This is a genomic window from Achromobacter sp. 1011811831 (assembly GCF_059760905.1).
The window spans coordinates 1-55845 of record NZ_JCBANG010000010.1 but is presented as its reverse complement, the minus strand read 5'-3'; the positions used below and the strand labels follow the sequence as shown (position 1 = coordinate 55845).

Annotated in this window: 48 protein-coding genes (1 of these 48 only partly in view); 28 read left to right on the top strand and 20 right to left on the bottom strand. The window is 69.4% G+C overall.

Features of this window, described 5'->3' with window-relative positions; genetic code table 11:
- Window positions 1-127, top strand: partial view of a MarR family winged helix-turn-helix transcriptional regulator gene (locus tag AC6LJ9_RS06185; protein ID WP_369869794.1) — the 3' end only. Its footprint begins 341 nt before the window's first position; 127 of the gene's 468 nt are visible here — the last part of the coding sequence; its start codon lies off the left edge, out of view; the stop codon is at window positions 125-127.
- Window positions 128-163: 36 nt separating this feature from the next.
- Here the strand turns inward: AC6LJ9_RS06185 and AC6LJ9_RS06180 are convergent, their stop codons facing one another.
- Entirely contained in the window at window positions 164-1153 is a 990-nt protein-coding gene (locus AC6LJ9_RS06180) for an XdhC family protein (protein ID WP_498146866.1), read from the bottom strand.
- Window positions 1154-1214: 61 nt separating this feature from the next.
- Between AC6LJ9_RS06180 and AC6LJ9_RS06175 the strand changes: the two genes are divergently transcribed.
- The 5 genes from AC6LJ9_RS06175 to AC6LJ9_RS06155 all read left to right on the top strand — a co-directional run bounded on the left by AC6LJ9_RS06175 (window position 1215) and on the right by AC6LJ9_RS06155 (window position 5637).
- Window positions 1215-1841, top strand: a complete 627-nt coding sequence (locus AC6LJ9_RS06175; protein WP_498146905.1) for a nucleotidyltransferase family protein — start codon at window positions 1215-1217, stop codon at window positions 1839-1841.
- 249 nt (window positions 1842-2090) lie between these two features.
- Complete coding sequence (locus tag AC6LJ9_RS06170; RefSeq protein WP_498146865.1) at window positions 2091-3053, top strand: amidohydrolase family protein; 963 nt, start codon at window positions 2091-2093, stop codon at window positions 3051-3053.
- A gap of 20 nt (window positions 3054-3073) precedes the next feature.
- Window positions 3074-3898 carry an alpha/beta fold hydrolase gene (locus tag AC6LJ9_RS06165; protein WP_498146864.1) on the top strand — a complete coding sequence of 275 codons (825 nt, stop codon included), beginning with the start codon at window positions 3074-3076 and terminating at the stop codon, window positions 3896-3898.
- Window positions 3899-3927: 29 nt separating this feature from the next.
- Window positions 3928-4977, top strand: coding sequence for a 2,5-dihydroxypyridine 5,6-dioxygenase NicX family protein (locus tag AC6LJ9_RS06160; protein WP_498146863.1), 1050 nt, complete (start codon window positions 3928-3930; stop codon window positions 4975-4977).
- Window positions 4978-5016: 39 nt separating this feature from the next.
- Window positions 5017-5637 (top strand): N-carbamoylsarcosine amidohydrolase, encoded by a 621-nt coding sequence (locus tag AC6LJ9_RS06155; protein WP_498146862.1) that lies wholly within the window; start codon window positions 5017-5019, stop codon window positions 5635-5637.
- Window positions 5638-5707: 70 nt separating this feature from the next.
- Here the strand turns inward: AC6LJ9_RS06155 and AC6LJ9_RS06150 are convergent, their stop codons facing one another.
- The 4 genes from AC6LJ9_RS06150 to AC6LJ9_RS06135 are packed head-to-tail and all read right to left on the bottom strand — an operon-like array spanning window position 5708 to window position 9184.
- A complete protein-coding gene (locus AC6LJ9_RS06150; RefSeq protein ID WP_498146861.1) occupies window positions 5708-6226 on the bottom strand; it encodes an aromatic-ring-hydroxylating dioxygenase subunit beta in 519 nt (172 codons plus the stop codon).
- A gap of 17 nt (window positions 6227-6243) precedes the next feature.
- Window positions 6244-7533 carry an aromatic ring-hydroxylating dioxygenase subunit alpha gene (locus tag AC6LJ9_RS06145; protein WP_498146860.1) on the bottom strand — a complete coding sequence of 430 codons (1290 nt, stop codon included), beginning with the start codon at window positions 7531-7533 and terminating at the stop codon, window positions 6244-6246.
- Window positions 7534-7568: 35 nt separating this feature from the next.
- On the bottom strand, window positions 7569-8867 hold the full coding sequence (locus AC6LJ9_RS06140) for an NAD(P)/FAD-dependent oxidoreductase (RefSeq protein WP_498146859.1): 1299 nt from the start codon (window positions 8865-8867) through the stop codon (window positions 7569-7571).
- A 2-nt stretch (window positions 8868-8869) separates the two neighbouring features.
- Window positions 8870-9184, bottom strand: coding sequence for a non-heme iron oxygenase ferredoxin subunit (locus tag AC6LJ9_RS06135; protein WP_498146858.1), 315 nt, complete (start codon window positions 9182-9184; stop codon window positions 8870-8872).
- A gap of 402 nt (window positions 9185-9586) precedes the next feature.
- Between AC6LJ9_RS06135 and AC6LJ9_RS06130 the strand changes: the two genes are divergently transcribed.
- The 9 genes from AC6LJ9_RS06130 to AC6LJ9_RS06090 all read left to right on the top strand — a co-directional run bounded on the left by AC6LJ9_RS06130 (window position 9587) and on the right by AC6LJ9_RS06090 (window position 20166).
- Entirely contained in the window at window positions 9587-10690 is a 1104-nt protein-coding gene (locus AC6LJ9_RS06130) for a TRAP transporter substrate-binding protein (RefSeq protein WP_498146857.1), read from the top strand.
- A gap of 23 nt (window positions 10691-10713) precedes the next feature.
- Window positions 10714-13116 (top strand): xanthine dehydrogenase family protein molybdopterin-binding subunit, encoded by a 2403-nt coding sequence (locus AC6LJ9_RS06125; protein ID WP_498146856.1) that lies wholly within the window; start codon window positions 10714-10716, stop codon window positions 13114-13116.
- Window positions 13113-13940, top strand: a complete 828-nt coding sequence (locus AC6LJ9_RS06120; RefSeq protein WP_498146855.1) for an FAD binding domain-containing protein — start codon at window positions 13113-13115, stop codon at window positions 13938-13940. The genes AC6LJ9_RS06125 and AC6LJ9_RS06120 overlap by 4 nt, the downstream gene beginning before the upstream one ends.
- A 5-nt stretch (window positions 13941-13945) precedes the next feature.
- Entirely contained in the window at window positions 13946-15151 is a 1206-nt protein-coding gene (locus tag AC6LJ9_RS06115; protein ID WP_498146904.1) for a xanthine dehydrogenase family Fe-S subunit, read from the top strand.
- Between the two features lie 51 nt (window positions 15152-15202).
- Entirely contained in the window at window positions 15203-16228 is a 1026-nt protein-coding gene (locus AC6LJ9_RS06110) for an ABC transporter substrate-binding protein (RefSeq protein WP_498146854.1), read from the top strand.
- Window positions 16225-17034, top strand: coding sequence for an ABC transporter ATP-binding protein (locus tag AC6LJ9_RS06105; protein WP_498146853.1), 810 nt, complete (start codon window positions 16225-16227; stop codon window positions 17032-17034). Before AC6LJ9_RS06110 ends, AC6LJ9_RS06105 begins: the two co-directional genes overlap by 4 nt.
- Window positions 17031-17807: an ABC transporter permease gene (locus AC6LJ9_RS06100; RefSeq protein WP_498146852.1), complete on the top strand. Its 777-nt coding sequence runs from the start codon at window positions 17031-17033 to the stop codon at window positions 17805-17807. The genes AC6LJ9_RS06105 and AC6LJ9_RS06100 overlap by 4 nt, the downstream gene beginning before the upstream one ends.
- 74 nt (window positions 17808-17881) lie before the next feature.
- Window positions 17882-18508: a TRAP transporter small permease subunit gene (locus tag AC6LJ9_RS06095; RefSeq protein WP_498146851.1), complete on the top strand. Its 627-nt coding sequence runs from the start codon at window positions 17882-17884 to the stop codon at window positions 18506-18508.
- 2 nt (window positions 18509-18510) lie between these two features.
- Entirely contained in the window at window positions 18511-20166 is a 1656-nt protein-coding gene (locus tag AC6LJ9_RS06090) for a TRAP transporter large permease (protein WP_498146850.1), read from the top strand.
- A 15-nt stretch (window positions 20167-20181) separates the two neighbouring features.
- Here AC6LJ9_RS06090 and AC6LJ9_RS06085 read toward each other — a convergent pair whose 3' ends face one another.
- Window positions 20182-20865, bottom strand: coding sequence for a GntR family transcriptional regulator (locus AC6LJ9_RS06085; RefSeq protein WP_498146849.1), 684 nt, complete (start codon window positions 20863-20865; stop codon window positions 20182-20184).
- A 139-nt stretch (window positions 20866-21004) separates the two neighbouring features.
- Window positions 21005-22789 carry an IlvD/Edd family dehydratase gene (locus tag AC6LJ9_RS06080; protein ID WP_498146848.1) on the bottom strand — a complete coding sequence of 595 codons (1785 nt, stop codon included), beginning with the start codon at window positions 22787-22789 and terminating at the stop codon, window positions 21005-21007.
- A 244-nt stretch (window positions 22790-23033) separates the two neighbouring features.
- On the opposite strand from AC6LJ9_RS06080, the gene AC6LJ9_RS06075 reads away from it, so the two are divergent.
- Both AC6LJ9_RS06075 and pdeR read left to right on the top strand, forming a co-directional pair.
- The gene (locus AC6LJ9_RS06075) at window positions 23034-24029 is read left to right on the top strand and encodes a Bug family tripartite tricarboxylate transporter substrate binding protein (RefSeq protein WP_498146847.1); all 996 of its coding nucleotides are present in this window, start codon (window positions 23034-23036) and stop codon (window positions 24027-24029) included.
- Window positions 24030-24241: 212 nt separating this feature from the next.
- Complete coding sequence (gene pdeR / locus AC6LJ9_RS06070; RefSeq protein WP_498146846.1) at window positions 24242-26251, top strand: cyclic di-GMP phosphodiesterase; 2010 nt, start codon at window positions 24242-24244, stop codon at window positions 26249-26251.
- 48 nt (window positions 26252-26299) lie between these two features.
- Here the strand turns inward: pdeR and AC6LJ9_RS06065 are convergent, their stop codons facing one another.
- The gene (locus AC6LJ9_RS06065; RefSeq protein WP_498146845.1) at window positions 26300-27184 is read right to left on the bottom strand and encodes a crotonase/enoyl-CoA hydratase family protein; all 885 of its coding nucleotides are present in this window, start codon (window positions 27182-27184) and stop codon (window positions 26300-26302) included.
- A 445-nt stretch (window positions 27185-27629) separates the two neighbouring features.
- On the opposite strand from AC6LJ9_RS06065, the gene AC6LJ9_RS06060 reads away from it, so the two are divergent.
- Together AC6LJ9_RS06060 and AC6LJ9_RS06055 are read left to right on the top strand one after the other, a co-directional pair.
- Window positions 27630-29732: a TonB-dependent receptor gene (locus AC6LJ9_RS06060; protein ID WP_498146844.1), complete on the top strand. Its 2103-nt coding sequence runs from the start codon at window positions 27630-27632 to the stop codon at window positions 29730-29732.
- Window positions 29733-29845: 113 nt separating this feature from the next.
- Window positions 29846-30850 carry a dienelactone hydrolase family protein gene (locus AC6LJ9_RS06055; protein WP_498146843.1) on the top strand — a complete coding sequence of 335 codons (1005 nt, stop codon included), beginning with the start codon at window positions 29846-29848 and terminating at the stop codon, window positions 30848-30850.
- A gap of 45 nt (window positions 30851-30895) precedes the next feature.
- Here AC6LJ9_RS06055 and AC6LJ9_RS06050 read toward each other — a convergent pair whose 3' ends face one another.
- Window positions 30896-31639 (bottom strand): SDR family oxidoreductase, encoded by a 744-nt coding sequence (locus AC6LJ9_RS06050; RefSeq protein ID WP_498146842.1) that lies wholly within the window; start codon window positions 31637-31639, stop codon window positions 30896-30898.
- A 116-nt stretch (window positions 31640-31755) separates the two neighbouring features.
- On the opposite strand from AC6LJ9_RS06050, the gene AC6LJ9_RS06045 reads away from it, so the two are divergent.
- On the top strand, window positions 31756-32676 hold the full coding sequence (locus tag AC6LJ9_RS06045; protein ID WP_498146841.1) for a LysR family transcriptional regulator: 921 nt from the start codon (window positions 31756-31758) through the stop codon (window positions 32674-32676).
- Between the two features lie 37 nt (window positions 32677-32713).
- Here AC6LJ9_RS06045 and AC6LJ9_RS06040 read toward each other — a convergent pair whose 3' ends face one another.
- From AC6LJ9_RS06040 to AC6LJ9_RS06015, 6 genes are all read right to left on the bottom strand, one after another.
- Window positions 32714-33523, bottom strand: a complete 810-nt coding sequence (locus tag AC6LJ9_RS06040) for an aminoglycoside phosphotransferase family protein (protein WP_498146903.1) — start codon at window positions 33521-33523, stop codon at window positions 32714-32716.
- 76 nt (window positions 33524-33599) lie between these two features.
- The gene (locus AC6LJ9_RS06035) at window positions 33600-34025 is read right to left on the bottom strand and encodes an NUDIX hydrolase (protein WP_498146840.1); all 426 of its coding nucleotides are present in this window, start codon (window positions 34023-34025) and stop codon (window positions 33600-33602) included.
- 2 nt (window positions 34026-34027) lie between these two features.
- The gene (locus AC6LJ9_RS06030) at window positions 34028-35305 is read right to left on the bottom strand and encodes an ABC transporter substrate-binding protein (protein ID WP_498146839.1); all 1278 of its coding nucleotides are present in this window, start codon (window positions 35303-35305) and stop codon (window positions 34028-34030) included.
- Window positions 35306-35402: 97 nt separating this feature from the next.
- Complete coding sequence (locus tag AC6LJ9_RS06025; protein ID WP_212322171.1) at window positions 35403-36146, bottom strand: GntR family transcriptional regulator; 744 nt, start codon at window positions 36144-36146, stop codon at window positions 35403-35405.
- Window positions 36147-36172: 26 nt separating this feature from the next.
- Complete coding sequence (locus AC6LJ9_RS06020) at window positions 36173-37834, bottom strand: AMP-binding protein (protein WP_498146838.1); 1662 nt, start codon at window positions 37832-37834, stop codon at window positions 36173-36175.
- A gap of 85 nt (window positions 37835-37919) precedes the next feature.
- Entirely contained in the window at window positions 37920-38954 is a 1035-nt protein-coding gene (locus AC6LJ9_RS06015; protein ID WP_498146837.1) for a cyclase family protein, read from the bottom strand.
- 284 nt (window positions 38955-39238) lie between these two features.
- On the opposite strand from AC6LJ9_RS06015, the gene AC6LJ9_RS06010 reads away from it, so the two are divergent.
- A complete protein-coding gene (locus AC6LJ9_RS06010; RefSeq protein WP_498146836.1) occupies window positions 39239-40237 on the top strand; it encodes a Bug family tripartite tricarboxylate transporter substrate binding protein in 999 nt (332 codons plus the stop codon).
- Entirely contained in the window at window positions 40234-40956 is a 723-nt protein-coding gene (locus tag AC6LJ9_RS06005; RefSeq protein ID WP_498146835.1) for an SDR family oxidoreductase, read from the top strand. Before AC6LJ9_RS06010 ends, AC6LJ9_RS06005 begins: the two co-directional genes overlap by 4 nt.
- Window positions 40957-40994: 38 nt before the next feature.
- Here the strand turns inward: AC6LJ9_RS06005 and AC6LJ9_RS06000 are convergent, their stop codons facing one another.
- The gene (locus tag AC6LJ9_RS06000) at window positions 40995-41867 is read right to left on the bottom strand and encodes a GlxA family transcriptional regulator (RefSeq protein ID WP_498146902.1); all 873 of its coding nucleotides are present in this window, start codon (window positions 41865-41867) and stop codon (window positions 40995-40997) included.
- 90 nt (window positions 41868-41957) lie between these two features.
- Here AC6LJ9_RS06000 and AC6LJ9_RS05995 point away from each other — a divergent pair, with 90 nt between their 5' ends.
- Window positions 41958-42635 carry a DJ-1/PfpI family protein gene (locus tag AC6LJ9_RS05995; protein WP_498146834.1) on the top strand — a complete coding sequence of 226 codons (678 nt, stop codon included), beginning with the start codon at window positions 41958-41960 and terminating at the stop codon, window positions 42633-42635.
- Between the two features lie 59 nt (window positions 42636-42694).
- Here the strand turns inward: AC6LJ9_RS05995 and AC6LJ9_RS05990 are convergent, their stop codons facing one another.
- Window positions 42695-43189, bottom strand: coding sequence for an Lrp/AsnC family transcriptional regulator (locus tag AC6LJ9_RS05990; RefSeq protein WP_498146833.1), 495 nt, complete (start codon window positions 43187-43189; stop codon window positions 42695-42697).
- Window positions 43190-43323: 134 nt separating this feature from the next.
- Here AC6LJ9_RS05990 and AC6LJ9_RS05985 point away from each other — a divergent pair, with 134 nt between their 5' ends.
- Window positions 43324-43959 (top strand): LysE family translocator, encoded by a 636-nt coding sequence (locus tag AC6LJ9_RS05985; RefSeq protein ID WP_498146832.1) that lies wholly within the window; start codon window positions 43324-43326, stop codon window positions 43957-43959.
- Window positions 43960-44037: 78 nt separating this feature from the next.
- On the opposite strand, the gene AC6LJ9_RS05980 is transcribed toward AC6LJ9_RS05985, so the two are convergent.
- Both AC6LJ9_RS05980 and AC6LJ9_RS05975 read right to left on the bottom strand, forming a co-directional pair.
- Window positions 44038-45915: an ABC transporter ATP-binding protein gene (locus AC6LJ9_RS05980; RefSeq protein ID WP_498146831.1), complete on the bottom strand. Its 1878-nt coding sequence runs from the start codon at window positions 45913-45915 to the stop codon at window positions 44038-44040.
- A 334-nt stretch (window positions 45916-46249) separates the two neighbouring features.
- Window positions 46250-47176, bottom strand: coding sequence for a LysR family transcriptional regulator (locus AC6LJ9_RS05975; RefSeq protein WP_498146830.1), 927 nt, complete (start codon window positions 47174-47176; stop codon window positions 46250-46252).
- 150 nt (window positions 47177-47326) lie between these two features.
- Between AC6LJ9_RS05975 and AC6LJ9_RS05970 the strand changes: the two genes are divergently transcribed.
- On the top strand, window positions 47327-49927 hold the full coding sequence (locus tag AC6LJ9_RS05970; RefSeq protein ID WP_498146829.1) for a penicillin G acylase: 2601 nt from the start codon (window positions 47327-47329) through the stop codon (window positions 49925-49927).
- Here AC6LJ9_RS05970 and cydC read toward each other — a convergent pair.
- Window positions 49899-53600, bottom strand: coding sequence for a thiol reductant ABC exporter subunit CydC (gene cydC / locus AC6LJ9_RS05965; protein WP_498146828.1), 3702 nt, complete (start codon window positions 53598-53600; stop codon window positions 49899-49901). The genes AC6LJ9_RS05970 and cydC overlap by 29 nt on opposite strands.
- A gap of 141 nt (window positions 53601-53741) precedes the next feature.
- On the opposite strand from cydC, the gene AC6LJ9_RS05960 reads away from it, so the two are divergent.
- The 3 genes from AC6LJ9_RS05960 to AC6LJ9_RS05950 all read left to right on the top strand — a co-directional run bounded on the left by AC6LJ9_RS05960 (window position 53742) and on the right by AC6LJ9_RS05950 (window position 55785).
- Window positions 53742-54710, top strand: coding sequence for a LysR substrate-binding domain-containing protein (locus AC6LJ9_RS05960; RefSeq protein ID WP_498146827.1), 969 nt, complete (start codon window positions 53742-53744; stop codon window positions 54708-54710).
- Between the two features lie 63 nt (window positions 54711-54773).
- Window positions 54774-55259, top strand: coding sequence for a hypothetical protein (locus tag AC6LJ9_RS05955; RefSeq protein WP_498146826.1), 486 nt, complete (start codon window positions 54774-54776; stop codon window positions 55257-55259).
- Window positions 55260-55323: 64 nt separating this feature from the next.
- Window positions 55324-55785 carry a DUF4952 domain-containing protein gene (locus tag AC6LJ9_RS05950; protein WP_498146825.1) on the top strand — a complete coding sequence of 154 codons (462 nt, stop codon included), beginning with the start codon at window positions 55324-55326 and terminating at the stop codon, window positions 55783-55785.
- The last annotated feature ends 60 nt before the right edge of the window (window positions 55786-55845 follow it).

Genomic DNA, 55845 nt, shown 5'->3' with positions numbered 1-55845 from the left:
GGCGCGCGCCCAGCAGCGCCTGCTGGAGCCGCTGTCCACGCGCAACCAGGAAATCTTCATGAAGCTGCTGTCCACCCTGGTGGAAGCCAACAACCAGTACAGCCGCACCACCCTCAAGCCCATGTAGGCCGGGCCCGCGCGGGGCAGGGGCCGGCAGCCCTGCTCAGCCCTGCAGCGCGCTGGCTTGCGACGGCTCATGGGCGGCCTCGGCGCCGCCCAGGGTGTTGCGGACCCAGATCAGTTCGGCGGCGATCGCCACCGCGATCTCGGCGGGCGTCTTGCTCGCGATGCGCAGGCCCACCGGGCCATGCAGGCGTTCGATCTGGCTCTCGTCCAGGTCGAACAGCCGCAGCCGCTCGCGGCGCTTTTGCTGGTTGGCGCGCGAACCCAGCGCGCCTACATAGAATGCGGGGGATTTCAGCGCTTCCAGCAGGGCCATGTCGTCGAGCTTGGGGTCATGGGTGACGGCCACGATGGCGGTGCGTTCGTCCGTGCCGATCTCCAGCACCGCGTCATCGGGCATGCTGGTGAGCAGGGTCGCCTGGGACAGGTTCCAGTCGCCGTAGAACTCCTCGCGCGGGTCGCATACCGTGACGTGGAAATCCAGCGTGGCGGCCACGCTGGCGAGCACCTGGGCGGTCTGGTTGGCGCCGATGATCAGCAACCGCCAGCGCGGCCCGTACACGCTGCGGAAGATGCGTCCGTCGAAATCCGGGCCGTCGGCCGGGCCGGCGGGCGACACCGAGCTGCCGCCATCCTGCAGGTCCACCGTGCGCTGGATCAGGCGATGGCCGCGAATCGATTCCAGCACGAGATCCAGCCATTGCGTATCGCGCAGCGGTTCGCTGATCAGGCGCAGCGTGCCGCCGCAAGGCAGGCCGAAGCGCGCGGCCTCGTCGCGGGTGACGCCGTAGGTCAGGCGCGCGGGAGCGTCATCCAGCGCGCCTTCGCGCGCGCGGCGCATCAGGTCGTCCTCGATGCAGCCGCCGGACACCGAGCCGACCATGCGGCCGTCGTCGCGCAGGGCCAGCATGGCGCCCGCCTGGCGGGGCGCCGAGCCCCAGGTCTGCACCACCGTCACCAGGTGCGCGCGGCGGCCCGCGGCCACCCAGTCGCGGGCATGTTGCAATACGTCCAGATCCAGAGCGTTCATCGGCTTCTCGCAGGCAAGGACCGTGGCGCTGCCCCGGCTTATATTCACTATACTGATGATCATGTCGAATGTCCCTAGTGTCTACCCCTACCTGGCGTCCCCGAGTGCCGGCATCCTGCTGGCGGCGGGGCAGGGCTCGCGTTACGCCGCGCAGCGGCCGGGCGCCGACAAGCTGATGGCCGCCTTGCCACAGGGCCCGTGCGTGGCCGTGGCCAGCGCGCGCCGGCTTCGGGCGGCCGTGGACATGGTCGTCGCCGTGGTGCGCCCGGGCAACGCGGCGCTGGCCGCGCTGTTGCGGGCGGAAGATTGCCGGGTGATCGAGGCGGATCCGGCGGGCGAGGGCATGGGAAGCAGCCTGGCCACGGCGGCGCGGCATCTGCTGGCCCTGCCCGACACGCCGCGCTCGGTGCTGGTGGCGCTGGCGGACATGCCCTGGATTCGCGACACCAGCATGGCGGGCGTGCTGGATGCGCTGCAACATGCGCCGATGGCGGCGCCGTCGCATCGGGGACGGCGCGGCCATCCCGTGGGATTCCGCGCCGACCTGCTGCCTCGGCTGGCGCTGTTGAACGCGGACGAGGGCGCGCGACGGCTGCTCGGGCAGCCGGGTCTGCGCCTGGTCCAGGTGGATGATCCAGGCGTGTTGCTCGATGTCGACACGCCCGCCGACCTGGACAGGGCCGGCTGAGCGCCGCCCGTCCGCGAGGCCGCCCTGGCGGCCTTTTTTTCGGGCTCCGGGATTTCCCCTATTTGTCAGTACGCTGACTATAAAATCAGTATACTGACCTAAATCCGGAAGCCGTCGCGGCGCTTTTCCCTATGAGAAGGCAGTTGTGCGTGATTCCGGTTTTTCCGGATTAATAGTCAGTGTGCTGATAAATAATGCTGGCGCGCCGTGGCCGGGCAGGGCCCGGGCCACCAAACTGGGAGCAGGGGAATGAGCAAAGTACGCAAGATCGCGTTCGAGGAACACTACACCGCGGTCGGATTCAAGGACTATTCAAAGAGCTTTGCGCAGCACATCGATCCAGCGGTGCTGGCCGATCTGGCCGCGCGGCTGGTCGATTTCGACGAAGTCCGGCTGGGCGAGATGGACCGGGGCGGCATCGACTACGTCATCCTGTCGCAGACCGGGCCGGGCGTGCAGGCCGAGCCCGACGCCGCCGTGGCGTTGCGTCGCGCCCGCGAGAACAACGATTTCCTGGTCCAGCAGGTGGCCCGCCATCCGACGCGCTACGGCGCCTTCGCCACCATACCCATGCACGATCCCCGGGTCGCCGCCGCCGAGCTGGAACGCTGCGTCAGGCAGCTGGGCTTCAAGGGCGCGCTGATCAACGGCCACACCAACGGCGTGTACTACGACGGGCGCGCCTATGACCCGTTCTGGGAAAAGGTGCAGGAGCTGGATGTGCCCGTCTACCTGCATCCGTCCGATCCCCATGTGGTTCCGCAGGCGTACTCCGGCCACCCCGAGCTGGTCGGCGCGTGCTGGGGCTGGGGCGTCGAGACCGCCACCCACGCGCTGCGCCTGCTGTTCGGCGGCGTGTTCGACCGCTATCCCGGCGTCAAGCTGATACTCGGGCACATGGGCGAGGGCCTGCCATTCCTGCGCTGGCGCTTCGACAGCCGCTTCGCGGTGTACTCGCACGGCATCAAGCTGGAGCGCGCGCCCTCGGCCTACCTGGGCAGCAACATCGTCATCACGACGTCGGGCGTCTGTTCGCCGCCGACCTTGACCGCCGCCATCGCCGAAATGGGGCGCGAGGCGGTGATGTTCTCGGTGGACTATCCCTACGAGTCGACCGCGCTCGCCGTCGAGTTCATCGAGCAGACGCCGATGGATGAGGCGACCCGCGCACTGATCTGCCACGGCAACGCGCGGCGCCTGTTCAAACTCTGAATCCAGCGTGCGAGACTGACATGAGCAATTTCCTGTACGGCGGCAATGTCCACGCCAACGGCATCCGCCAGCACTATCTGCGCTATGGCGGCACGCGCGGGGCGGGGCGCGATCCGGTCATCATCGTGCCGGGCATCACCAGTCCGGCGATTACCTGGGGCTTCGTGGGCGAGCGCTTCGGCGAGTCCTTCGATACCTATATCCTGGATGTGCGCGGCCGGGGCTTGTCCGAAGCCGGCGCGGCGCTGGACTATGGCCTGGACGCGCAGGCCGCCGACGTGCTGGCGTTCGCGCAGGCGCTGGGCCTGGAGCAATACAGCGTGGTCGGTCATTCCATGGGCGGCCGCATCGGCGTGCGCGCCGGGCGAAGCAAGCCGGCCGGCCTGCGGCGTCTCGTCCTGGCCGACCCGCCGGTGTCGGGCCCCGGCCGCCGGCCGTATCCGGCCAAGCTGCCCTGGTACGTGGACTCCATGGCGCAGGCGCGCCAGGGCATGGACGCCGAAGCCATGCGCGCGTTCTGCCCCAGCTGGACCGACGCGCAGCGCCAGCTGCGCGCCGAGTGGCTGCATACCTGCGACGAGCGCGCCATCATCCAGAGCTTCGAGGCTTTCCACAGCGACGACATCCATGCGGACCTGCCGCTGCTGGACGCGGCGGTCCTGCTGATCACGGCGGAACGCGGCGACGTGGTGCTGGACGCCGACGTGGAAGAGATCCAGCGGCTGGCGCCAGGCACTCGGCATCACCGGGTGCCCGCCGCCGGCCACATGATTCCGTGGGACAACGAGGAAGGCTTCTACGCGGCCTTCGGCGACTTCCTGGGCGCGCCGCTGGCGCGCGCCTGAGACGCAGATCGTCAAGCAAGGAGGGCATCATGCCTATCAGCGACTATGAAATGGTGAAGGCCTGGCAGCAGGTGCTGACGCTGTCCAGGCTGCAGGCGGGGCAGACGGTCACGGTGCTGACCAGCGCGGCCACCCATCCGCAAACGCTGGCCACGGCGCTGATCGCGACGCAGGCCATGGGCGCCGTGGTCAATCGGCTGGACCTGCCGCCCGTCAACGGCGAGCGCGCGCTGAGCCGGGACGCGCTGGCCTATCTGGGCACGACTCCGCTGACCGGCAACAAGGCCGCGATCGCGGCGCTGAAGGAAAGCGATCTGGTGCTGGACCTGATGACGCTGCTGTTCTCGCCGGAACAGCACGAAATCCTGGCCTCGGGTACCAAGATCCTGCTGGCGGTGGAGCCGCCGGAAGTGCTGGCGCGGCTGGTGCCGACCGAGGCCGACCGCGCGCGGGTCAAGGCGGCCGCCGCGCGCATCGCCGCGGCGCGCGAGATGAGCGTCGTGTCGGAGGCGGGCACGGACCTGCGCTGCCCGCTGGGCGAGTTCCCGGCCATCAGCGAATACGGTTTCGTCGACGAACCCGGGCGCTGGGACCACTGGCCCAGCGGCTTCGTGCTGACCTGGCCGAACGAGGGCGGCGCGCGGGGCAAGATCGTGATCGACGTGGGCGACATCCTGCTGCCGCAGAAACTCTACGTGCGCTCGGCCATCGAGCTGACCGTCGAGAACGGCTACGCCACGCGCATCGACGGCGGCGTGGACGCGGAGCTGCTGCGCGAGTACGTGGCGTCGTTCAGGGATCCGGAAGCCTACGCGATTTCGCACATCGGCTGGGGCCTGCAGCCGCGCGCGCACTGGACCACGCTGGGCCTGTACGACCGCGAAGCCACCATCGGCATGGACGCGCGGGCCTACGAGGGCAATTTCCTGTTCTCGCTGGGGCCGAACAACGAAGCCGGCGGCAGCCGCTGCACCACCTGCCACATCGACATCCCGCTGCGCGGCTGCACCGTGCGGCTGGACGGAGAGGACGTGGTGCGCCAGGGCAGGGTGCTGGATGGCGCCGGCCCGAGGGACTAGTCCAGGGCTCAATCCATGACCGCTACAGGAATTCCACACATGAATGACGATATCTCCGCCTACGAACGGCAAGGCTTCGGCGCGGCCATGGCGCCCAAGGCGCCCTACGGCCTGCTGATCGTGGACCTGGTCAATGGCTTCGCCGATCCGGCGGTGTTCGGCGGGGGCAACATCCCCGAGGCCATCGCGCAGACGGTGGGCCTGCTGGCGCACGCACGCCAGCAGGGCTGGCCGGTGGCCCACAGCCGCATCGTGTTCGCCGACGACGACGCCGACCACAACATCTTCACGCTCAAGGTGCCGGGCATGCTGACCTTGAAGGAAGCGGACCACAACAGCGCCATCGTGCCGCAGCTCGCGCCCGCGTCCGGAGAGCTGGTAGTGCGCAAGACGGTGCCTTCCGCGTTCTTCGGCACCAGCCTGGCCGCCTGGCTGTCGCAGCGCGGGGTGCAGACGCTGCTGGTCGCCGGCGCGGTCACCAGCGGCTGCGTGCGGGCCAGCGTGGTGGACGCCATGCAGTACGGCTTTCGTCCGCTGGTGGTGTCGGACTGCGTGGGCGACCGCGCCATCGGCCCGCACGAGGCCAATCTCTTCGACATGCGGCAGAAGTACGCCACCGTGCTGACGCGGGACGAAGCCTTGCGGGCGACGCGAGCCTAGCTGGGTCAAGCTGAAAAAAGGGGTTGCGCCGCGAGGCGCAACCCCTTTTCCTTGCCGGGGCGCGACGATCCTAGACGGGATAGACCAGGTCGTTGGCGAGGATGGTGGTGTCATACACCACCTGGCGTTCCTTCAGCTTGAGCGTGCCGTCCTGCCGGGTGTAGCGGTCGTAGTAGGCGCCGGCCAGGTGCAGCGTGGTGGGGCCTTCCACCAGCGTCTGCATCAGCAGGAACGCGGCTTGCGCCTCGATCTCGCCGTCGGCGGATTCGCTGATGACGCGGGTGTTGCTGACCATGTGCAGCATGTAGCGCGGGGCGAACATCTGGGTGCGGGAAATGGCCACGGCCCGGTCATGCATCATGGCGCGGCCCTCGGAGTAGACCAGGCCGACCGGCAGGCCCAGGTCGGCGTTCTCGCGCGCGGTGACGCGGTACAGGCCATCCTCGGTGAAGAAGTCCGGCCAGGATTCGACCTGGCCCGCGTCCAGGGCGGCGCAGTAGTCGGCGTGGAACTCCTCTATCTCCAGGCGCAGCGCGATGGCGCGGGCGGGATCGATCTTTCGGGGGGAAAATTCGAATCGGGTTCTCATGTCTTGGTGTTCCTGCCTCAGAAGCCCATCACGCCGCGGTAGTAGCTGTACATGGAGCGGATGGCGGCTTCCGAGATCAGCGTGTTGGACGTGCCCTGCTTGCCGGATTCCAGCTTGAGCACGTTGACGTCGGTGCTGGCGCGGCGCACGCCTTCCTGAACGAACTTCATGGCCTCGTTGTCCTCCAGGCCGAGGAATCCCGCCGGGCCCATCAGATTGCCCTGGCGCAGGCGATGGCGTTCCATCTCGGGCGTATCGTCCTCATAGCCGAACATGGTCCATTGCATGATCATGCTGTCGGGTCCGTTGGGCACGATCTGGCGCACGCCCAGCGTGTTCATCTCGCGCTGCACGATCAGGTTGGGCCAGATGGTCTGCATGGTGACGGACCAGGGCGAATCGAACTCCTTGACGAATTCGAGGAAGCGGTCGTCCTGCAGATGCAGGCCATCATGGAACGAGCGCATTTCCTTCTTGTTCTCTTCGCTGACGCTGGCGTATTTGTCCTCGCTCTTGGCCGAGGCCATGGTGCCGTGGCGGCCATGCACCGTGTCGACCAGCATGGCGGACTTGTTGCCCGCCACCAGCAGGCCGAACACCACCAGGAACGAATGCAGCAGGGTGGCGTGGTAGGGATCCTTCAGGTTCTCGTGATACATCTTCCAGTTGCAGGGCAGCTCATTGCGGTAGTAGCCGTGGATCTTGAGCTTCTTGCCGGGGAAGACGGTGTCGAAATCGGCCAGGATCTCGGGCGTCAGGTATTCCTCCAGGGCCTCGACCTCGTCGCTGTAGGACGCGAAGATCACGCCGTTGCGGGTGGCGACGCGCAACTTGCGCAGGCCGTGTTCCTCGTTCTTGAAGTCCTTGGGCATGCCGCCTTCGCGGTTCACGCCGCGCTTGAACGGGATGCCTTGCAGATTGCCCTTCAGGTCGTAGGACCACTGATGGTAGGGGCAGACGAATTCCTTGGCGTTGCCCTGGCTGTTGCGGCAGAACTCCGCGCCGCGGTGGGCGCAGCGGTTCTCGAAGACATTGACCGAGCCGTCCTCGGCGCGCGAGACCACCACCGGGGTCGGCCCGACATAGGACCGCTTGTAGTCGCCCGGGTTGGGCAGCTCGGCTTCCAGGGCCACGTAGTTCCAGGTCTTGCCGTGGAAGATCTTCTCGATTTCCTGGTCATAGACGGCGCGGCTGGTGTAGACCCAGTCCGGGATGTAATGCAGCGCGTCCTGCGGCCAGACACAGTCGGCCAGCTCGGTGTTCTTGGACGCCATCGTGAGGCCGATGACGGTTTGTGATTGATACATGACTAGCTCCTGTCGATACGGGGCGGCAATCGGTTTCAGATCGTGGCGGCGCGCTGCTGGCATGCCTTCACCAGCGGCTTGAGCGCCACGGTTTCGTCGGCATAGCGCTGCGGGTCGATGGCGATGGCTTGCTCGAACAGCACGCGCAGCTGGCGCAGGTCGCCGCCGGCGTTGATGGCGATGGCGTGCACCGGCACGCCGTCGCGGTGGCCGAGCCAGATGAATCGGGGCGTTTCGGTCCGCGCTTGCGGCACGCCGCGGCAGGCATAGACCAGGCCAGGCTGGGGCAGGCCCAGCATCTGCACGTTGCAGCCATACTGGTCCGTCCAGAACCAGGGGTAGGGCTCCGCGGGAGCGGGCTGGCCCAGCATGCCCGCGGCGGCGGCGCGCGCCTGTTCATTGGCGTTCTGCCAGGATTCCAGCCTCAGCGCCACGCCGAGGCGGGAGCGATGCTGGCTGGCGCAGTCGCCGGCGGCGTATAGATGGGGATCGCTGCTGCGGCAGGCGGCATCCACCGCGATGCCGCCGTTGGCGGGGTCCAGCGCCAGGCCGGCCTGGACCGCCAGCGACACCTCGGGCGTCAGGCCGATGGCCACCACCACGATGTCGGCTGCCACGGTGGCGGCATCCTGCAAGGTGATGAGAAAGCGCGCCGGATGCCGGACGGCTGCGTCCGCGTGCGGCTGGCGGTCGCAGCCGGCAATGCGCGCGCCCAGGCGCAGGTCCACGCCGGCGTGGCGGACGCGTTCGGCCAGCCAGTCCGACAAGGCCTCGGGCAGCACGCGTTCCAGCAGGCGCGGCGCGCTTTCCAGGACGCTGACTTGAGCGCCCAGCGCGCGCGCGGTGGAGGCCACTTCCAGGCCCAGGAAGCCGCCGCCGATGACGGCGACGCGCGCCTGGGGCGCGAGGCCGGCGCGCAGCGCGGCGGCGTCGTCCAGCGTGCGGATGTAATGCACGCCGGGCGTGCCGCGCGGCAGGCCGGGCAGTTCGCGCGCCCGCCCGCCGGTCGCCAGCAGGCAGCGGCTGTAGGGCAGGTCGCGGCCGTCGGCCAGCCGGGCAACGCGGTGGCCGGCGTCGATGCGCACGACCTCGGCGCCGGTCAGCAGCGTGATGCGCTGGCGTTCGTAGAAGTCTTCGGGATGCACCGGGGTCCGGCCGCTTGCGTCGGCCGTCTGCAGCGCATCCTTGGACAGGGGCGGGCGTTCATAGGGCGCGTGCGCTTCCTGGCCGACCAGCGTGATGGCGCCTTCGTGGCCCAGCTCGCGCAGCGTCGCCGCCGCCACCGCGCCGGCCTGGCCGGCGCCGATGATGAGGATCGAATCCGCGTCGGCCATGGTCAGCCCTGCAGATCGGCGTAGATGTCCTGGCCTTCGACCTTGACGGGGTAGACGCGGATGCCGGTGGTGGCGGGCGCGCACATGGCCTTGCCGGTGCGGATGTCGAAGCGGGCCTGGTGCAGCGGGCATTCGATGCAGCCGTCTTCGAGGTAGCCGTCGGACAGCAGCGCGTAGGCGTGCGTACAGACGTTGTCGGAGGCGTAGAACTCGCCTTCGCTGCGATACAGCGCAAGCTGCTGGTCGCCGGCCGCGACGGGGATCACCTCGTCGTCTTCGGTCAGTTGGTCGGTGGAGGCGATGCGGATCCAGTTCATATCAACTCGCTAATCAGTATGCTGAGTAATTGTCGTCAGTGTACTGGTTAAAAAATCAAGCCAGGAGCTAGGGATTTCCCCGACTTTCAGGCAGCAGCGGGACGGGGGCGCAGGGCCGTTGCGCTGGTGGTTTGCGGCCTGCGCTTGCGGGTGCCCGCCATATGTAAGGAGTACCCGTAAATTGCCTGGAAGAAGTCGCGGAAATTTCGGCGAAATCGGTGAAAACCCAGGCGTTTCGCGGCTGACAGCAGTGGGGGTTTACCTTGTTGACACTCAAAATTACTGTCAGTATGCTGACCAAAAATTCAGTGTGCTAACGTTTTTTTGGTTGCGCGAGAGCGGCGTTGGCACGAGTAGAAACGGGTCCAAGGGGACTCAATCGAACCAGATCGGGAGCAATCAATGCAACGACGCCGTTTCCTCGCACAAGCCGCCGGCGCAGCCGGCGCCGGCCTTGCCGCCGTGGGCATGCCAGCTGTCGCGCAATCCGCGCCGGCGGTGCGCTGGCGCATGTCCACCAGCTGGCCCAAGAGCCTGGACACCATCTACGGGTCGGCCGAAGACTTCTGCAAGCGCGTGGCGCAGCTGACCGAAGGCAAGTTCGAGATCCGCGCCTTTCCGGGTGGCGAGCTGGTGCCGGCGGCGCAGAACATGGACGCGGTCAGCAATGGCACGGTCGAATGCAATCACGTGCTGAGCACCGCCTACATCGGCAAGAACACGGCGCTGACCTTCGACACCGGCCTGTCCTTCGGGCTGAGCGCCCGCCAGCACAACGCCTGGATCCACTACGGCGGCGGCATGGCGATGCTGCGCGCGCTCTATAAGAAGTACAACATCGTCAATCACGTCTGTGGCAACGTGGGCGTGCAGATGGGCGGCTGGTACCGCAAGGAAATCAAGTCGGTCGCCGACCTGAAGGGCCTGAACATGCGCATCGGCGGCATCGGCGGCATGGTGCTGTCCAAGCTGGGCGCGGTGCCGCAACAGATTCCTCCGGGCGACATCTACCCGGCGCTGGAGAAGGGCACCATCGACGCGGCCGAATGGATCGGGCCCTACGACGACGAGAAGCTGGGCTTCAACAAGGTGGCGCCTTACTACTATTCGCCGGGCTGGTTCGAGGGCAGCGCGTCCATCACCAGCATGGTGCACGACAAGGCCTGGGAAGCGCTGCCGCCGGCCTACCAGGCCGCGTTCGAGGCCGCGGCGGGCGAACAGACCATGCGCATGCTGGCCCATTACGATGCGCGCAATCCGCTGGCGCTGCGCAAGCTGATCGCCGGTGGCGCCAAGGTCAGCTTCTTCCCCAAGGAAGTGATGGACGCGGCGTACAACGCCTCGCAGGAACTGTGGACCGAGCTCTCGGCCAAGAATCCGGATTTCGCGGCGATCTTCCCCGACTGGAAGAAATTCCAGGCCGAGCAGGCGGGCTGGTTCCGGGTGGCCGAAAGCCCGCTGGACAACTACACCTTCGCCGCCGTGGCGAAGGCCCAGGCCAAGTGAGCCGCGCCGGACAGAGGGGAGTCATGACGACAGCAGACGCCGATACGCACGGCCGGCCAGGCAAGCCGCAGGGGGTGGGCGCGCGCGTGCCACGCAAGGAGGACGCGCGCCACCTGCATGGCAAGGGCAACTTCGTGGCCGACATGGCCATGCCCGGGCTGAGCGAGGTCGCCTTCCTGCGCAGCCCGCTGGCGCATGCGCGCATCGCCTCGGTGCGCGTGGCCAGCCAGATCGCGGATAAGGCGTTCGTGCGCCAGGCGATGGCGGACGCGCGCGACATCGTGGCGGACTCGACGCTGCCAAGCTACCAGGTCTCGGCGCAGCCGCCGCTGGCATCGGGCAAGGTGCGGTTCGTGGGCGAACCCGTCGCCATGGTGGTCGCGCCGACCCGCGCCGAGGCCGAGGACTACGCCGAGATGATCGAGGTCGACTACGACGACCTGCCGGTGTACGCGGACGTCGCCAGCGCCCAGGCGGCGCAAGGCGATTTCGTGCACGAGCAATGGCGCGACAATGTCTTCGTCACGCTCAATGTCGACAAGCAGTTCGACGAACTGGCGGCGCAGGCGGACGTGGTGGTGCGGCGCAAGATCGACCTGGCGCGGCAATGCATGGTGCCGATGGAGGGCAAGGCGGTGCTGGCCTACTGGGACCACCAGGCCGACCAGCTGGTGGTGGTCAGCGCCACGCAGGTGCCGCACATGATCCGCAGCGTGCTCGCCCAGTGCCTGGACCTGGAACAGGGCCGGGTGAGGGTGGTGTCGCCGGACGTGGGCGGCGCCTTCGGCTACAAGTGCGTGCTGCAGCAGGAAGAGCTGTGCGTGGCCTGGCTGGCCAAGACCTTCAAGCGGCCGTTCCGCTTCATCGAGGACCGCCGCGAGCACCTGACGGCGGGCGCGAACTCGCGCGAGCACCATTATGAAATGGTGGCCTACGCCGACCGCCGAGGCAAATTGTTGGCGCTGGACGCCAGGATCACCATCGACGGCGGCGCCTACTCGGTCTGGCCGTTCACCATCGGCCTGGAGCCGGGCCAGGCCATCGGCAACCTGCCGGGGCCGTATGCATTCAAGGGCTATCGCTGCGTGACCAAGGCGGTGGCCACCAACAAGCCGGGCTTCGTGCCGTACCGGGGCGTGGCGCGCACCGGCGTCTGCTTCGCCATGGAGCTGACGATGGACGCGATCGCCCGCGAGGTCGGGCGCGAACCCTGGGAAATCCGCCAGGAGAACCTGGTGCAGGGCGACCAGATGCCCTACGTCAACGTCACCGGCAAGCACCTGGACAGCGGCGATTATCCGGCCAGCCTGCGGCAGGCCATGGACATGATCGGCGTGGACGCCATCCGCGAGCGCCAGCGCCGGGGCGAAGCCGACGGCCGCCTCATCGGCGTGGGCCTGGCCACCTACACGGAGCAGGCCGCGCACGGCACCTCGGTGTTCGCCGCCTGGGGCACGCCCGTCATTCCGGGCTTCGATCAGGCCACGGCCCGGGTCACGCCCGACGGCGGGCTGGAGCTGCGGGTCGGCGTGCATTCGCACGGGCAGGGCATGGAAACGACCTTTGCCCAGATCGCCAACGAGATCCTGGGCGTGGACGTGGCCAGCATCAAGCTGCTGCATGGAGATACCGGGCAGACGCCATTTTCCACCGGCACCTATGCCTCGCGCTCGCTGGTGATGTCGGGTGGCGCGGTGTCGCAGGCCTGCAAGCGCCTGCTGCCCAGGCTCACGCATATCGGCGCGCACCTGCTGCAGGCCGATCCCGCCCGCGTGGCCTGGAACGGCGACCGGCTGGAAGCGGGCGGCAAGTCGGTGTCGGTCAAGGACGTGGCCGACGCCTGGTACCTGCGGCCGCAGTTGTTGCCGCCCGACGTGGATCCCGCCGGACTGGAAGTCACCGTTGGCTACAAGCCCAAGGTCGACACCGGCTGTTTCACCTACGCCACCCACGCGGCGGTGGTGGCGGTGGACCCCGGCACCGGCGGCGTGGAGATCCTGGACTATGTGGTGGTGGAGGATTGCGGGACCATGATCAATCCCATGGTGGTCGAAGGCCAGACCATCGGCGGCGTGGCCCAGGGCATCGGCACCGCCTTCTACGAGGAAACGCCCTACGACGACAACGGCCAGCCGCTGGCGTCGACCCTGGCGGACTACATGCTGCCCGGCGCCACCGAGGTGCCGAACATGCGCCTGCATCACTTCGAGACCCCGTCGCCGCATACCGAATTCGGCGCCAAGGGCATGGGCGAGGGCGGCGCCATCGCGCCGCCGGCGGTGCTGTTCAACGCGGTCAACGACGCGCTGCGCCCGCTGGGCGCGGCCGAGCTGCTGCGCACGCCGCTGTCCCCGACGCGGGTGCTCGCCGCCATCGCGCAGGGCAGCCGCCAGCCCGAGTCCGCCAGCGCGGAGGTGACGGCATGAAGGCCGCCGCGTTCGAATACACGCGTCCGGACTCGCTGCAGGAGGCCTTGCGGGCGCTGCGCGCGCACGAAGGCCGCGCCAAGCTCATGGCCGGCGGGCAATCGCTGGGGCCCATGCTGAACCTGCGGCTGGCTCGTCCGCCCGTCGTCATCGACATCTCCGGCCTGGCCGAACTGCGCACCGTCACGCGGCAGGACGGCGGGCTGCGCGTGGGCGCCGCCGTGACCCACGCCGAGATCGAGGATGGCGTGCACGAACTGCTGCGCGGCACGCCGTTGCAGCAGGTGGCGCCGGGCATCGCCTACCGCGCCATCCGCAATCGCGGCACGCTGGGCGGCAGCCTGGCGCATGCCGATCCGGCGGCCGACTGGGTGCTGACCATGGTCGGCCTGGGTGCGACGCTGGAGATCGCCGGCCCGGACGGGGTCCGCATGCTGCCGGCGCAGGACTACATGCAGGGCGCCTATACCACCGGGCTGCGCGAGGACGAGCTGATCGCCGCCGTGCATGTGCCCGAGGCGGGGCCGGCGTCGCGCTGGGGCTATTACAAGTTTTGCCGCAAGACCGGCGAGTTCGCCGAGGCCAGCTGCGCCGCGTGGTTCGATGCCGCGTCGAAGACGGCGCGGATCGCGGTGGGCGCGCTGGACGGCGCGCCCGGATTGCTGCCCCGGCTGGCCGCGAGCATCGCGCGGCAGGGACTGGCGGGCCTGGACCCGGCCCTGCTCGCCGACGAGCTGGCCGGCGTCATGCCGGGCAAGGATGAACACCACCGCAAGCTGCACGGGACCGCGGTGACGCGCTGCCTGGCGCAGGCCTTGGGTTGACGGGAATAACCATGGTTCAGGTGACATTGGAAGTGAACGGCAAGCGCGTATCGCACGAGGCGCCCGCGCGCATGCATCTGGGGGATTTCCTGCGGGACCAGGCGCGCCTGACCGGCACCCATCTCGGCTGCGAGCACGGCGTCTGCGGCGCCTGCACGGTGCTGGTGGATGGCGCGCCGGTGCGGTCCTGTATCTCCTTCGCGGTGGCCTGCGAAGGAAAGCAGGTGACCACCATCGAAGGCTATGACGCCGATCCGGTGATGCAGCGGCTGCGCGCCGCCTTCACGCGGCACCACGCCCTGCAATGCGGCTATTGCACGCCCGGCATGCTGGCGACGTCGCGCGACATCGTGCTGCGGCTGCCGGAGGCGGACGAGGGCAGGGTGCGGGTGGAACTGTCCGGCAATCTGTGCCGTTGCACCGGCTACATGGGTATCGTGGCCGCCGTGATGTCCGTGCTGGCGGAGCTGCGGGCGCAGCCGGATCCCGCCGTGGATGCGCTGCGGGCCGCCCTGGCGCAGGGCCGGGGCGCCGCGCCCGAGGCCGCGCGGCAGGCGGCCTTCGCGGGATTCACGCCGGTGGCGGATGGCGCCGGGGCGGCGGCCAAGCCCGCGCCTGTTCCCGTCGCCGCGCCAGCCGGCAAGAAGGAAGGCCGGGGCAGCCAGATCGACGGCGGTTTCACCGTGCCCTTTCCCGCGGCCGAGGTCTGGGCCTTCATGGTGGACCTGCCGGCGCTGGCCAGCTGCCTGCCCGGCGCCTCGATCGAGGAGCACGAGGGCGACCGGGTCAAGGGCAAGATCGCCATCAAGTTCGGGCCCATGTCCGCGGCCTTCAACGGCGCGGCCCGCCTGGAGCGCGACGACGCCGCCATGCAGGCGGTGTTCCGTGGCGCCGGGCAGGACTCGCTCAGCCAGTCGCGCGCCAATGGCGACATCACCTATCGCCTGCAGGCGCTGTCGCCCGGCGAGACGCAGGTGCACGTGAACCTGCTGTATTCACTGCAGGGGCCCCTGGCGCAGTTTTCGCGGTCCGGGCTGGTGCAGGACTTCGTGCGCCGCATGATCGCGGACTTCGGCAACAACGTCACCGCCCGGCTGCGCCGGCCCGCCGCCGCGGGCGAGGCGCCGGTCCAGGCCAGCTTCAATCCCACGGCCATGTTCTTCAGCGTGCTGTGGGCGCGCATCAAGCGGTGGGTCGGCCGGGGCGGTTGAGCGGGAAGAGGCGCCGGCGGCGTCCGGCGCCGACACACAACGGGGAAAATCATGTTCGCGGTGATCGTACGAAATTGGCGCAACGCCTTGTTGGGCCTGGCCGCTGTCGCGCTGAGCGCGCCCGCCTGGTCGCAGGCGCTGGAGCCGCTGCGGGTGCGGCTGGACTGGACGCCCTGGGGCGTGCACGGCGCCTTCCACCTGGCGCAGCAGAAGGGCTGGTACCGCCAGGCCGGCCTGGAAGTGTCGCTGGAGGACGGCAACGGCTCGGTGACGACGGTGCAGATCGTGGGCGCCGGCGACAGCTTCGACCTGGGACACGCGGCGCTGGCCTCGGCCATGATCGCCCGTGAAAAGGGCATGCCGGTCAAGGCGGTGGCCGTGTTCGCCAGGCAGAGCGACATCGGGTTGCTGGTGCCGGCCGACGCCGGCATCAGCGGGCCCGCGCAGCTGAAAGGCAAGAAGGTCGCCTACACCGCCGGCTCGCTGGAAGCGCCCTTCATCGACGCGTTCCTGGCCGCGGGCAAGCTCAAGAAAAGTGATCTGGAGCTGATCAACGTCGATGCCGCCAGCAAGGCATCCACCTATGCCGTGGGGCGCGCGGACGCGGCGTTCTCCACCATCCCGTTCTTCCTGCCGGTGGTGTCGCAGACCCGGCCGTCGAGCGCCGTGCGCTTCGCCGATTTCGGCCTGAACATGCCCAGCTTCGGCCTGTTCGCCAACGAGTCCAAGCTGGCCCGGCGGCGCGACGCCATCGCGCGCTTCGCCAGCGTGAGCGCGCGGGCCTGGGAGTACATCTATGCGGGGCATCAGGACGAGGCGGTCGCCGCCATCCTGGCGCAGCGTCCGCAGTCCCGGCTGGACAGGAAGGTGCTGCGCGGCCAGATCGACGCCTTGCAGCCGTACTTCGGCCAGCCGGCGGCCGGCGCGCGCCTGGGCGCCATCGTGCCGCAGGATTGGACGCAGGCCGTCGCGACCCTGTCGACCGTGGGGCTGATCAGCGCCGACGCCCAGGCCGCTTCGTTCTACGAGCCCGGCCTAGTGCACGCGGAACGCTACGACAGCCTGGTGCAGCCATGACGCAATGGGCCGTGGCGGCGAACGGCGTGCGCAAGCGCTATCCCGGCGCGGCGGGCGTGGAGGCGCTGGCCTCGGTGTCGGTCGAGGTGCCGCGCGGCCGCTTCGTCAGCATCCTGGGACCCAGCGGCTGCGGCAAGAGCACGTTCCTGCGCTGCGTGGCGGGATTGGAGACCGTTTCCGCCGGCGACCTGCGGGTCGAGGGCGTGCCGGTGCAGGGACCGCCGGACGGCATGGGCATGGTGTTCCAGCGCGACGCGCTGCTGGAATGGCGCGATGTGCGCCGTAACATCCTGCTGCCCGTCGAATTCGCGCACAAGCCGGCGGCGGCCTACGCGGACAAGGTGAGCGCGCTGCTGGCCCTGACGGGCCTGGAGAAGTTCGCCGGCAGCTATCCGCGCGAACTGTCCGGCGGCATGCGCCAGCGGGTCGCGATCTGCCGGGCCCTGGTGGACGATCCCAGGCTGCTGCTGATGGACGAGCCCTTCGGCGCGCTGGACGCGCTGACGCGCGACCAGATGAACGTGGAACTGCAGCGGATCTGGATGGAAACCCGCAACACGGTGCTGTTCGTCACGCACGGCATCGCCGAGGCGGTGTTCCTGGGCGACGTGGTCATGGTGTTCTCGCCGCGTCCGGGCCGCATCCTGGAAACCATGGAGATCGACCTGCCCCGGCCCCGGCCGCTGGCGCTGCGCGAAACGCCCCAGTTCGGCGAATACGTGCGGCACATCCGCGGCATGTTCCAGCGCATGGGCCTGATCGATGAGGGCGGCGCGGCCGCGCCGGGTCCGGAGGCCGTCCGATGATCACGCTATTGAAAGGCGCGGGCCGGCGCATGGCCGGGCTGGCGTCGGTGCTGGTCTTCCTGCTGTTGTGGGAGGCGGCCGCCCGGCTGTTCCAGGTGCGCGCCATCATGCTGCCGCTGCCGGGCCAGGTGGCGCTGGAGCTGGCGTCCGAGTGGACCTGGTACGCCGGCCACGCCGCGTACACGCTGATGACCACGCTGGCGGGTTTCGCGCTGGCGGTGGCATTTGGCGTGCTGACCGCCGTGATGCTGGTGGGATCGCGCTGGTTCGAGCGCTTCATCTATCCCTTGATCGTGGCCCTGAACAGCGTGCCCAAGGTCGCCATCGCGCCCTTGTTCGTGATCTGGATGGGCACCGGCGCCGAGCCGAAGATCGCCATCGCCTTCCTGATCGCGGTGTTCGCGATGATCGTGGACACCGTCCACGGCCTGCGCTCGGTGCCGCAAGACGTGCTGGACCTGGGGCGCGTGCTGAAGGGCTCGCGCCGCGATTTCTTCTTCAAGGTGCGGCTGCCCAGCGCGCTGCCCTCGATCCTGGCCGGCATGAAGGTCTCGATCTCGCTGGCCCTGGTCGGCGCCATCGTCGGCGAGTTCGTGTCCTCGCAGCGCGGATTGGGCTACGTGATCATGAGCGCCCAGGGCACCTTCGACACGGTCCGGGTGTTCGCGGCGATCTTCGTGCTGGCCCTCATGGGCATGGCGCTGTTCTCGTTGCTGGTGTGGCTGGAGCAGCGGCTGACGCCGTGGCTGCGGCATCACCGGGAAGACGGCTGAAGGATGCAAACCCGGGGCGCTCCGGGAAGCCCGCAGGGCAGGCGCCTGATTGGAATCGATACAGGGGAATACAGATGCAAGCACTACTCGCCTTGTCGCGTGGCATAGACGCGGTCAACTTGCGCGTGGGCCGGGCCGTGTCCTGGGTCACGCTGCTGGTGGTCCTGGTCAGCACCGGCAACGCCATCATGCGCAAGTTCTTTCACGACAGCTCCAATGCCTGGCTGGAGCTGCAGTGGTACATGTTCGGCGCCATGTTCCTGCTGACCGCGGGCTACACGCTGCTGAAGAACGACCATGTGCGGGTCGACATCATCGCCTCGAAGCTGTCGCGCCGGGCGCAGATCGGCATCGAGATCTTCGGCGTGCTGTTCTTCCTGATGCCGGCCTGCCTGCTGATCATGTACCTGTCCTGGCCGGTGTTCATGGATTCGTATCTCAGCAACGAGTACTCATCCAACTCCGGCGGGCTGATCCGCTGGCCGGTCAAGCTGTTGATTCCCGTCGGTTTCGCGCTGCTGGCGCTGGCCGGCCTGTCGCACCTGATCAAGTGCGCGGGCTTCCTGGCGGGGCGCTGCCGCGATCCGCGCGAGCGCGAGGGCGCCAGGAGCGCCGAGGAAGAACTGGCCGAGGAAATCGCCCGCGAAGCGCAGGCGCGCGAAGCCGCCGCACAGAACGAACTGAACGAGAAGGGCCGCTGACCATGGAATTCCTCATCGCCAATCTGGCGCCGATCATGTTCGCGACCCTGATCGGTTTCCTGCTGCTGGGCTTTCCGGTGGCGTTCGCGCTGGCGGCCAACGGCATACTGTTCGGCCTGATCGGCATGGAGCTGGGCCTGCTCAACTCCTCGCTGTTCCAGGCGCTGCCGCAGCGGGTGTTCGGCATCATTTCCAACGACACGCTGCTGGCGGTGCCGTTCTTCACGCTGATGGGCCTGGTGCTGGAACGGTCAGGCATGGCCGAGGACCTGCTCGAGACCATCGGCCAGCTCTTCGGCACGCTGCGCGGCGGCCTGGCGATCGCGGTCGTGTTCGTGGGCGCCATGCTGGCCGCCACGACCGGCGTGGTGTCGGCCTCGGTGATCTCGATGGGCCTCATCTCCCTGCCCATCATGCTGCGCTACGGTTATGACCGCCGGCTGGCCAGCGGCATCATCGCGGCCTCGGGCACGCTTTCGCAGATCATCCCGCCCTCGCTGGTGCTGATCATCCTGGCGGACCAGCTGGGCCGTTCCATCGGCGACATCTACCGCGCGGCGATGGTGCCGGGTTTCATCCTGGCGGGGCTGTACATCGTCTACATCGTCATCATGAGCCTGCTCAAGCCGGATTCGGCGCCGGCGCTGCCCGAAGAGGCGCGCCGTTTCCAGGCGCCGAATGGCGGCCGGGGCGGGCGCTCGCTGCTGGTGCTGATGGCGATCTCCGCCGTGTCGGCGTACTTCCTGGGGCTCTGGGTCGAGAACAACACCGCGCCGATGGACGAGCGCATCGTGGTGGCGCTGCTGTTCTGGGGCGCGACCGCCTTCGTCATCGCGCTGGTCAACAAGGCGCTGGGGCTGGGGCTGCTGTCCGCCCTGGCCGAGCGCGTCACCTTCGTGATGATTCCGCCGCTGGCGCTGATCTTCCTGGTGCTGGGCACCATCTTCATCGGCGTGGCCACGCCGACCGAGGGCGGCGCCATGGGCGCGGTGGGCGCCATCCTGATGGCGGTGGCGCGCCGCCGGCTGTCGCTGGACCTGCTGCGGCAGGCCATGGACACAACCACCAAGCTGTCCTGCTTCGTGGTGTTCATCCTGGTGGGTTCCACCGTGTTCGGCCTGACCTTCCGCGCCGTCAATGGCGACCTGTGGGTCGAGCATCTGCTGACCGGCCTGCCGGGCGGGCAGTGGGGCTTTTTGATCGTGGTCAGCATCCTGACCTTCGTGCTGGCCTTCTTCCTGGACTTCTTCGAGCTGGCCTTCATCATCGTGCCCCTGCTGGGGCCGGTCGCCGACAAGCTGGGCATAGACCTGATCTGGTTCGGCGTGATCCTGGCCGTCAACATGCAGACGTCCTTCATGCATCCGCCATTCGGTTTCGCGCTGTTCTACCTGCGCTCGGTGGCGCCCCGCGAACGCTACAAGGACAGGGTGACGGGCAAGATGATCGAGCCTGTCACCACCGAACAGATCTATTGGGGCTCGGTGCCGTTCATCGTGATCCAGCTGCTCATGGTGGGCGCGGTGATGGCGTTCCCGGGCATGGTGATGCACTACAAGGGCGACGCCGCCATCGTCGATCCGAATTCCGTGTCGCTGGAAGTGGGCGGCGGCAACGGCGCCAGCGCCTACGGGACGGACGCCAGTCCGTTCAAGTAGCAGGCCAGGGGCGGGCTAGGCGCCGAGCCGGGCCCGTTCCGACGCCAGATAGGCGTCCCGCGATGGCAGCAGGTGGTCGCGGCAGAGCGCCATCAAGGCGTCGCGGTCGCCATCGCGCAGGGCGTGGATCATGGCCCAGTGCTCCTGGCGCGCGCGTTCGCGATAGCCGGGCGATGCCAGCGAGCCGAAGCGGATGGGATGGGTGCGGCGCGCGTATTCCTCGATGGCCTGGCCCAGCACCGCGTTGTCCAGCAGGCCGAAAAGCTCGCGATGAAAGCGCTGGTTGCTGCGGAACACGCGGCGCGCGTCGCCGTCGGCGACCGCCGTATCGTGCTCGCGCTGCACGGCCACCAGCGCCGCCAGCCGCGCCTGCGGCACAGGCAGCGGGATCTGGCTGGCGGCATGCACCTCCAGCACTTGCCGCAGCGCGTACAGCTCCATGACCTCGCGCGCCGAGAAGGCGCGCACCACCGCGCCGATATTGCGCTTTTTCTCCACCGCGCCCAGCGCTTCCAGTTCGGCCAGGATCTGGCGCACCGCGTGGCGCTTGAGGCCGAAGCGCTCCATCAGCTCGTCCTCGGTCAGGCGCTGGCGCGGATGCAGCCGGCCGAAGACGATGTCCTCTTCCAGTTCGGCCTGGGCGTCCGCGAGCGCGTCGGCGGCGGGCTCGGCGTGGTCGTCGGGGGAGATGGCGTTCATGGTCGGCGGTCGGGCTGCGGGTTCGGGCTGTGAGGTTCGAGCTGTGAGGTTCGAGCTGTGAGGTTCGAGCTGTGATGCTCGGGCTGTGATGCTCGGGCTGTGATCTTGGCGCTTGCGGCGGGTTGGCGCGGGCCGGCCGCTACGGCTTGGGCACGGTGTCGCGGGTGGCGCCGGCGCGCAGGAAGTCGAAATCCACGCCCTGGTCGGCCTGCGTCACGGTCTGCATGAAGAGCTTGCGGTAGCCGCGCTCGGCCGTGGGCCGCGCGACGGGCGTGGCCGCCATGCGGCGCGCCAGCTCGGCGTCCTCGACCAGCAGCGCGATCTCGCGGCGCGCCACCGACAGGCGGATGCGGTCGCCATTCTGCACATAGGCCAGCGGCCCGCCGATGGCGGCCTCGGGCGTGACGTGCAGCACGATGGTGCCGGCCGCCGTGCCGCTCATGCGGCCGTCGGAGATGCGCACCATGTCCTTGACGCCGGCGCGCGCCAGCTTCCTGGGGATCGGCATGTAGCCGGCCTCGGGCATGCCGGGGGCGCCGGTCGGCCCGATGCGCTTGAGCACCAGGATATCCTGGGCGGTCACGTCCAGCGCTTCGTCGTCGATGCGGCGGGCCATGTCCTCGGCGTCCTCGAACACCACCGCGCGGCCTTCGTGTTCCATCAGCGCCGGGTTGGCGGCCGACTGCTTGATGATGGCGCCGCCGGGCGCCAGGTTGCCGCGCAGCACGGCCAGCCCGCCCACCGGATAGATGGGCGCGGCCGGGCTGCGGATCACGTCCTGGGGGAAGGGCGCGGGCGCGTCGTCCAGTTCCTCGCCCAGCGTGCGGCCCGAGACCGTCAGCGCGTCCAGGTGCAGCAGCGGCCGCAGCTCGCGCAGCAGCGCGGGCATGCCGCCGGCGTGGTGGAAGTCTTCCATGTAGTGCTGGCCCGAGGGCTTCAGGTCCACCAGCACCGGCGTTTCGCGGCTCATGCGGTCCAGGCCGGCCAGGTCGATGTCGATGCCCAGGCGGCCGGCGATGGCGGTCAGGTGGACGATGCCGTTGGTCGAGCCGCCGATGGCCAGCAGCACGCGCAGCGCGTTCTCGATGGACTTGCCGGTGATGATGCGGTCGGGCGTCAGGCGCGATCGGGCCAGCGCCACGGCGCTGGCGCCGGTATGCTCGGCCACGCGCACGCGGTCGGCGGTGACGGCCGGGGCCGACGCGCCGCCGGCCACCATCATGCCCAGCGCCTCGGTCAGGCAGGCCATGGTGCTGGCCGTGCCCATCACCGAACAGGTGCCCACGCTGGCCACCAGCTGGTTGTTGACGTCGGCGATTTCCTCGGCGTCGATCTCCTCGGCGCGGTAGCGGCCCCAGTAGCGCCGGCAGTCGGTGCAGGCGCCGACGCGCTCGCCGCGATGCGATCCGGTCAGCATCGAACCGGTCACCAGCTGGATCGCCGGCACGCCGGCCGAGGCCGCGCCCATGAGCTGGGCCGGCACCGTCTTGTCGCAGCCGCCGATCAGCACCACGGCGTCCATGGGCTGCGCGCGGATCATTTCCTCGGTGTCCATGGACATGAGGTTGCGCAGGTACATGCTGGTCGGCTGCGAGAAGCTTTCGTGCACCGAGATGGTGGGGAAGTCCATCGGCAGTCCGCCGGCCAGCATCACGCCGCGCTTGACCGCCTCGATCAGCTGCGGCGCGTTGCCGTGGCAGGGGTTGTAGCTGCTGCCGGTGTTGACGATGCCGATGATGGGGCGCGACAGCGCGTCGTCGGTGTAGCCGGCGCCCTTGATGAAGGCCTTGCGCAGGAACAGGGAAAAGCCCGTGTCGCCGTAGTTCGTCAGGCCGCGCGCCACGCCCTGGGGGCCTTGCGCGGGCGTTTGTCCGGCGGCTTGCGCCTGCGCCGGCGTGGTCGTTCCCTTGGTCTTGTCCGTCATCGTCGTTCTCTGTCAGGCCGGGGTTTTGATCTCAATAATATTATTGATAATCTGAGTCCGAGATCATAGCCACCTGGGAAACCGGCCCGCAAGCGCTTTGACGCGGTCTTTTTATTGATTCGATTGATAGATCAGTCGATAGAAAAATTCTGATTCTTCAATCAGGTCACGGCCCCTACACTGGCGCGGTTGACGAGCCGGGCGTCCGTTCCAATTCTTATACCCATCCCGGCAGGAGACCTACATGCCCGTTATCGCCAGCGGCGCGCGTCGCGCCGTGCTGCTTTCCCTGCTGGCCGTGTGCGCCGGCGCGTCCGTCCCGGCCCTGGCCGCCGACGCCTACCCGGACAAGCCGATACGGCTGATCGTTCCCTATCCCCCCGGCGGCGCCACCGACGTGATCGGCCGCGTGCTGGCTCAGGAGCTGACCGGCGCGCTGGGACAGACGGTGGTCGTGGAGAACCGCGCGGGCGCGGCCGGCAATATCGGCGCCGACCAGGTCGCCAAGGCGCCGGCCGACGGCTACACCCTGCTGATGGGCGCGCTGACCAGCCATTCGATCAATGCCGCCCTGTATCGCGGCCGCGTCACCTACGACGTCGAGAAGAGCTTCGCGCCGGTGTCCATCGTCGGCACCGTGCCGCTGGTGTTCGTGGTCAATCCTTCCGTGCAGGCCACCAGCCTGTCGCAGCTGATCGCCCTGGCCAAGTCCAAGCCGGGCTACATCACCATGGGCTCGGCCGGCAACGGCTCGCCCCAGCACCTGGCCGGCGAGATGTTCAAGCGCGCCGCCGGCGTGGAGATCCTGCACGTGCCGTACAAGGGCAGCGGCCCGGCCATGACCGACCTGATGGGCGGACAGGTGCTGAGCATGATCGAGACCGTGCCCGCCGCCCAGGGCAGCATCAAGGCCGGCAAGCTGCGCGCGCTGGCGGTGACCTCGGCCGAGCGCGTGCCGGCGCTGCCCGACACGCCCACCGCCGCCGAGGCCGGGCTCAAGGATTTCGAAGTCAGCTCCATGTTCGGCATCGTCGCGCCCGCCGGCACTCCGGCGCCGGTCATCGAGCGCCTGAACGGCGAGCTGAAGAAGATCCTGGCCAAGCCGGATGTGAAGGCCTCGCTGCTGAACCAGGGCGCCATCGCCACCTGGACCACGCCGGCCGACGCCGGCGCCCGGGTGTCGGCCGAAGTGGCGCGCTGGACCAAGGTGATCGACGAGGCCGGCGTCAAGCCGGAATAAGCGGATCGCGGCGGGCGCTTCCGGGGCTTCCGGCGGCGTCCGCCAGCAAAGGCTTGCAACACGTTCGTGTTAGGCGCAAGCCCGGGCCGGCCCTCGCGCATCCCCCCGCGAGGCTGGCCGGAACCGCTGCTTTCTCATATAGTGGTTGACCCCGGCTTGGCTAGGCCGTAATGTACTTTGCGAGCCATTCCAAGACGGCGCGGGGGAAGACAATGGCCGATATCCAGGACGACAATCAGGACGACAGGTCGCTCCTGTACCAATACTTCGGCACGCACAGCCCATATTGGCGGCTGGCGAGCGATAGCGATGCCTTCGAGCTGTCCGCCATCAAGGGCGCGGCCAATATCGCCATGGCGCTGAGCCCGGAGCAGGCCGCCGCCATCCGCGACCTGACCGGCATCACCTCCAGCCTGCGCATCGAGGTCAAGCTGTATGGCGAGCCCATCGGCCTGCACCTGGTCGGGCGCAAGATCAATCCCAAGGAATGGGCCGGCACCGCGTCGGCCTACTCGGACACCGAATCGGTGGCCAAGGACCTGGTCGAGGGCCTGTCCTTTGCCGAGACCGTGGTGTCGCAGGCCAACTCGGTCATCGTCATCGTCGATCAGCACGGCCGGGTGCAGCGCTTCAACAAGCTGAGCGAGGAATACACCGGCAAGCGCGAGCAGGACATCGTCGGGCGCAGCGTGTTCGACATGTTCATGACGCGCGAGGAGGCCTCGGCCTCCCGCCGCAACATCGCCGCCTTCTACCGCAACGGCCAGTCCTATGAAGTCGAACGCCTGATCAACACGGTCAAGGGCCCGAGGCTGTTCCTGTTCCGCAACAAGTTCGTCACCAGCGGCAGCGGCGAAAAGCGCGTCTACCTGATCTGTTCGGGCACCGACATCACCGAGGAACGGCAGGCCCAGGAACGCCTGCGCGTGCTGGCCAACACCGACGTGCTGACCAATCTGCCCAACCGCCATGCCATCACCGCGCAGCTGCAGGCGGCGCTGTCGGCGGGCGAGGGCGGACGCGGCGGCGTGCTGTTCCTGGACCTGGACAACTTCAAGCGCATCAACGACCACTACGGCCATGGCTTCGGCGACCAGCTGCTCAAGGCGGTGGCGCTGGCCATTTCCGGCTGCCTGGCCGAAGGGCAGACGCTGGCGCGGCTGGGCGGCGACGAGTTCATCGTGCTGCAGGAGGGCGCCGAAGTCCACGAACTGGAGGCGACCTCGCAACGCATCATCGAGCGGCTGCGCGAGCCGTTCCGCCAGGGGCTGATCGAGGTCTACACCAGCTGCTCGATCGGCATCGCCATGTATCCCGAGCATGGCGCCGACCTTGACAGCGTGGTGCGTAGCGCCGACATCGCCATGTACGTGGCCAAGGAATCGGGGCGCCACACCTACCGCGTATTCCTGCCCGAGATGGACCGCCGCAACGCCGACTACGTGTGGCTGGACACCAATCTGCGCAAGGCCATGGCCGACGGCCACCTGATGCTGCACTACCAGCCCAAGCTGTCCGGCCGCACCGGCGAGCTGGACGGGGTCGAGGCCCTGCTGCGCTGGAAGTCGCCCGAGCGCGGCATGGTCGGCCCCGGCGCCTTCATTCCCTACGCCGAGGATTCGGGGTTGATCGCGCCGCTGGGCGTGTGGGTCATGCGCGAGGCCGCGCGCCAGGCCGCCGCCTGGAAACGCGACGGCCTGAACATCCGCGTCGCGGTCAACGTTTCGGCCCGCCAGCTCGAGGACAAGGGCCTGGTCAGCGAGTTCATGAGCGCGCTGTCCGACGCCGGCCTGGATCCCTGCATGCTGGACATCGAGCTGACCGAGAGCTGCCTGATCGAGGACGAACATTCGGCCATCGAGCTGATCAAGCAGTTCCGCAAGCTGGGCGCGCGCGTGCACCTGGACGACTTCGGCACCGGCTATTCCTCGCTGTCGCAGCTGGCCCGCATCCCGCTGGACGCGATCAAGCTGGACGCCAGCTTCGTGCGCGGAGTCAACGAGAATCCGGTCTCGCAGGCGCTGGCGCGCGCCATCGTGGCGGTGGCGCGCACGCTGGAGCTGAAGGTGATCGCCGAAGGCGTCGAGACGGCAGAGGAAACCGCCTTCCTCGACACCCTGGGCGTGGACGCCAAGCAAGGCTATCTGTACGCCAAGCCCATGCCGGCGGCCGAATTCACCGATTGGCTGGCGCGGCGGCGCCGGCTGCACCTGATCGCCTGAGCGCGCGCGCCGGGTCGCCCCGGCATGCTCCCGCCGCCGCGCGGGCGCTCAATGCATGGTGGCTTCCATGCCGGCCTCCGGCCCGGCCGCGCCGCGCCGGTTCTGCGCGATGACCAGTCGCTCCATATAGGCGCGGTCCTTCGGGTCGATGGAGAAGGCGGCCTCGACCCAGTCCTCGGTGATGTCCATCAGTTCCGAGCGCGACAGCCGCAGCACGCGCTGGCGCGCGCGCAGCATGGCGCGCGTGCCGTTGAGCTTGGGCCGCAGCACGTCGATGAAGGTGCGCGTGGCCTTGTAGGCGTCGCCCGGCTCGAACAGCACGTCGACCAGGCCGCGCGCCTGGAACCACTCGGCCGTGTGCGACTCGCCGGTGCCGATCAGCTCTTCGGCCAGCCGCATGCCCGAGCGCCGCGCCACCAGCGAATAGCCGCCCATGCCGGGAAAGAGGTTGAAGGCCATTTCGGGAAAGCCCATGCGGGCATTGTTCTGCGCCAGCACGAAATGGTGCGCCAGCGCGGCCTCGAAGCCGCCGCCCAGCGCGGTGCCCTCGATCATGGCCAGCGAGATCGCGCCGGTGTCGAAGCCGCGGCTGGCGGCGTGCACGCAATCGACGCAGGCGCGCGCGTAGGCGCGCAAAGCCTCGCGCCGGCCGCTCCGGATCGCTTCGGAAAAGAAGTTCAGGTCGCCGCCCACGTTGTAGATCTGCGGGATCAGCGAGCCCGTTACCCAGAAGTCGATAGGCAGCCCGGAGTCCTTGGCGGCGCGGGCCAGCGTCATGATCTCGTCTATCAATTCATGGTTGAAGCAGGGCCGCGGCTGGGCCCGCAGCATCATCCACATGACGCGTCGTCCCTCCTCGTAGTAGGCGGAGATCTGTTTCAGGTTGCCAGCTTGGGCAAAAGGATGGCAGTCCGGATGCATGAGTTGATTCATTGCTGTCGTCCAATCGATGAAGGTGAGTCGGAGTACTGCGGGGCCAGCCTAATACAGAGCCTTTCCCGCCCGCCTCATGCTTCGCTCCTCCGTGTGGCCATGCTTGCGTGTAGGCCAAAGACCCGAGTGCATCGGCGCGCGCCGGCCTCGCCGCGCCCGGGCTCGGCCGATCGGACGAGGACGACCTGGGCGCAAGGGATGAGGACCCTCGCAAGTTTGCGGGTATCGAAGGGCGCGGCGGGTATCGGCGGCGTACTCGTGCGGATGGGGGAGGGCCGCGCCGCGCCTGACGATCGACGGCCAGGAGGAGGATGGACCGCTGTTGCCCATCCGCAACGCGGCGCGCGCGCGTCATTGGTTATGAGAAGGTTCTTATTTACGAATGAAAGTGATTCTCGATAATATTCCGTCTCGATAAGACCTACTCACTACCGTAGCTCGCACCATGCACGTTCTCTTCAAGCCGCGCGCCCTGACCCTGGGCGTCGCCCTGGCTCTGCACGCCATCCCCCTTGTTCCCGTCCACGCGCAGACCACGCAATTGCAGCCCATCAGCGTCGAAGGCCAGAGCGTCGACGACCCGCGCGTGCCGGAGGTCACCACCGCCACCCGCACCCAGACGCCGGCCCGCTACGTGCCCCAGGCCATCGACAGCGTCAAGGTCGAGAACGTCCAGAACTACGGCGTCAGCACGCTGGGCGAGGCGCTCTCGGGCATTCCCAACGTCTCCAGCGCACAGGACACGCGCTTCGATTCGCTGCGCATCCGCGGCTTCGACGCCAGCAACGATTTCTACCTGGACGGCATCCGCGACGACAGCCAGTACGTGCGCGACCTGCACAACATCGAGCGCATCGAGGTGCTCAAGGGTCCGGCCGCCGTGCTATACGGCCGTGGCAGCCAGGGCGGCATCGTCAACCGCGTCAGCAAGGCGCCGCAGCCGGGCCGCGAGTCCACGCTGGAGGCGCAGGGCGGCAGTTGGGACCTGCGCAGCTTCTACGGCGACCTGAGCGCCGACCCCAGCGACAAGGTCAGCGTGCGCCTGAACGTGGGCCAGGAAGACGTCAACAGCTTCAGCCACAAGATCGGCGGCAAGCGCCAGCTGCTGGCGCCATCGCTGAACTGGCGCATCACGCCGGACCTGGACTGGCTGGTGCAGTATGAATACAGCCGCTACGATCGCACGCCGGACCGCGGCATTCCCAGCGTCAACGGCCGTCCGGCCGACGTGGGCCGCCGCACCGTCTATGGCGATCCGGACCGCGACTACATCGACGACCGCGCCCAGTCCTTCCGCTCGCGCCTGGCCTACACGGTGGCGCCGGGCTGGCAGCTGCGCCACACGCTGGGCGTGTTCGCGCTGGACAGCGAGTTCGACAACACCTACCTGACCGGCTACAACGCCGCCACCGGCAAGGTCAGCCGCACGCGCTGGCAACAGGACCTGCGCACGCGCAACATCAGCAACAACTTCGAGGCCGAGGGCCTGTTCCATACCGGCGCCATCGAACATCGCGTGCTGTTCGGCATGGAATTCGCCAACCAGGACCGCTCGCCCAAGCTGTACACCGCCGCCACGCGCGGCCCCGGCGCGCAGCCCGTGCCGACGCTGGACCTGTATGACCCGGACCTGTCGCGCCAGCACCAGGGCGCGATGACGATCAACAGCGACGCGCGCCACAAGGTCCGCACCCAGGGCTACTACGTGCAAGACCAGATCAAGCTGAACGAGGCCTGGCAGGTGCTGCTGGGCCTGCGGCTGGACCGCTTCAACATCGATTCGACCAACCGCCTGCTCGACGCCTCGGCCTCGCGCAGCAGCAGCGGCGTCAGCCCGCGCGCCGGCGTGGTCTGGACGCCGCTGCGCGACCATTCCTTCTACGCTTCGTACAGCAAGACTTTCTCGCCCACCGGCGGCGGCCTCATCGGCATCACGCCCAACGCGCGCGGCAACACCAATGAGCTGGACCCGGAGCGCACCCGCCAGTACGAAGTGGGCGTCAAGAGTGACTGGCTGGATGGCCGCCTGAGCACCACGCTGGCGTTCTACAACCTGGAGCTGTACAACCGCCGCACCACCGATCCCAACGATCCGAGCATCGTGCTGCTGACCGGCCTGCAACGCTCGCGCGGCGTGGAGCTGACCGCCGCCGGCCGCCTGCAGGGCAACTGGTATCTGCGCGGCGGGCTGGGCCTGCAGAACGCGTCGATCGTCGAGGACAACAACGGCCTGGCCGGCAACCGCGTCGGCAACGTGGCGCGCCGCAACGGCAGCGTGTTCCTCACCTACAAACCGGCCGAGGGCCTGTACGGCGAAACCGGCGTCACCTTCGTCGGCCAGCGTTACGCCGACAACGCCAACACGGCGGTGCTGCCCGGCTATGCGCGCTGGGACGCGCTGGTCGGCTACCGCACGGGGCAATGGGATTGGCGCCTGGCGGTGCGCAACCTGACCGACAAGACCTACTACGCGTCGGCCACCAGCGCCGGCCAGATCCGCATCGGCGAGCCGCGCACCGTGGTGGCGACCGCGCAGTACCGGTTCTGAGCGGGGCGCTGTTGCAAGCCGGGCAAGTCCCGCCTTGCAATCGGCACGGGCAGGGGTAGGCTTCTGCTGTCGCGCGCGGGCCTTCCGCCGCGGCCAGCCCGGAGGCTTTCGCCATGCGAGACACGCGCGACTCGTCGAACACACCCGAATCCCTGCCCGCATTCCGGGCATCGCGCCCACGGCGCGGGTTGGCCCAGGCTGTCCTGCTGGCCTGTGCGGCGGGGGCGCTGCCCGCGCTGTCCGGTTGCGCCGGACAGGGCGCGAAGGCCGAGGCCGAGATGCTGCCCAATGAAAGCGTGGTGCGTGTGCCGGTCCAGGTCGCCCTGGAGAACGGCGGCCAGGCCCGGGGCGAGCTGGTCGTCACCGTGTTCACGCCCCAGGGCGAGGGCCGGCATCCGCTGATGGTGATCAGCCACGGCCGCGCCGGCGACGCCGCCGGCCGCGCCAAGCTGGGGCGCGCGCGCTATGCGACGGCGGCCCGCTATTTCACCGACGCCGGTTTCGTCGTGGCCGTGCCGGTGCGGCTGGGCTACGGCGCCACCGGCGGTCCCGACCTGGAAAACAGCGGCCCTTGCGGCGACCGGCGCTTCACGCCCATGTTCAATCGCGCGGCCAGCGAGATCGCGCAGGTGATCGAAGCGATGGCGCGGCGGCCGGACGTGGACGCGGCCAATGTGGTGGCGCTGGGCCAGTCGGTGGGCGGCGGTTCGACCGTGGCGCTGGCGGCGGCCAGGCCGGCCGGCGTGCGCGCCGCCATCAATTTCGCGGGCGGCTCGGGCGGCGATCCGGTCAAGTCGCCGGGCAAGCCCTGCGGACCCGAGCGCTTGCAGGAAACCTATGCCGGCTACGGCGCGACCACCCGCATGCCCATGCTCTGGATCTATACCGAGAACGACCTGTACTGGGGGCCGGAATGGCCGCAACGCTGGGCCGAGGCCTACAACGCCGCCGGCGGCCATGCGCAATTCGAACGCCTGGGGCCGGACGGCGCCAATGGCCATTCGCTGTTCACGCATGCACCCGAGAAATGGAAGCCGCTGGTGCGCGACTTCCTGCGCACGCAGGGCTACGCCATGCCGGAGCCGGGCGAGGCATCCGGCCAGGCGCGCCGTCCCTGAACGGAGACGCGGACGGGAGCGCTCCCGTCCGCCCGCCGTGCTGCGTCAGGCCACGCCGCCGTTGGCGCGTAGCACCTGGCCGTTGATCCAGCCGCCGTCCGGTCCGGCCAGGAACGCCACCACGCCGGCGATGTCGTCGGGCTGGCCCAGCCGCTCCAGCGGCGGCAGCTTGGCGTAGTGCTCGATCAGTTCGGGGCTCTTGCCTGTCATGAAGAGTTCTGTGGCCACCGGCCCGGGCGCCACGGCGTTGACCGTGACGCGGCGGCCGCGCAGCTCCTTGGCGAAGACGCGGGTGAAGCCTTCCACCGCCGCCTTGCTGCCGATGTAGGCGGCATAGCCGGGCAGGTTCAGCGCGATCGTGGTGCTGGACACGTTGATGACGTGGCCGGCATCGGCCAGCCGCGTCGCCGCCGCGCGTAGCATGTTGAAGGTGCCGCGCGTGTTGATGTTGAACATCTGCTCGTACTGTTCGTCGCTGGTCTGCGCCAGCGGCTGCACATGCAGCACGCCGGCGCTGTTGACCAGCACGTCCACCCGGCCCAGCGCGGCTTCGGCCGCCTCGAACAGGGCGTCGGCCTGGGCCGGGTCGGACACGTCGGCGCGCAGCGCGGCGGCCTGGCCGCCGGCCTGGCGGATCTGCTCGGCCAGCGCCTCGGCGGCAGCGGCGCTGGACGCGTAGTTGATGGCCACGGCGTGGCCGTCGCGGGCCAGGCGCAGCGCGATCGCCGCGCCGATGCCGCGCGAGCCGCCGGTGACGAGGGCGACGCGCCGGGAAGTCTGCTGGGTCATGGGAATGCTCCGTGTCATGGGGGAATGCTTGCCATGATCCGCTATTCCATTGCAAAAATAATCGGCCTATATTTGCAGACATAATTTCATTTGCATTAATAATAGGTCGACCCCTCATGGACCGTTTCCAGGAAATGCAGGTGTTCGCGCGCATCGCCGAGCGCCACAGCTTCTCCAAGGCGGCCGAGGATCTGCGGATTCCGCCCGCCACCGTCACCAATCTGATCAAGCGCCTGGAACAGCGCCTGGGCGCGCGGCTGCTGGAGCGCACCACGCGCCAGGTCCGCCTGACCCACGACGGCGAGATCTACTACCGGCGCTGCGTGCGCCTGCTGGCCGACCTGGAGGAAGCCGACGGCGCCTTCCTGGACAAGGCGCCCAAGGGCCTGCTGCGCGTGAACGCGCAAGGTACGCTGGCGCGCCATTTCGTGATGCCGGGGTTGCCTGGCTTCCTGGCGCGCTACCCCGACATCACGCTGCACCTGGGCGAGGACGACCGCTACGTGGACCTGGTGCGGGAAGGCGTGGACTGCGTGCTGCGCGCCGGCGAGCTGCAGGACTCGTCGCTGGCGGGACGGCGCATCGCTTTGATGCCGCAGGTGACGGTGGCCAGCCCGGCCTATCTGGCGCGCTACGGCGAGCCGGCCGGACTGGAGGACCTGGGTGGGCATTGGGCGGTGAACTACCAGTCCAGCGCCACGGGCCGCGCCCTGGCCATGGACTTCCTGGTCGAGGGCCGCAGCGTGCAGGTCACGCCGCGCGCGGCGGTCAGCGTGAGCGGGGCCGAGCTGTACACGGGCGCGGCGCTGGCCGGGCTGGGATTGATCCAGGTGCCGCGCTACCGCGTGGAGCGGGAGCTGGCGGACGGCCAGCTCAAGGTCGTGTTGCCGCGCCTGCCGCCTGCGCCCATGCCGGTGTCGGTGCTGTATCCGCAGAACCGGCAGGTGTCCGCGCGGGTGCGCGTGTTCACGCAATGGCTGGCGCAGCTGTTCGAGGCGGCCTTCGGCGCGGACGGGCCAGACAGGCCGGTCAGCTAGCGGGCCGCGAGCGCGCCCATGGCCGTCGCGGCGGCACTCAGCGCGCCAGCCGCGCCAATGCCTGGCCGGCGATGTTCAGGTCGATGGCCGCGTCGTCGCCGTCGCCCATGAACCAGGCGGCCGACAGGCCGCACCAGGCCGCGATCCATTGCAGCAGGCGGCGGGGCTGCAGGCCGGATGCGTGCGTGATCAGCGCGAAGCGGCGGTCGAAGCAGCCCGGCACGATGGCGACCGGCGGCTTGGGGTCGGCCAGATCGGGATTGCAGAAGATGTTGGCGTAGTCGAAGGCGCGCTCGCCATGCAGGCGCTTGGGGTCGATCACCAGCCAGCCGCGCTCGCCGAAGTCCAGGATGTTGTCGTGGTGCACGTCGCCATGCAGCACGGCCGGGTCGCGCGGATCGTCGAGCAGGGCGCGCGCGTGGCGGGCGCAGTCGGCCAGCATGCCGCCTTGCGCCCGGGCCATGGGCCACAGGTCGACGAACCAGGATTCCAGCGTGCGCAGCGGCGGCGGCGCCTTGGCGCGCGGCGCGTGCAGGCGCGCCAGCACATCGCAGATGATGCGCGTGGCCTCGTCGTCGCGGCCGTTGCGGGCGTACTCGGCCAGCGAGCGCGCGCCGGTGGCGCGTTCCAGCAGGATGGCGTCGTCGTCATGCGCCAGCACGCGCGCCGCGCCCTGGCCATCCCACCAGCGCATCAGCACGCCGCCTTCTCTTTCGTCCTGTTCGTGCGAGATCTTCAGCATGGCGGGCTGGCCCTGGTACAGCACGGGCAGCAGGCGGGCGGCCGGCGTGGTGATCGGGGCGCCGGCGGGCGCGAGGTTCCAGCGTTGCAGGTAGGCGTCGAACATGGGGCGGGCGGGATGAGCGGCGTGGCCGTCCATCATAGGGGAATGCGTGGCGGGGTGACGGGAGGCGCGGCGCGGTTCAGCCCGCCAGCGCCGCCGCCTTGCGCGCCACGTCCGCCACGCCGAAGCTCAGGGCCAGCGCCTGCGCGTCCAGCTCGGCCAGCGGCACCCAGCGCGCCTGGCTGGCGTCGTCGCCGGCCACCGGCTCGCCCGAGAGCCAGCGGCACAGCACGGCCACCAGGATGTAGTGGCGGCGCAGCAGGCCGTCGGCGTCGTGGTCGAACACGTCGACCGCGTCGAACACCGTCAGCGGCTCGGCGGTGACGCCGGTTTCCTCGAACAGCTCGCGCGCGGCCGCGTCCTCGATGCGTTCACCCAGCTCGATCTTGCCGCCCGGAAAAGCCCAGCGCCCCTGGTCCGGCGGATTGGCGCGGCGCACCAGCAGCACCTGGCCGTCGCGGATGACGGCGGCGATGGTGGCGGGGATGGGGCGCTGGGTGTGCATGGTCAGTCCTTGGCTGCCCCGGCCTGCTTGACCAGCGGGCACGAGGATTTCGACAGGGGCATGAAGGCCTGGTCGCCCGGCAGCGTGGCCAGCAGCTTGTAGTAGTCCCACGGCTGCTTCGACTCGGACGGCTTCTTGACCTCGAACAGGTACATGTCGTGCACCATGCGGCCATCCTCGCGGATGCGGCCATTGGTGGCGAAGAAGTCGTTGATGGGCGTGGCCTTCATCTGTTTCATGACCGCGGCGGCGTCGTCGGTGCCGGCGGCCTGGACCGCCTTCAGGTAATGCATGACCGAGGAATACGTGCCCGCCTGGCTCATGTTCGGCATTTTGCCAAGTTTGTCGTAGTAGCGCTTGGACCAGGCGCGGGTCTGCTCGTTCAGGTCCCAGTAGAAGGCCTCGGTCAGCGTCAGGCCGGCGGCGGCTTCCAGGCCGATGGCGTGGATGTCGTTGATGTACAGCAGCAGGCCGGCCATCTTCTGGCCGCCGCGGGTCAGCCCGAATTCGCTGGCGGCCTTGATCGCGTTGACCGTGTCGCCGCCCGCGTTGGCCAGCCCGATGACCTGCGCGCGGCTGGCCTGGGCCTGCAGCAGATAGGAGGCGAAGTCCGACGAGCCCAGAGGATGGCGCGCCGCGCCCAGCACGGTGCCGCCATTGGCCTTGACCACCTCGGTGGCCGAGGCCTGCAGCGTATGGCCGAAGCCGTAGTCCGCCGTCAGGAAATACCAGCTCTTGCCGCCTTGCTCCACCGTGGCGCGCGCGGTGGTGTTGGCCAGCGACCAGGTGTCGTAGGTGTAGTGCACCGAGTAGGGCGAGCACAGGTCGTTGGTGATGCGCTCGGTGCCGGGGCCGCTGTAGACCACGATGCGCTTTTTCTCGCGCGCCACCTCCAGCACCGCCAGCGCCGGCGCGGAGCCGGCCACGTCCATGATGGCGTCGACCTTCTGCGTGTCGTACCACTCGCGCGCGCGGGCGGCGGCGATGTCGGCCTTGTTCTGGTGGTCGGCCACCAGCAGGTCGATCTTCTTGCCCAGCACCTGGCCGCCGAAATCGGCGATGGCCATCTCGGCGGCGGTGGCGCTGCCCTTGCCGGTGACGTCGGCGTAGACGCCGCTCATGTCCAGGATCAGGCCCAGCCGGACGATATCGTCGGAGATGGCGGGGGCCTGGGCCAGCGCGGACAGGGCGGGGGTGGCGGCCAGCGCCAAGGCGGCGCACAGGCGGGTGAGCGGCCGGCGCGGGATCGCGACCGGACGGAATTGCGGTTGGGACTTCATGGAAGGGGTCTCCTCTTGGGTGCCGGTTGTCGTCGGTCTTCGTATGGCGCCTGGGTCTGATTGCTGCGGCGCTCTGTTATTCATTCAGTCGTGTGTCTCAGCGGCCGGCCAGCAGGTCGAATTCCATCCTCACCTTGCGGAACGGAAACTCCAGCCGCGCGTAATACACCACGTTGTCGTCGATGCAGGCATAGCGGCGCAGTTCGGCCACCGGCGAGGACACGGGAATCTGCAGCGCCTCGGCCGACTCCTGCCCGGCCTCGATCACGTTGAGCACCTGGCGCGCCTGCGTCAGGCGCGCGCCGTAGTAGCGGTCCAGCACCGGCGCCACGGTGCTCTTGTTGATCTGCGCGCGGTGCTTGCGGAACAGCGCGCTTGCCAGGAACACCTCGCTGTAGCAGAAAGGGCCGGCCTCGGTGGTGTGCACGCGGCGCAGGTACTGGAAGCTGCCGTCGCGGCCGGCGTCGCAGGGCATGCCCAGCGGGTCGGGCAGGGGCAGGCCGGCTTCGGCCTCCACCAGCGACACGGTGCCCAGCAGGTTGCTCAGCTCGACCGTTTCGGCCCAGGTCTTGGGGATCAGCAGCGTGGGCGTTTCGGGCAGCTCGGCGTTGACGAAGGTGCCCGAGCCGCGCGAGCGGCGGATCAGCCCGTCCTGCTCCAGCTGGCCCAGCGCCTGGCGGATGGTGGCGCGCGAGATGCCGTAGGTTTCCACCAGCGCTTCCAGCGGCGGGATCTGCTGGCCGGGCCGCCAGCTGCGGTTCTGGATATGGCTGCGGAACAGGGCGGCCGCCTGCAGGTAGAGCGGCTGCGGGCTGTGCGAGAAGAGCTTGGGCGCGGGCATGGGCGTCGGTCGTTGGCGGGTTCGGGTCAAGCGGCGGCGCCGGCGAGCAGGGCTTCGGCCATCTCGCGCAGCCTGTGCTTCTGGATCTTCACCGAGTTGGCGCTTTCGATGGAAGGGAAGGCGTCCAGCGCGGTGAAGCCGGCGGGCACCTTGAAGCCCGCCATCACGGCCTTGCAGGCGGCGGTCCAGGCGGCGGCGTCGGCCCGCGCGCCCGGTTGCAGCAGCACGAAGGCATAGGGCACGGTCTTGTCCGCGCGCGTCGCGCCCACCACCTGGCAGGCGCGCACGCCGGGCAGCGATTCGACCACCTGCTCGATCTCGGCCGGATTGACCAGGAAACCCGCCAGCCGCAGCGAGTCGCCCATGCGCGCCTGGAACACGAACTGCTGTTCGCTCAGGGCATAGCCCAGGTCGCCGGTCTTGAAGTAACCGTCGTCCGTGAACGCGCGGGCGGTGGCTTCGGGATTGTCCAGGTAGCCCAGCATCAGGCTGGGCGAGCGGATTTCCAATTCGCCCGACTGTCCCGGCGGCAGCACGGCGCCGCTGTCCGGATCGCGGGCGCGCACCCGCGCCTCGGGATGGACCAGCGCGCCGCCGGGCAAGAGGCGCGCCGACACATCGCCCCGGGCCGGCGTTGTCGGCTGGCCGGCGGCCAGCGCCTGGAGTTCGCTCGATCCGTACAAGCCCGTCAGCGGCACGTCCTGCTCCCGCGCCAGCTCCAGCATGCCGTCCAGCGCCGGGGTGAAGCTGGCGAAGCCGAACAGCCGCGCCGACGCCAGGTCGCCGGGCGCGGCCGCGCGCATGATGCCGGTCAGCGCCTCGTTGTTGGCGTAGGTATGGGTGACGGCGTGTTCGCGGATTTCGCGCGCCGAGGCCGCCGCGTCGAACACCGGGGAGCAGACCACCGGCGCGCCTTGCGCCAGTCCGCTGACCAGCGTGGAGAAGCCGAAGGCGCCGCAGAACGGCGCGCTGGCCAGCACGCGGGTCGCCGGGCCGTAGCCGAACGCGCGCGCCACCGCCGCGCCGTGCGTCAGCAGCGTGCGCTGGTCGTGCAGCACGAACTTGGGTTTCGACGTGGTGCCGGACGTGGTGAAGCACAGCACGCCGGCATTGGCCTGGGCGGGCGGCGGTGCGTCGGCGCAGGCGCGCAGCTCGGCGTAGCGATGCCGGGGCAGGGCGTGGCGTCCTGTGGCGGCAGCTGGCGCATCGAGCGTTGTTGGCGTCGCGTCATTCATGCGGCCGTGGGCGGCATCGATGGCGATCACGCCGCGCAGCCGCGCCAGGGCCTCGGCCGGCACCTCGTCCAGGATGCCCTGGAAGTCGATGCCCTTGAAGCCCGGCCAGAAGATCAGCCAGTCGGCCTTGCCGCGCCCCAGGATGTCGGCCACTTCCAGCGCGCGGAAACGGGTGTTGACCGCCAGCGCCAGCGCGCCCAGCCGCGCGCAGGCCAGGAAGGACTCGACCCAGGCGGCGCAGTTGGGCAGCCAGATGGCCACGCGCTGTCCGGGCTGCAGTCCCAGGCGGTTCAAGCCGGCGGCCAGCGCGGCGGCGCGCGCGCGCAGCTCGGCGGCGCTGACGGCGCCGTCCGGGTCGATCAGCATGGCGCGCGCGGGATCGGCGGCGGCCAGCGCATCCAGGTGCGCGGCGAAGGTGTCGGCAATAGCGGTGGATACGGGCACGGTGTTCATTGACGCGGTTCAGTGGGCGCCGGCGGGCCGGCGCGGTAGCGGGTTGGGCGGAAGTCCGCCGGCGGTGGGTCGAAGGGCGGCGGTATCAGACCGTGGCGATCGGCGTCACCGGCGAGCCGACCGCGCCCGGCAGCCGCAGCGGCGGGGCGGTGAGCAGGAAGCGGTTGCGCCCCTGCGCGTGCAGCCAGTCGGCCAGATCCTTCAGGTACCAGAGTTCGGCCAGCGGCACGCCCAGCTTGAACAGGCAGTGATGATGCAGCGGCAGGATCGAATGGCCGGGGCCGGACGTGCGCGCGGGATAGGCCTCGACCACGTAGTTGTCGGCGCAGATCGCGGCCACGCCGCTGTCGGTGATCCAGTCGAGCAGCGCGGCGTCGGCGCCGTCCAGCACCGCGCCGGTCTGTTCCAGGCGATGCGCGTCGGGCTTGCCGTCCATCTGCACCAGCGCCTCGGCGAAGCCGGTGCGCAGCACCAGCATGTCGCCGGGTTCCACCGCGACCCGCTGTTCGTGCATCGCGGCCTGCAGCTGCGCCAGGCCGACCGGCGTGCGGCCGGTGCCGAAGGCGCGCGCCAGGTCCAGCAGCACGCCACGGCCCTGCATGCCTTTTTCCGCGTAGCGGCTGACGCTGAGCCGGCGCGCATAGGAGGCGCCGGGCGGGCAGCAGGCATCGGCGCCGGGATCGCCGCCGCCCAGCACGTCCACGCCGGCGGCATAGCCGTTGTAGTACACGCGCCGGGCCTGGCCGTCGCCCTGCACGTCGAACAGCGCGCCCACGTGGCTCAGGCCGTCCCATTGCGTGGAGTATTGCAGCGACAACGTGGCCTGGTCGTCCGACAGCACGTCGACCGCGCCTTCCTGCAGGCGCGACATCTGGAAGTTCAGGTAAGGCTGGCCGTCGCGGCGCGTGGGCGCCAGCGCCGGCGGATGGCGGCGGGGATTGAGCACGTTGCCGCCCGGCAGGTCCAGCGGCAGCGACAGGCAGAAGACCTTGCCGGCGCGCACCTCGCGCACGGCCTGCAGCACTTTTTCCTCGGTCAGCAGGTTCAGGCGGCCGATCTCGTCGTCCGGTCCGAAATCGCCCCAGGTCGATCCCTCGGGCCGGCGGGTCCAGCGTTTCATGGGCTTGTCTCCGGTCGGTTTTTCGTGTTTATATGAATATAGTACGTATTTATGTACTTTTGATCCATCGGCATTCGTCCGATTGCCGTCGTCTGGCGCCGGGCCGCCCCGGCGCGGGACGGCATGCGCTTGGCGGCGGGCGCGTCAGGCGGCATGGCCGACCTGGTTCAAAGTAGGTTCGCAGTGGTTTTGTATGTGCGTATCGGGCGCGCAGGCAGGCTGCGCGCATGAGACACCCGCGGCAAAGCGGGGGCAGGGCCACAGGCCCTCAAGGAGACAGACTCATGACGCGACAACAGCACGCGCGCGCCCTGCGGGCCGCATTCGCCTTCACCATCGCGGCGCTGGCCGTGGCGACGGGGCCGGCCGCCGCCGCCGGCTATCCCGAACATCCCGTGACCGTGGTCGTGCCCTATCCGCCGGGCGGCGGGGCTGATCTGTTCGGCCGCGCCATCGCCCGCGCGCTGGAGCCCGGCCTGAAGCAGACCGTGCTGGTCGAGAACCGGCCGGGGGCGGGCGGCAATATCGGCATGGCCTACGTGGCGCGGGCCAAGGCCGACGGCTACACGCTGGGCCTGGGCACCATCGGCACGCAAAGCATCAATCCCTTCCTGTACGCCAACATGACCTTCGATCCGGCGCGCGACTTCGTGCCGATCGCGCTGGTGTCGACCACGCCCAACGTCATCGCCGTCAGCGCCAAGTCGCCGTATCGCACGGTGGCCGACATCATCCAGGCGGCGCGCCAGAATCCGGAGCGCAAGCTGACCTACGCCTCGCCGGGCGTCGGTTCGTCGGTGCACCTGACCGGCGCCTATTTCGAGGCCATGGCCGGCATCTCCATGCTGCATGTGCCGTTCAAGGGCACGTCCGCTTCCCTGCCGGCGGTGGCCGGCGGCCAGGTGGATCTGCTGTTCGACAACCTGCCCGGCGCGCTGGCCCAGATCCAGGACGGCGGACTGGTGCGCGGCGTGGCCGTGACGTCGGCGACGCGCGATCCGTCCGCGCCGGCGCTGCCGACCGTCGCGGAATCGGGGCTGCCGGGCTTCGACGTGACGGCCTGGTTTGCCCTGTACGCGCCGCGTGGCACGCCCGAGCCCGTCGTGCGGCAGTTGATCGAGGCCGCCCGCGAGGGGCTGCGCTCGCCTGATCTGGCCGCGCGCTTCGCCGCGCAGGGCGCCAAGCCCGGCACGCTGTTCGGCCCGGAGCTGGCCGCGTTCGAACAGGACGAGCGGCGCAAATGGGGCGGGCTGGTCAAGGACAAGGGCATCACCGCGCAATGAAAAACGGCACCGTTTTGGTCACCGGCGGCAGCCGGGGCATCGGCCGCGCCATCGTCGCGCGGCTGATCGAGGACGGCTACGAAGCCGTCAATTTCAGCCGGGGCGCGCCCGAGTCCCTGTTGCCGGGCGAGACCTTCCGCTCGGTGGACCTGGCCGACGCGCGGGCGGCGGGCGAGGCCGCGCGCGAACTGGCCGCGTCGCGCCCCGTGCTGCATCTGGTCAACAACGCCGGCATGATCGAGGTCGCCGGCATCGAGGCCGTCACGCAGGACGCGCTGGCGCGCACCATGGCCGTCAACCTGGTCGCGCCCGTCGTGCTGCTGCAGGCGCTGCTGCCGGGCATGCGCGCGGCCCGTCACGGGCGCGTGGTCAACATCGGCAGCAGGGCCGCGCTGGGCAAGCCGGGGCGCACGGCCTACGGCGCGTCCAAGGGCGCGCTGGCGGCCATGACGCGGACCTGGGCGCTGGAGCTGGCGGCCGAGGGCATCACGGTGAACACCGTGGCGCCGGGGCCGGTGGCGACGGAACTGTTCAATGCGTCGAATCCCCCCGGCGATCCGCGCACGCGCGCGCTGGAGGCCGCGATCCCGGTGGGCCGCAGCGGTCTGCCGGAAGAGGTGGCGCACGTGGTGGCCATGTTCATGGACCGGCGCGCCGCCTTCGTGACCGGGCAGCTGATCCATGTGTGCGGCGGCGTGTCGGTGGGGGTGGCGGGGTAGGGCGGCCCTGCCGCCTGCAGGCAAGCGCGGCGGGCCGGCTAGCCCAGCGGCCCCAGGTGTTTTTCCATTTCCTTCTTCGACATCTTGCCGGTTGCCTGCACGGCGCCGGCGCGCTCGCGCCGCAGCATGCGCAGCACTTCCGTGGGTGCCACGCCGAAATGCGCGATGAATTTGCGTTGGAAGGTGCGGCGCGACATGCAGCAGGCGTCGGCCATGTCGTCGATCGACCAGCGCGCCGACAGCCGCGCCTCCATCTTCTGCACCAGCTCGCGGAACGGCGCGCCGGCGCGGTCCTGCAGCCGCAGGGTCTGGCTGTACTGGCGCTGGTCGCCGCCGCGCCGCATGAAGACCACCAGCCGGCGCGCCACCTGCTGCGACAGCTCGGGACCGTGGTCGCGCTCGATCAGGGCCAGGGCCAGGTCGATGCCGGCCGAGACGCCGGCCGAGGTCCAGTACTTGCCGCTGTCCACGTAGAGGCGGTCGTCCTCCACCCGCAGCGCGGGATACAGCTGGCGCAGCCGGTCGGCCGAGCGCCAGTGCGTGGTGACGACGCGGCCGTCGAGCAGGCCGGCGGACGCCAGCAGGAAGGCGCCGGTGCAGACGCTGCAGGTGCGGCGCGTGCCGGCATCGCGGCGGCGCAGCCAGGCGCGCGTCTCGCCATGGGCGCTGGCGCGCTCCACGCCGGGGCCGCCCGGCACCACGATCATGTCGACCGGGCCGTCGCCGTCTTCCGAGAAGGTGCAGTCCGCCTGCATGCGCAGCCCCTGGTCCCAGGTGGCGACCACGGGTTCGGCAGCCACGGTGCCCAGCTGGTACAGCGCGGCCTCGGCTTCCTCGTTGGCGGAGCTGAACGCCTGCCAGGGGCCGGCCAGGTCCAGCGGCTGGAAGCCGTCGTACAGTACGAAGACGATGCGTTTTGGCGCAATCGGCGCGATGATTGGCACGCGCGGGCCGGTTGCTCCGCATAAGCTCGGGTCTGGCTTTTCCGATGGAGCATCGTCATGCATGTGAATATTCTCTTGTTCGAAGGACTGACCCAGCTCGACATGACCGGGCCTTACGAAGTGCTGGCGAGCGCGCCGGGCTTCACCGTTGATTTTGTCGCAAAAACGAGGGACCCGGTGCGATCCGACCATGGACTGGCCTTCGTGCCGACGCGCACCTTGGCCGATGCGCCGCCCTGCGACCTGCTGGTGGCGCCCGGCGGGCCGGGCACGGATGATGCCATCATCGACGCCGAATGGGTGGATTTCACGCGCCGGCAGGGGCTGGCCGCCAGGTATGTGTTCGGCATCTGCACCGGCTCGCTGCTGCTGGGCGCGGCCGGTCTGCTGCGCGGCCGGCGCGCGTCCAGCCATTGGCGCGCGCGCGAGCTGCTGTCGCGGTTCGGCGCCATTCCGAGCGACGAGCGCATGTGCGTGGACGGCCATATCTATACGGCGGGCGGGGTCACCTCGGGCATAGACATGGGCTTGAGGGTGGTGGCGGATCTGTGCGGCGAGGAGGTCGCCAAGCTGATCCAGCTGCAGGTCGAGTACGACCCCGAGCCGCCGTTCCCGGGCGGCACGCCGAAAACCTCGGAACCGGCCATCGTGCAGCGCTATCTGGCGCAATCGCAGGCGCGCTTCGAGAGCCGGTCGGCGAAGGTGGCGCGCGCCGCGGCGGCCATGCCGGGCTGACGGCGTCGCGCGGCAGCCGCTGGCGGCGGGCAAGGGCGGCAGCGCGTCGCCCGCGCGCCTCAGCGCGTCAGATGATCCAGCGGCAGCGGGCTTTGCGGCTTGACGGTCTGGATGGCGAAGTTGCTGCGTATGTCCTTCACGCCGGGCAGCTTGAGCAGCGTGTCCAGCAGGAAGCGTTCGTAGCCGCGCAGGTCCGGCACCACCACCTGCAACAGGAAATCGGACTCACCTGACACTAGGTGCGCGGCGATCACTTCCGGCAGCGCGCTGACTTCCTTGCGAAAGCGCGCGGCGTCGCGCTCGTGGTGGCGCTCGACCTTGACGCCTACGAATACGGTCAGCCCCAGGCCAACCTCGTCCGGCGCCAGCCGGGCCTCATAGCCCTGGATCACGCCCGCGTCCTCCAGCATGCGCACCCTGCGCAGGCAGGGCGAAGGCGACAGGCCGATCTGCTCGGCCAGCTCGACATTGGTCAGCCTGCCGTTCTTCTGCAGGGCCTCCAGGATGCGGCGGTCGTAGCCGTCCAGTTGATGCTTGGGGGAAGGGTTTGGCATGAAATTTAATAGATGGCTTGGTAAGTGATCAATCGTGCCAATAATGATATTCCCATTGGCATGAATCGCAAGCACATGCCAGCCCGGTTTTCCTAGAATGACGCCCTGCGCAGCAAGATTGAAGGAGGGCCGTCATGGCCGATATGGCGTTGTTTCTAGGGGCCCTGGTGATCGTCTATGTGGTGCCGGGTCCGGACATGATCCTGCTGCTCGAGACCGGGCTGCTGCGCGGACGGGCGCCCGCGCTGGCGGTGGCGCTGGGCCTGGCGATCGCGCGCGCCGCGCATGTCACGCTGGCGGCGCTGGGGCTGGCCGCGCTGTTCCGCGCGCATCCCTGGGCCTTCGACGCGGCCCGGCTGGCGGGCGGCTGCTATCTGATGTGGCTGGGCGTGAAGCTGCTGCGCGCCGGTCCCATGTCCTACGAGGCCGGCGGCACGGCCGAGGCCGCGAAAGCGACCCGCTGGCGCGGCGCGCTGATGTCCGGCGTGCTGACCAATGTGCTTAATCCCAAGGCCTTGCTGTTCTGCTCGGTGCTGCTGCCGCAATTCGTGTCGCCGGCGAGCGGTCCGGTCGGCCAGCAGTTCGCCGTGCTGGGCGTGATCCTGGTCAGCATGGGGCTGGCGTTCGATGTGCTGTGCGCCCTGGCGGGCGGCGCGATGGGACGCTGGCTGTCGGCCAGCCCGAAGGCGCAGAAGATCCAGAGCCTGGTCTTCGGCACCGCGCTGATCGGCTTCGGCCTGCGTCTGACGCTGGCCGAGCGGCCGGCCTGACGCCGGCCGCCCGGTCCGCGCCACGGGCGCGCTTGCGAAGCGGCGCCGACCACTCCTGGCGGACGGCGCCACTGCGCCCTAGCGCGGATCCAGCGCCAGGTCGCTGTCCTCGGGCTCGTCGGCGTAGCGGGGCGTTTCGCCGCGCAGTTCCTCCATCGACATGCCACGGGTCAGTTCCAGCGCCTGGCGCTCGAACAGGCGGCGGTACACGCCGCCAGGACGGCGGATCAGCGTCTCGTGGTTGCCTTCCTCGATCACGCGGCCATGGTCCATGACCAGCAGCCGGTCCAGCGCGCGCACCGTGGACAGGCGGTGCGCCACCACCAGCGTGCTGCGGCCTTCCATCAGGCGCTCCATGGCCTGCTGGATCAGCACCTCGCTTTCGCTGTCCAGGCTGGACGTGGCTTCATCCAGGATCAGGATGGGCGCGTCCGCCAGGAAGGCGCGCGCGATCGCCACGCGCTGGCGCTCGCCGCCGGACAGCTTCACGCCGCGCTCGCCCACCATCGTGTCATAGCCCTTGGGCAGGCGCATGATGAAGTCGTGCGCGCTGGCCTGCCGCGCCGCGTGCTCGATCTCGGCCTGCGTCGCGCCGGGCCGGCCGTAGGCGATGTTCTCGGCCAGCGTGCGGTGGAACAGGATGGGCTCCTGCTGCACGATCGCGAGCTGGCGGCGCAGCGAGGCCTGCTGCGCCTGGGCGATGTCCTGCCCGTCGATCAGGATGCGGCCTTCGTTGACGTCGTACAGGCGCTGAATCAGCTTGATGAACGTGGTCTTGCCCGAACCCGAATGGCCCACCAGCCCGACGCGCTCGCCCGGCGCGATGCGCGCCGAGAAATGCTCGTACAGCGGCGTGTCGTGCGCGCCGTAGCGGAAGGTCACGTCGTCGAAGCGGATTTCGCCTTCGGTGATGCGGATCACGCCCGCGCCCGGCTTGTCGGCCACGCCCAGGGGCTGGCGTTCCAGCGTCACCAGTTCCTCCATGTCGTTGATCGAGCGTTGCAGGTTGCGGATGTCCGTGCCCACTTCGCGCAGATAGCCCTGCAGCATGAAGAACATGGTCAGCGCGAAAGTGATGTCGCCCACGCTGGCCTGGCCGCGCGCCCACAGCCACAGCGATGCGCCGATCATGGCGACCTGCATCAGCGCCAGCATGGCGCCCTGCACGCCGGCGTTCAGCGTGCCGCGCATCCAGGTGCGGCGGGTGCGGCGGCGCCACTTGTCCACCACGCGCGCCAGCCGCGCTTCCTCGCGCCGTTCGGCGCCGAAGGCCTTGACCACGGCGTTGCAGGTCACGGCGTCGGCCAGCGCGCCGCCCATGCGCGTGTCCCAGGCGTTGCCCAGGCGCGCGGCCGGCGCCACGTAGCGCAGCGACAGCAGCGCGGTGAACGCGATATACATCACCGAGCCCAGGCCCACCACCAGCCCCATCAGCGGCCAGTGCCAGCCCAGCAGCGCGGTGGCGCCCACCAGCATCACCACCGAGGGCAGCAGGGCGATCAGCAACGTGTCGTTGAGCTGGTCGACCGCCCACATGCCGCGCGTGATCTTGCGCACGGTCGAACCGGCGAAGCTGTTGGCGTGCCAGTCGGTGGACAGGCGCTGCACGCGGTGGAAGGCGCTGGACATCATGCCGTTCATCATGCGCAGCGTGAAGCCGATGATGCTGTAGTACACGGCCTGGCGCAGCAGCATGGCGCCCAGGCCCAGCGCGACCAGCAGCCAGAATGCCGTCATGGCCGCGTGCCAGACCTGCGCGTCGCCGGCGGCGCCAGAAGCCACGGCGTCGATCAGCTTGCCCGCGTACAGCGGGGTCAGCACGTCGGCGACGGCGGCCAGCAGCGCCAGCGCCATGATGAGCGGCGTGCGCAGGGGCTGCCGGGCCCAGTGGCGGAAGGTATAGCCCAGGACATCCGTGAAGGCCTGTCCTCGTTGATTCGATTTTTTGATAGCCATATGCAATGGCCTGACGCCACGGGACGCGCCAGGAATCCTTGTGTAAAGGAAGAAAAACGACCCGGCGCCGGGTGGGCGCGGGCATTGCGTTTTGAGTTGGTGACAGGCGCGGAGGACCAGTCGCCTGATACGAGTCAGGCGATGGGTCCGCGCGGGCGACGACTTAGGAGCGTCGCGGAGACACGCGCGGGTTGGCGGTATGCGGATTCATCATCTTGCGCCTCCCAGTGGTGTATTGAAGGAAGAAAAGTAAATGGGACGAATGCCCGAACGGATGATTCTATAGAACGGACACATGTGAATCAACCGTCCGCGCAGATCCTGTCGGTTTTTTTCAACGCGATCGTTGCGCGTAGGCCGCGTGATCGGTCCAGCACTGCCGCGTGTAGGCATGGAACGCATCCTGCACCGTCGACGGCGTGCGGCCGGTCAGGCGCGCCAGCGCATAGTGGCCGCGTCGTTCGCGGTCCGGCGCGATGGGCACTTCCCGCAGCAGGCCGGCCTCCTGCTCGCGGCGGGTCACGCTGATCACGCCGAGCAGCAGCGCGTCGCTGTCCAGCGCCAGGCGCGTCAGCGCTTCCAGGTTCTCGCAGCGCACGGTCACCATTTGTTCGGGCGCGCCGCCCGGGCCCAGGGTCTCGGCCAGCCGCAGCGAGACTTCCGGGCTGAGCGAGGTGGACGCGACCGGATATTGCCGGATCTGCGCGACGCCGACGCGCCGATGCGCCAGGATGGGATGTCCGGCCCGGCACACCAGGCCGGCGCGCAACGGCGCCAGCGGCTGCGCGTCGATGTCCGGCGCGTCGTGCAGCAGGCGTGCGTCGCAGACCAGCGCGTCGATGCGTTCGGCGCGCAGCAGCGCCAGCAGCGCGTCGGTGGCGCCCAGCTCCACGCTGACGCGCACCTGCGGATGGCGCGCCGTCATATGGGCCAGCAGGGGCGACAGCAGCAGCGAGGCCGGAGTGGGGCTCAGGCCGATGTCGAGCCTGCCGGATTCGCCGCCGTGCATGCGCTTGAGCTCGCTCTGCAATTCAGCCTCTTCGTGGCGCATGCGGCGCGCGCGCTCCACGGCGCAGGCGCCGTAAGGGGTGAGGCGGAGCTGGCGCGTGCCGCGGTCGAGCAGCGGCAGGCCCAGCTCGGTTTCCAGGGCCTGGATGCTGCGGCTGAGCGCGGGCTGCGACAGGTTGACCGCTTCTGCCGCGCGCGAGAACGTGCCGTGTTCGACCACGGCGAGCAGGTGCTTGAGTTTCTGGAAATCCATAATTCCAACGCATGAAATGTATAAAATAAATGCATTGGAATTATAAATTGGCTCTCCGTATCATGAACCCGCGACGGCGTCCGCAGAGGCGCCGCGCGGCGCGCAGGGCCGGCACGGCCCGGCGTCACTGTTCATGGAGACAAGATTCAAATGAAGCAGCAATTCCTGTCGGCCGCCATCCTGGCGGCCTGTGCGCACGCGGGCGTCCACGCCGCGCCGGCGCCGCAATCGTCGACCCCCGATTCCGCCACCGCCGCCTCCGCCTCGCGGCCCGCCGCCAGCGGCCAGGTCACCATCCGTCGTGACGAATACGGCATGCCCCATGTCTATGCCGCCACGGTCCACGGCATCTTCTACGGCTACGGCTACGCCGTGGCCCAGGACCGGCTGTTCCAGATGGAAATGGCCCGCCGCGCCACGCAGGGCAAGACGGCGGAAGTGCTGGGGCCGTCGATGGTGACGTTCGACAAGTCCATACGCGGCAACTTCTCGCCCGAGCGCATCCAGCGCCAGCTGGCCGCGATGTCGCCGGAAGATCGCCAGATCCTGGACGGCTACGCCGCCGGCATGAATGCCTGGATCGCGCGCGTGCGCGCCGAGCCCGGCCGCCTGATGCCCAAGGAATTCAACGACCTGGAATTCCAGCCGTCGGACTGGACCGCCTATGACGTGGCGATGGTGTACGTGGGCACCATGGCCAACCGCTTTTCCGATGCCAACAGCGAGATCGACAATCTGGCGCTGCTGACCGCGCTGAAGGACCGGCACGGCGAGGCGCGGGCCATGCAGATCTTCAACCAGCTGCGCTGGATGACGGACAGCCGCGCGCCGGTCACCGTGCCGGAGGAAGAGGGCAGCTACCGGCCGGGCGTCGCCGCGTCATCGGGCGCCGCTGCCCCGGGCGCGTCGGCCTTGTCCTATGCGCTGCCGCGCTACGACGGCACGCCGCCCATGCTGGATCGCGTGCCGCGCGATCCGCGGACGCGCGGCGTGCTGGACGGCCCGCCGGATGCGCTGCGCGAGCGGCTGCTGGCGCAGTTCGCCGAGTCCGGCCAGCCGGGTATCGCGGGCTGGCCCACCACCAGCAATATCTGGCTCGTCGGGCGCGACCACGCCCGGGACGCGCGCGCCATCCTGTTGAACGGGCCCCAGTTCGGCTGGTGGAACCCCGCCTATACCTACGGCATCGGCCTGCACGGCGCGGGCTTCGACGTGGTGGGCAATACGCCCTTCGCTTATCCGAGCATCCTGTTCGGCCACAACGCGCACGTGGCCTGGGGGTCGACGGCGGGTTTCGGCGACGATGTCGACATCTACGCCGAGAAGCTGGACCCCGCCGACCGCACGCGCTATTTCCACGACGGCCAGTGGAAACGCATGGAGAAACGCAGCGAACTCATCCTGGTCAAGGGCGGCGAGCCGGTGCTGATGGATGTGTACCGCAGCGTGCACGGCCTGATCGTCAAGTTCGACGAGTCGCAGCACGTCGCCTACGCCAAGGCGCGCGCCTGGGAAGGCCATGAGATGCAGTCGCTGCTGGCCTGGGTGCGCAAGACGCAGTCGGCCAACTGGGATCAATGGAAGACCCAGGCGGCGCGCCACGCGCTGACCATCAACTGGTACTACGCCGACGATCGCGGCAATATCGGCTACGCGCACACCGGCTTCTATCCCAAGCGCAAGCCCGGCCACGATCCGCGCCTGCCGGTGCCGGGCACCGGCGAGATGGATTGGGACGGCATGCTGCCGTTCTCCACCAATCCGCAGGTGTATAACCCGCGCCAGGGCTTCATCGCCAACTGGAACAACCAGCCCATGCGCGGCTATCCGTCCACCGACCTGTTCGCCATCGTCTGGGGCCAGGCCGACCGCTACGCCGAGATCGAGACGCGCCTGAAGGCCATGACCGCGCAGGGCGGCCGGATCAGCCCGCAACAGATGTGGGACCTGATCCGCACGACCAGCTATGCCGACGTCAACCGCCGCCACTTCCTGCCCTTCCTGCAGCGCGCGGTGGCGGGGCTGCCGGCCGGCGACGAGCGCGCGCGGCTGGTGGCCGGGCTGGCGGCCTGGGACGGCATGAACACCGCCGAGCGCACGCCGGGCTACTACGACAACGCGGGGCCGGCGGTGATGGATGCCTGGCTGCGCGCCATGCTCAAGCGCACGCTGGCCGACGAGATGCCGGCCGAGTTCTTCAAGTGGTATAGCGCCACCGGCTATCCCACCACGGCCGCCCCGTCCACGGGCTCGATCAACCTGACCGTGGGCGTGAAGGCCCTGTTCAACGCGCTGGCCGGGCCGGACGCCGGCGTGCCGCAAGGCTACGACTTCTTCAACGGGCAGCGGCCCGAGGCGGTCACGCTGGCGGCGCTGGACGATGCGCTGGCCGCGCTCAAGCAGGCCTACGGGCCCGACCAGGCCGCCTGGAAAGTGCCCGCCGGCCCCATGGTCTTCGCGCCCAAGAACTTCCTGGGCGTGCCCCAGGCCGATGCGAAGGCCACGCTGACCTATCCGGTCGCGCAGAACCGGGGCACCGAGAACAACATGACCGTGTTCGACGGCAGGACGGTGCGCGCGGTGGACGTGGTCGCGCCGGGCCAGAGCGGCTTCGTGGCGCCGGACGGAGCGCTGTCGCCGCACGCCCGCGACCAGCTCGACCTGTACACGGGCTTCGGCAGCAAGCGGGTGTGGTTCACGGACGCCGAGGTCCGTGAGCACGCTAGGTCGACAGAGACGCTGCGCTACTGAGCGTCTGTCCGCCCTGGCGCCGGGCCAGCCGCGCGTACAGCCCCTGCCGGCGCAGCAGCTGTTCGTGCGTGCCGGCCTCGGCCAGCGCGCCCTGGTCCAGTACCAGGATCAGGTCCGCGTCGCGGATGGTGGACAGCCGGTGCGCGATCACCAGCGTGGTGCGATGGCGCATCAGCGCGTCCAGCGCGCCGCGCACCTGCATCTCGGACAGCGTGTCCAGGTGCGAGGTGGCCTCGTCCAGGATCAGCACCGGCGCGTTCTTCAGGAACGCCCGCGCGATCGAGATGCGCTGGCGCTGGCCGCCCGACAGCTGCATGCCGCGTTCGCCGACGCGGGTGCGCAGGCCGTCCGGCAATGCCTTGACGAAGTCCGCCAGCGCGGCCTGTTCCAGCGCCCGCTGGAGTTCCTCGCGGCTGGCCTCGGGGCGGGCCAGCAGGATGTTGCCCTCCAGCGTGTCGTTGAACAGGTAGGTGTCCTGCGTGACCAGCGCGACCCGCTCGCGCAGGCTGTCCAGCTTCAGGCCGCGCAGGTCGGCGCCGTCCAGCCGTACCGCGCCCGACTGCGGATCCCAGAAGCGCAGCAGCAGGCTGGCCACGGTGCTCTTGCCCGCGCCCGATGCGCCCACGACGGCCACCGTGGCGCCGGCGGGCACGGTGAAGCTCAGGTCCTTGAGCGTGTTGTCGCGCTTGCCGGGATAGGCGAAGCTGACGTGCTCGAAGGCCAGCGACAGGCCCTGCGTCGACACGGGGGCGTCCGCCGGGCCATCGTTCACCGGCACCGGTTCGTGGCTGACCACGTGCAGCCGGCGCGTGGCGGCGATGGTGTCGGCCAGCTGGCGGCTGACCTGCGAGATCTCCGATACCGGCAGGAAGGTGGCCAGCGCGATCAGCACCAGCAGCGGCAGCATGCCGGCCGACAGCGTGCCGGCGGCAACCTGCAGGCCGCCGGTGACGGCCACGGCCAGCCCGCCCAGGCCGGCGGCCAGTTCGAAGTTGGCGTTCTGCCGCGACAGGTCGCGCTGCATGGACAGCCGGCGTTCGCGATAACGGTCGGCGGCGCGCAGGAATTCGTCGCGGCGGCGGCCGGTGGCCTGGAAGGCGGTCAGGTCGGCCAGGCCCTGGATGGTGTCGGCGGTGTGGGCGCTCATCTCGCCCAGCGCCTGGCGGGCGCGGTCGCCCAATGCGTCGATGCGGCGGCGGCCGCGCACCGGCGACAGCAAGGCATAGGCCAGGAAGGGCAGCAGCGCCAGCGCCACCGGCCAGCTGTAGAACGCCAGGAAGCCCAGCACCGACAGCGGCACCGCCAGCGAGACGATGGCAGGGGCGATGGTGTGCGCGTAGAAGTACTCGACCATCTCGATGTCCTGCGTGGCCAGCGCCACCAGATCGCCGGAGCGGCGTTGCAGCAGGTAGGCGGGCGCCAGCCGTTCGAGCTTGTCGTAGAGTTTGACGCGCATGTCCGCCAGCAGCCGGTACGCCATCGCATGCGCCAGCCAGGATTCGAGCCAGTGGAACAACGCGGCCAGCGGCGCGGCGGCGAGCAGGGCGATGATCAGCGCCTGGATCTCGCGGCCGTCGCGGATGGCGGCCACGGTCAGCGCGCTCAGCACGCCCACGCCGATGAAGGCGGCCACGCGCGCCACGCCCAGCAGGATGGTGGCGACCAGCGTGCCGCGCCAGGGCCGCACCACCGACAGCAGCGTGCCCAGCGTGTCGCGCCAGCCCACCTGGGCGGCGTCCGCGTCCAGCGGGCGCGCGTCGGGCGCTTGCGGCTTGTCGAGGTCCGGCTCGTCCTGGCCATCCAGACGCTGACCGTGCGTGATGCCGGCGGACGCAGGCGTCGAAGCCGCTGGCGCTGATGCCGCGACGGCGGGGGAATGCGCGGCGCCTGCGTGGCTGGCCAAGGCGCTGGCGTCCGCCATGTCGGCCTGCGCATCGGCAGGCCGCGCCAGCGTCGCCGCCTGCTCGCGCATCAGCCGGTGATACAGGCCGCCCTGGCGCATCAGCTCGGCATGGCTGCCGGACTCGACCACGCGGCCCTGGTCCAGCACCAGGCAGCGGTCGGCGCCGATGACGCTGGCCAGGCGGTGCGCCAGGATCAGCGTGCTGCGGCCTTCCATCAGCCGGTCCAGCGCCTGCTGGATCAGCGCTTCGTTCTCGGCGTCGACCGAGGACAGCGCCTCGTCCAGGATCAGGATGGGCGCGTCGCGCAGCAGCGCGCGGGCGATCGCCACGCGCTGGCGCTGCCCGCCGGACAGTTGCAGCCCGCGTTCGCCGATGCGGGTGGCGTAGCCTTCGGGCAGCGCCATGATGAAGTCGTCGATGTTGGCGGCGCTGGCGGCCGCGCGCAGCTGCTCGCGGCTGGCGTCGGGCCGGCCCAGGCGCAGGTTGTCCTCGATGGTGCCGTGGAACAGCATGATGTCCTGGCTCACCAGCGCGATCTGCGACAGCAGCGTGTCGGCGTCGAGCTGGTTCAGGTCATGTCCGCCCACGCGCACCGTGCCGGACTGCGGCACGCACTCGCGCAGCAGCAGGCGCACGATGGTGGACTTGCCGGCGCCGCTGGGGCCGACCACGCCGACCCGTTCGCCGGCCGCGATGCGAAAGCTCAGGCCCTGATGCGCGGGCCGCTCGGGCGTGTAGGCGTAGGCAACGTTGTCGAATTCGATGGTGGGCGCGAGCGCGGCGGGCGCGGCCCGTTCAGTGGACAGCGGCGGGGTCAGCGGCCGCGCGTCCATCAGCATGTGGATGCTGGCGGCGGCCGACTGGCCCAGCATGCCCTGGTGCAGCACCGAGCGCAGGTCGCGCAGCGGACGGAAGATCTCGGTGCCGGCCATCAGCACGATCAGCAGCGCTTCCACGCTCATGTCGCCGGCGGTCACGCGCCAGGCGCCCAGCGTCAGCGCCAGCGCGGCGCCCAGGGCCACGCCCAGGTCGGTGATGCCGCGCGTCAGCAGGCTCACCGACAGTACCCAGAACGTGTTGTCCGACAGCTTGCGCGCGCGCTCGGCCAGGCGCTGGCCCCAGGCCTTGCCCTGGCCGTAGGACTTGAGCGTGGGCAGGCCCTGCATGGCGTCCAGGAAGTCCTCGCCGAAGTCGTTCAGCGAGCGGGTGCGCGCCAGGCTGGCGCGGCGGTCCAGCATGTGCACGGCCATGGGCCCGGCCAGCGCGAACAGCGCCGCCACCAGCAGCACCAGCGCCGTGGGCACGTCCCAGAAGGCGATCACGGCGAAGATGGCGAAGGGCGCGGCGGCGGCGATGGCCAGCTGTGGCAGGTATTGGCCGAAGAAGGTCTGCAACTGCTCCACGCCGTCCACCACGGTCAGCATCACGCCGCCGGTGCGCTGGCGCGCGAACCAGGCCGGCCCGAGCGCGACGATGCGGTCGTACAGCTGGCCGCGCAGCGACAGCTGGATGGCGGCCGAGGCGCGCTGCGCCTGCACCGTGCGCCAGTGATCGAGCTGCGAGCGCAGCAGCACCATGAGCGCCGCGCCGGCGGCCGGCCAGGCCCAGTCGTTCCAGGGCGCGCCGTCGAATACGCGCGCCAGCATCAGGCCCAGGAAGACATAGCGGGCAATGCCGGCCGCCAGCGCCAGCAGGCCCAGCAGGATGCCGCCCGCCATGCCGGCGCGCAGGCCGCGCGTCAGGCGCCAGAGTCTCGCGTCGAAATACATATCGATGTTCCTTCGTGTATGACCGGCCGGATCGCCCGCGCGATGCGCGCCAGGGTACGGCCCATGCGGCTCATGGTCCCCGATCGGGCGCGAATGCGAAAGCGATGGTTTTTCAATACACGGTTGAGATAAACTCAACCCATGCCCGATTTGCCCAACCATACCCCGCCGCTGGCCGCGCTGCGCGCCTTCGAGGCCGTCGCCCGGCTCGGCAGCCTGAGCCGCGCCGCGGTCGAGCTGAACGTCACCAAAAGCGCGGTCAGCCATCAGTTGCGAGCGCTGGAATCCGACCTGGGCGCGACGCTGCTGCACCGAGGCGGCACGCTGCGGCGGGCGCAGGTGACCGAGGCCGGCGCATCTTTGCTTATATCCGTACAGCAGGCTTTGACCCTACTGGAGACTGCCTGCCGCAATGTCCGCGTGGCCGTGCGCAGCAAGCGGCGCCATAGCCTGAACCTGTCGGCCAACCCGTCGCTGGCCGCGTTGTGGCTGGCGCCGCGCATCGGCCGCTTCATCGAGCTGCATCCGGACATCGATGTGCAGGTGTTCCTGCACGCCAGCCAGGATCCGGCCTGGAAGGCCCAGGACATCGACCTGGCCTTCCTGCACGTGCGCGAGCACGGCCCGCACCTGCCGCAGCCGGGCGACATCCGGCTGATGAGCGAAACGGTGGTGCCGGTGTGCAGCCCGGCGCTGGTGCCGCCTGGCGAGCGCGACGATCCGCGCGTCTTCGCGCGTCACCGCTGGCTGGAGGAAAAGCACGTCGACAGCCCCGAGACGTCCTGGGATACCTGGAGCGCGCGGCTGGGCCTGGATCCGGCGGACCGGCAGGAGCCGTTGGTCCTGAGCGGGCTGAGCACCGTGGTGGCCGCCGCCGCGGCGGGCGTGGGCATCGCGCTGGGCCGCGCGCCGCTGGTCGACGAGGAACTGGCCAGCGGCCGGCTGGTGCCCTTGATGCCGCGCCTGAAGCTGGCCGGCTCCTGGGGCTACGTGATGCGCATGCAGCCCAACCGGCCGATGGACGCGGCGCTGCCGGCGCTGGTGGAATTCCTGGCCGAGGAAGGGCGCAGTCCGGGGGCCTGGCAGAATCTGGCCCAGGCAGTGGGTTGATCAGTGGTTGGCTCCGCGCGCGGCTTGTACGCGCGTCGCGCCAGGAATCGAAGGAGAGAGTGGATGACGCGGTTGAAGCAGAGCCTGCCGGTCTTGGCGCTGGCCTTGTTTTGCGGTTCGCAGGCGCAGGCGGAAAGCGCCTTTCTGCAGGTTGTACAGGCCGTGGCGGGCAAGGACGAGGTCGGGCAAGGCGAGTATGTGGATGTGACCTTCACGCCGGGCAGTCTCAAGCCGCTGGCTGAATTCACGCGGACGCGGGTTGGCAAGCGGGTCGAGTTCCGCGTCGACGACCGGGTGTTGACCGTGGTGACGGTGCAGGGCGCCATCGAGACGTCCGGCCTGCGCATGTTCGGCGGGGGCCAGGGCTTCGGCGGCAAGTCGGCTGCCGATATCGAGCGCATCCTGGAACCCGGCACGTATGTCGAGGTCGCCGACGCCGGCAAGCCGGAGCAGGACCGTGTGCTCAACCTGGACGCCGGCCGGCCCGCCGATACCGCCGCGTCGGCCGAGGCGCCGGCGCGCAAGCGCACGACTCGCCCGCAACCCTGACCCGTTTCCACCGGTGGCGCGAGGCGCGGCCGGGACACTCCAGAGGCATGCCTTGACGTATCCATTGCGTGTTTTCCGACTGTCGGCGCTGTCGGCGCCGCTATATCTGGCGCTGACCCTGGGCGCGCCCGCGCAGGCTGTTGCAGGACAGGCCGCCGCCGGCCAAGCCGTTTCCGCGCCCGCCTGTGGCGATTTCCTGGACAAGCAGGGCGACAAGCCTGGCTACATCGAGTACCTGGGCTGCCATGAGGAATACGAAGGGCAGGGCAAGCCGCTGGTGGCGCGCTACCGGCTGGACGGCGCATACGCGGCCCAGGCCGAGGACTTCCTGCGCCGGCGCTACGGCATCGCGCAGCTGCGTTTCGTGTGCTGCGGCTGGGAATCGACGCCGCATTCCTGGGTGGACGACGGCCATGCCTGGAACCTGGTGTTCGCGTCGGACGAAACGCTGTTGTCGGCGCGCGCGCAATGGGCGCGCATTCCCACTTTCCATATCCGCGTCGAGCAGTACACGGAAGATCCTTGAGGCCGCCGCCGTGACGGCATCGCGCCGGCCACACAAAAACTAACGGGCGCCGGCTTGTGG

Excerpts from the sequence above, each read along its gene's own strand:
- AC6LJ9_RS06065 (WP_498146845.1), bottom strand. The coding sequence starts at position 27,184 with ATGAATCAACTCATGCATCCGGACTGCCATCCTTTTGCCCAAGCTGGC.
- AC6LJ9_RS06040 (WP_498146903.1), bottom strand. The coding sequence starts at position 33,523 with ATGTTCGACGCCTACCTGCAACGCTGGAACCTCGCGCCCGCCGGCGCC.
- AC6LJ9_RS06035 (WP_498146840.1), bottom strand. The coding sequence starts at position 34,025 with ATGCACACCCAGCGCCCCATCCCCGCCACCATCGCCGCCGTCATCCGC.
- AC6LJ9_RS06165 (WP_498146864.1), top strand. The coding sequence starts at position 3,074 with ATGAGCAATTTCCTGTACGGCGGCAATGTCCACGCCAACGGCATCCGC.
- AC6LJ9_RS06155 (WP_498146862.1), top strand. The coding sequence starts at position 5,017 with ATGAATGACGATATCTCCGCCTACGAACGGCAAGGCTTCGGCGCGGCC.
- AC6LJ9_RS05970 (WP_498146829.1), top strand. The coding sequence starts at position 47,327 with ATGAAGCAGCAATTCCTGTCGGCCGCCATCCTGGCGGCCTGTGCGCAC.
- AC6LJ9_RS05960 (WP_498146827.1), top strand. The coding sequence starts at position 53,742 with ATGCCCGATTTGCCCAACCATACCCCGCCGCTGGCCGCGCTGCGCGCC.
- AC6LJ9_RS06170 (WP_498146865.1), top strand. The coding sequence starts at position 2,091 with ATGAGCAAAGTACGCAAGATCGCGTTCGAGGAACACTACACCGCGGTC.
- AC6LJ9_RS06090 (WP_498146850.1), top strand. The coding sequence starts at position 18,511 with ATGGAATTCCTCATCGCCAATCTGGCGCCGATCATGTTCGCGACCCTG.
- AC6LJ9_RS06130 (WP_498146857.1), top strand. The coding sequence starts at position 9,587 with ATGCAACGACGCCGTTTCCTCGCACAAGCCGCCGGCGCAGCCGGCGCC.
- AC6LJ9_RS06055 (WP_498146843.1), top strand. The coding sequence starts at position 29,846 with ATGCGAGACACGCGCGACTCGTCGAACACACCCGAATCCCTGCCCGCA.
- AC6LJ9_RS05995 (WP_498146834.1), top strand. The coding sequence starts at position 41,958 with ATGCATGTGAATATTCTCTTGTTCGAAGGACTGACCCAGCTCGACATG.
- AC6LJ9_RS06045 (WP_498146841.1), top strand. The coding sequence starts at position 31,756 with ATGGACCGTTTCCAGGAAATGCAGGTGTTCGCGCGCATCGCCGAGCGC.
- AC6LJ9_RS06025 (WP_212322171.1), bottom strand. The coding sequence starts at position 36,146 with ATGCCCGCGCCCAAGCTCTTCTCGCACAGCCCGCAGCCGCTCTACCTG.
- AC6LJ9_RS06010 (WP_498146836.1), top strand. The coding sequence starts at position 39,239 with ATGACGCGACAACAGCACGCGCGCGCCCTGCGGGCCGCATTCGCCTTC.
- AC6LJ9_RS06030 (WP_498146839.1), bottom strand. The coding sequence starts at position 35,305 with ATGAAGTCCCAACCGCAATTCCGTCCGGTCGCGATCCCGCGCCGGCCG.
- AC6LJ9_RS06100 (WP_498146852.1), top strand. The coding sequence starts at position 17,031 with ATGATCACGCTATTGAAAGGCGCGGGCCGGCGCATGGCCGGGCTGGCG.
- AC6LJ9_RS06140 (WP_498146859.1), bottom strand. The coding sequence starts at position 8,867 with ATGGCCGACGCGGATTCGATCCTCATCATCGGCGCCGGCCAGGCCGGC.
- AC6LJ9_RS06050 (WP_498146842.1), bottom strand. The coding sequence starts at position 31,639 with ATGACCCAGCAGACTTCCCGGCGCGTCGCCCTCGTCACCGGCGGCTCG.
- AC6LJ9_RS06005 (WP_498146835.1), top strand. The coding sequence starts at position 40,234 with ATGAAAAACGGCACCGTTTTGGTCACCGGCGGCAGCCGGGGCATCGGC.
- AC6LJ9_RS06125 (WP_498146856.1), top strand. The coding sequence starts at position 10,714 with ATGACGACAGCAGACGCCGATACGCACGGCCGGCCAGGCAAGCCGCAG.
- AC6LJ9_RS06015 (WP_498146837.1), bottom strand. The coding sequence starts at position 38,954 with ATGAAACGCTGGACCCGCCGGCCCGAGGGATCGACCTGGGGCGATTTC.
- AC6LJ9_RS06160 (WP_498146863.1), top strand. The coding sequence starts at position 3,928 with ATGCCTATCAGCGACTATGAAATGGTGAAGGCCTGGCAGCAGGTGCTG.
- AC6LJ9_RS06175 (WP_498146905.1), top strand. The coding sequence starts at position 1,215 with ATGTCGAATGTCCCTAGTGTCTACCCCTACCTGGCGTCCCCGAGTGCC.
- AC6LJ9_RS05955 (WP_498146826.1), top strand. The coding sequence starts at position 54,774 with ATGACGCGGTTGAAGCAGAGCCTGCCGGTCTTGGCGCTGGCCTTGTTT.
- AC6LJ9_RS06110 (WP_498146854.1), top strand. The coding sequence starts at position 15,203 with ATGTTCGCGGTGATCGTACGAAATTGGCGCAACGCCTTGTTGGGCCTG.
- AC6LJ9_RS06080 (WP_498146848.1), bottom strand. The coding sequence starts at position 22,789 with ATGACGGACAAGACCAAGGGAACGACCACGCCGGCGCAGGCGCAAGCC.
- AC6LJ9_RS06135 (WP_498146858.1), bottom strand. The coding sequence starts at position 9,184 with ATGAACTGGATCCGCATCGCCTCCACCGACCAACTGACCGAAGACGAC.
- AC6LJ9_RS06150 (WP_498146861.1), bottom strand. The coding sequence starts at position 6,226 with ATGAGAACCCGATTCGAATTTTCCCCCCGAAAGATCGATCCCGCCCGC.
- AC6LJ9_RS06105 (WP_498146853.1), top strand. The coding sequence starts at position 16,225 with ATGACGCAATGGGCCGTGGCGGCGAACGGCGTGCGCAAGCGCTATCCC.
- AC6LJ9_RS06095 (WP_498146851.1), top strand. The coding sequence starts at position 17,882 with ATGCAAGCACTACTCGCCTTGTCGCGTGGCATAGACGCGGTCAACTTG.
- AC6LJ9_RS06180 (WP_498146866.1), bottom strand. The coding sequence starts at position 1,153 with ATGAACGCTCTGGATCTGGACGTATTGCAACATGCCCGCGACTGGGTG.
- AC6LJ9_RS06060 (WP_498146844.1), top strand. The coding sequence starts at position 27,630 with ATGCACGTTCTCTTCAAGCCGCGCGCCCTGACCCTGGGCGTCGCCCTG.
- AC6LJ9_RS05980 (WP_498146831.1), bottom strand. The coding sequence starts at position 45,915 with ATGGCTATCAAAAAATCGAATCAACGAGGACAGGCCTTCACGGATGTC.
- AC6LJ9_RS06120 (WP_498146855.1), top strand. The coding sequence starts at position 13,113 with ATGAAGGCCGCCGCGTTCGAATACACGCGTCCGGACTCGCTGCAGGAG.
- AC6LJ9_RS05985 (WP_498146832.1), top strand. The coding sequence starts at position 43,324 with ATGGCCGATATGGCGTTGTTTCTAGGGGCCCTGGTGATCGTCTATGTG.
- AC6LJ9_RS06075 (WP_498146847.1), top strand. The coding sequence starts at position 23,034 with ATGCCCGTTATCGCCAGCGGCGCGCGTCGCGCCGTGCTGCTTTCCCTG.
- AC6LJ9_RS06020 (WP_498146838.1), bottom strand. The coding sequence starts at position 37,834 with ATGAACACCGTGCCCGTATCCACCGCTATTGCCGACACCTTCGCCGCG.
- AC6LJ9_RS05990 (WP_498146833.1), bottom strand. The coding sequence starts at position 43,189 with ATGCCAAACCCTTCCCCCAAGCATCAACTGGACGGCTACGACCGCCGC.
- cydC (WP_498146828.1), bottom strand. The coding sequence starts at position 53,600 with ATGTATTTCGACGCGAGACTCTGGCGCCTGACGCGCGGCCTGCGCGCC.
- AC6LJ9_RS05975 (WP_498146830.1), bottom strand. The coding sequence starts at position 47,176 with ATGGATTTCCAGAAACTCAAGCACCTGCTCGCCGTGGTCGAACACGGC.
- AC6LJ9_RS06145 (WP_498146860.1), bottom strand. The coding sequence starts at position 7,533 with ATGTATCAATCACAAACCGTCATCGGCCTCACGATGGCGTCCAAGAAC.
- AC6LJ9_RS06085 (WP_498146849.1), bottom strand. The coding sequence starts at position 20,865 with ATGAACGCCATCTCCCCCGACGACCACGCCGAGCCCGCCGCCGACGCG.
- pdeR (WP_498146846.1), top strand. The coding sequence starts at position 24,242 with ATGGCCGATATCCAGGACGACAATCAGGACGACAGGTCGCTCCTGTAC.